Below are 57,671 nucleotides of genomic sequence, written 5' to 3' on the forward strand. Positions count from 1 at the left end.
GGCTGAACTAGCAGGTCTTAATGTGCTCGTGGTAGATGATATGACCCCTTACCGGACTCGTAAAGTGAGAATTCTAAACGGAGCGCATACCGCGATGACACCCGTAGCGTATTTGTACGGAATTGATACGGTGGCTGAGGCGATTGAGCACGAAGAGGTTGGGGCGTACGTGAAGTCCTTGATCTATGATGAGATCATCCCGACGCTGGATCTGCCGGTAGAGGAATTGAATTCTTTTGCAGACGCGGTATTAGAAAGGTTCCTGAACCCGTATGTGCAGCATTACTTGATGAGCATCTCTCTGAATTCTATTTCGAAATTTAAGACAAGAGATCTACCTTCGTTGCTGCAATATGTAGAGTCCAAAGGACAATTGCCTGAGAAGCTTGTCTTCTCATTAAGTGCATTAATTGCCTTCTATAAAGGACGCAGAGGGGAAGAAGAGATTCAGTTGGCGGATGATGCAGATATTGTGGAATGGTTCGCTTCCTTATGGGGAGGATGGGATGGCACAGATACTGGGTTACGCGCACTGGCTGTCGAGGTATTAGCGGCGACAAATCGCTGGGGCTGTGACCTGAACGAAGTGGCCGGACTTACGGATAAGGTGACAGAAGGGCTCATTGCGATTGAGAGAACAGGTATGAAGCAAGCGCTGCAAGCGTACGTGAAGAGACCTGCGCACAACTAATACACAGGAGGTGGATGACGACATGATTAAGACTATGAAAGAGGTACTGCAGATTAACGAGGCTGATAACGTGGCAGTTGCACTTAAAGACTATCAAGCAGGCGACACCATTGTGATAGGTTCAAAAGAGATTAAAATTACGGAAGATATTGCTAGAGGTCATAAAATTGCACTAACCAGCATTAGCGAAGGTGAGTATGTATTGAAGTATGGCTATCCCATCGGTCATGCTAAAGCGCCTATCGTGCCGGGCCAGTGGGTGCATACCCATAATACGAAGACAAACCTAACAGGGGTTGAGGAATATACTTTTGAGCAGAAGCTGACACCCAATCCTTTTAAAACAGAAAATTTGACCTTTAAGGGGTATCGTCGTTTTGACGGATCAGTAGGTATTCGTAATGAGCTATGGATCGTCCCTACGGTTGGATGTGTAAATGGAGTGGCGGAGCAGATCATTAATATTTTCAAGGCAGAGGTTGGGGATATCGCTCCATTTGATAATGTACTCGTGCTTAAACATAACTATGGTTGTTCTCAGCTAGGCGATGACCATGACAATACTCGTACAATACTTGCTAACGCGGTTAAGCATCCAAATGCGGGCGCCGTACTTGTGCTCGGACTAGGTTGTGAGAATAACAATTTGCATATTTTTAAAGACATGCTGGGTAGTTACGATGAGGGTCGAGTGCGTTTTCTTGTCTCCCAAGAGGTTGGAAACGAGATTGAAGAAGGCGTAAAGCTGCTGAAGGAACTCTACAATAATGTACAGGGTGATCATCGGGAAGAAGTCTCACTCTCTGAGCTGAAGATTGGTCTGAAGTGTGGAGGCTCGGATGGCCTGTCCGGGATTACTGCGAATCCGCTTCTTGGACGTCTGTCTGACTATATGGCTGCCCAAGGCGGCACAACTGTACTCACTGAAGTACCAGAAATGTTTGGCGCCGAAAAAATTCTGATGGAACGTGCGGCAGATGAAGCTATTTTCCACAAAATTGTTGATCTCATCAATGACTTTAAGCAGTATTTTATGGACTATAAACAGCCGGTATATGAAAATCCTTCACCAGGAAATAAAGCCGGAGGAATTACTACGCTTGAGGATAAATCTCTGGGCTGCACTCAAAAATCCGGTAATTCTACGGTAATGGATGTACTCAAGTACGGAGAGCTTATCACTAACAAAGGCTTAAATCTTCTTAACGCGCCGGGCAATGACCTAGTGGCTTCGTCGGCTCTGGCTGCTGCTGGCTGCCAATTGGTGATCTTTACGACCGGGCGGGGAACGCCTTTTGGAACATTCGTGCCTACGATGAAGGTATCCACCAATACCCCATTATATGAAGGCAAACGTCACTGGATCGATTTTAATGCGGGTGTGTTGGTTGAAGATGGTTCTCCAGATGAGGTTCTGCGTGACTTCATTAACTACATTATCAGCGTGGTTAGTGGGGAATGGGTAAATAATGAGAAAAATAATTTCCGCGAGATTTCCATCTTCAAAACAGGCGTAACGCTATAGTAAATGATTTATAACAAATCAAGCTGTCCCTTATGCTTTTTATGGTAGGGGGCAGTTTTTTATTTTCATACGAATACATAATCCTCTGTTAAAAGAATGACTCTTCTTAATTAGTGATTGCAATCACAATGGCCCCATTCAGCCTGTGCTAATCTGTTGTTGAGAATAGTTCTCACAAAAAGGAGAAGAGTTGCATGGAAAAAGTCCTGCGAATGGATGAGTCTATCTTCGACATTGTATCACGGCATCCAGAGGTCATCGAGATTATGGTGGATCTGGGCTTTAAGGATATCGCCAAGCCGGGCATGCTGCAGACCGCTGGACGTTTCATGACCTTATCCAAAGGAATCAAGTTGAAGAAAATAGATCTCGACACTGTGAAGTTAGCCTTTGAACGTCATGGCTTCGAGATTGTGAAATAAAGAGCAAATGATAACCAAACTTCATTAAGGAGTGATCAATAATGAGTGAGCTTATAAATAACCGCGAGGTTGATGTACCGGAGCAAACTCGTCGCCAAGCCCTGCTCAAGGAGATTATTAAAGAACTGCATGCAGGCAAAAGCGTTGAAGAGGTTAAGGCACGCTTCGAGGAAGCTGTAGGTGATGTTACTGTTGCGGAAATCTCTGCAATGGAGCATTCGTTAATGACTGAAGAGGGAATTCCGGTATCCGAGGTACAGCGGCTTTGTTCGGTGCATACAGCAATTTTCAAAGGCTCTATTGAGCAAATTCACCGCTCCTCGAAGCCTGAAGAACAACCCGGCCACCCAGTCCACACCTTCAAGCTAGAAAACCGTGAGATTGAAAGACTTGTGAACTTCCGGTTAGATTTGCATGCTACTAAATTCCAGAAGAATGACAGCGAGGAGCTGATCTTTAAGCTGCTGGAGGATCTTAGCTTACTGTTGGATCTAGATAAACACTACAGTCGAAAAGAAAATCTGTTGTTCCCTTACCTTGAAAAATACGGCATTTATGGACCAACCAAGGTAATGTGGGGGGTGGATGATCATATCCGCCGTATGATTAAAGAGGCAAAAGCAGCGCTCAGCAGCTACAGCGGAAATGCAGTAGATATTGGTGTTCAACTTAAGGAGATCATCAAGGAAGTTAATGAAATGATTTTTAAGGAAGAAAATATTTTATTGCCTATGTCGCTGGATAAATTGACGGAAGACGAATGGGTCAAAATCGCTCGGGAGAGCGATGAGATTGGATTCTGCCTGACGGCGCCGGAGCAGGAGTGGATACCCGAACGTGCCGCAGAGCCGGAAGGTGCAGCATTGCAGGGTGAAGCAGTGGGAGCCGCTCCGCAAGAAGGGTTCATCCGTTTTGAGACAGGGCTGTTGTCATTGCATCAGCTTGAAACAGTACTCAATCATCTGCCAGTAGATCTGACATTCATTGATGAGGATGATGTCGTTCGATATTTTTCACACGGGAAGGAACGTATCTTTGCCCGAACTAAGGCGGTTATCGGCCGCACGGTACAGAACTGTCATCCGCCTCAAAGTGTTCATGTGGTAGAGAAGCTTCTGGAAGACTTTAAGGCAGGTCGTAAGGATGCTGAGGACTTCTGGATCAACATCAAGGATAAATTTATCTATATCCGTTATTTCGCTGTCCGCGACGAGACTGGTCGGTATATGGGTACGCTGGAGTTTACACAGAATATCGCACCTATCCGTGCACTGGAGGGGCAAAAGCGTATTTTGTCAGAATAAATGGGTGATTTAGGTTATTTTCCAGATAATAATATAGTCAGAAGACTCTCTTACTTAGTCGTAAGGGGGTCTTTTTAGAATATAATAGAGTATAGTATTAAAATAAGGAATTCCCGGGTGTGTTGTCTTTCCTTGACCACAGAGGGGGCTTCTATTATAGTTGGTACTTAGGATTAACTATTTTAGTATAAAAAAAGGTGGCTTGTTACATGTCTGAGAATATCTACGTTGGCGTGGATTTGGGTGGAACTGCAATTAAGGTTGGAATCTGCAATGCTGAGGGAACTCTATTGCATACTTATGAGGGACCTACAGGAACTGCAGAAGGTGTCGATACTGTTATCGATAATATCGAGAAGTATGTTCGCCAAATTGTGGAGGATTCCCCGTACTCTTGGGATCAGCTTGCAGGTGTAGGAGCGGGCGTAGCAGGGTTCACAAATATTCGTGAAGGAATCATTATACTTGCGCCTAACATAGGATTTAAAGATGTGCCGATTCGCTCCATTTTGGAAGATCGCTGGAACAAGCCTGTCAAAATAGACAATGATGCGAACGTGGCTGCACTGGGTGAAGCCTGGAGTGGTGCAGGACGCGGGATTGAAAATTGTGTTTGCTATACGCTAGGAACAGGTGTTGGTGGCGGAATTATTATTAACGGAAAGATTTATCAAGGTTTTGCAGGTCTAGCAGGTGAGCTTGGCCATATCACTGTAGTGCCGGATTTGGAAGCCATTCAATGTGGTTGCGGTAATATGGGATGTCTGGAAACCGTTTCCTCCGCTACAGGAATTATTCGTATGGCTAACGATGCAGTAGCTCGTGGTGATCGTACTTCGCTCTCAATGGTAGAGAAGATTGCTGCGAAGGAAGTCTTTGATGCGGCTAAGGCTGGCGATGAAGTAGCGATTCGCATAGTAAACCGTGCAGCATACTACCTGGGTAAATCTATGGCTTCTGTTGCAGCCGTGCTTAACCCTGAGGTCTTCATCATTGGCGGTGGTGTGTCCAAGGCTGGAGATATTCTATTTGATGAAGTTCGTCGTGTGTTTGCTAAGCTCGCACCGGCTCCGCTTCAGACTGGTGTTTCGATTATCCCTGCGGAGCTTGGTAATGATGCAGGTATTGTGGGTGCGGCAGGTCTTCTGCTTCGTTCTTAAAAGATAGGGAGTATTCATATACTAATTTAGGGAGGGGACGCTTTAATGACCGAATTGGACAATACTCCAACGGCTGGAGCCACCCTGATCATTATTACCGGAATGTCAGGTGCGGGTAAGACAATTGCTGTTCAGAGTCTGGAAGACCTAGGGTTCTTCTGTGTCGATAATTTGCCGCCGGTGCTGATCCCTAAGTTTGCAGAACTGATTGAGCAGTCGAAGGGTAAGATCGCCAAGGTAGCGCTTGTGATTGACCTGCGCGGTAGGGAATTCTTCACTGCTTTGTCCGAGTCTCTAGCCTATATCAAAGATGAGTCAACCATTGGCTGTGAAATCTTGTTCTTGGATGCTACGGATTCGGTGCTTGTGCAGCGTTACAAGGAAAGCCGGCGTCATCATCCGCTAGCGCCTAAGGGACTTCCGCTTGATGGTATCAAGCTGGAACGTAAGATGCTTGAGGAATTAAAGAATTCAGCCACATTATGTCTGGATACTAGCAGTATGAAACCAGTGCAGCTCAAGGAGAAGATCGTTTCTCGGTTCTCGCATTTAGGAAAAAGTACACTCTCCGTCAACATTACATCGTTCGGATTTAAGTATGGTATTCCTATTGATGCAGACCTCGTATTCGATGTTCGCTTTTTGCCTAACCCACATTATGTGGATCACCTGCGGCCCAAAACAGGTCAGGACAGCGATGTCTATGACTATGTAATGAAGTGGCCTGAAACACAGGTGTTCCTGACCAAACTGCTCGATATGCTTCATTTCTTAATTCCGCAATATCGTAGGGAAGGTAAATCCCAGATTATTATCGGCATTGGCTGTACCGGCGGGAAACACCGTTCAGTAGCCATTTCTGAATATTTGGGCAAAATGCTGGGCGTCAGCGAAACGGAATCCGTAGCTGTTAGTCATCGGGATTCCGAGCGTGATCGGCACTAATGAGAGAAGGGGTCCATAGTGGCTGAAGAACAAAGACAGCGTCCACGTATCGTCGTTATGGGCGGTGGCACGGGACTATCTGTCATGCTTCGCGGCTTAAAAGAAAAGCCGCTAGATATTACAGCTATAGTTACCGTAGCAGATGACGGAGGAAGCTCGGGCATTTTGCGTAGTGAACTGCAAATGCCGCCTCCTGGGGACATCCGCAACGTATTAACAGCTATGGCTGATGTAGAGCCGCTCATGGCGGATATTATGAGATATCGTTTTAACACGGGCGAAGGATTGGCGGGCCATAGTCTTGGTAATTTAATTCTTGCCGCGCTTACAGATATATCTGGTGATTTTGTCACAGCTGTTCGTGAGCTTAGCCGATTATTTGCTGTTCGCGGACGGGTATTACCCGCTGCGGGAGATGCCGTAGTATTGCGTGCGGAAATGTCGGACGGCACGATTATCACGGGGGAATCTAAAATACCGGAAGCAGGCGGGATCATTAAACGGGTTTCTTTGGAGCCTGCTGATGTGGAACCGTTGCCTGAAGCGCTTGAAGCGATTCGAAATGCAGATGCGATTCTTTTGGGTCCAGGGAGTCTATATACGAGCATTCTTCCGAACCTACTTGTTCCGAAGCTAGCAGAAGCTGTTGTATCTTCTGATGCAATCAAAATTTTTGTCTGCAATGTAATGACTCAGCCTGGCGAAACGGATAATTATACTGTAAATGACCATCTACAAGCTGTTTATGATCATATTGGAATTCATTTATTTGATTATATTATTGTGAATGACGGTGAAATTCCAGAGCAGGTGCAGTCGAAGTACGCTGAGAAGGGTGCGCGTCCGGTACAGCTCGATAAGGATGTACTAGAAGGTAGTGCATATAAAGTTATAGCGGATAAGCTAGTGTTATTCCGAACTTATTTAAGGCATGATACCGATAAGCTTAGTCATCATATCTATCAGCTTGTGCAAGATTGGATAAACAGAAACCCTAGGGTATAACTTAAAATATAAGAGAGTATAAGTTTTACACCTATACTTTATGGTTTATATTTCTCGCTTAAACGCTTACCGTCCTTACAAGGACACCGAAGGCTTTTATGCTTGTATATATGAATGACGTACTTATTTCAGAAAGAGGTGAGACCCTTGTCTTTTGCGGCCCTTACCAAAAAAGAGCTGACGATGGTGGAGAGTGAGCCCTGTTGTGAGAAGGCGGAAATGTCAGCACTTATCCGTATGAATGGATCTGTGCAGCTTTCAAGCAAAAAGGTGATTCTCGACATTTCGACGGAGAACGCCGCGATTGCAAGGCGGGTATATTCTTTGCTTAAGAAATATTACCAGGTCCATATTGAGCTACTCGTGCGTAAAAAAATGCGTTTGAAGAAAAATAACGTGTATATCGTTAGAATCCCCAGCCGCGTACAGGAGATCTTAAATGATCTCAGAATTGTGTCCGAAGGATTTATTTTTACCGACGGTATTGATAAAGAGATTGTTGGGAATAACTGCTGTAAGCGTGCTTATTTGCGGGGTGCTTTTTTGGCGGGCGGATCGGTTAATAATCCGGAGGGTTCCTCTTACCATTTGGAGATTTCCTCGATGTATGAGGAGCACTGTAAAGCGCTAGTTGATCTGGCTGGTGAATTTCACCTAAACGCACGCTGCATTGAACGTAAAAAAGGGTTCATTCTATACATTAAAGAAGGCGAGAAGATTATCGAATTCTTAAGTCTGATCGGCGCGCATCAAGCGTTGTTCAAATTTGAGGATGTAAGAATTATGCGTGATATGCGTAATTCCGTGAATCGGATCGTGAACTGCGAGACCGCGAATCTCAATAAAACGATAAGTGCCGCGGTGCGGCAGATTGAGAATATCAAATTGCTGCAGCGAGAAGTGGGGCTGGAGAGCTTGCCGGATAAACTGCGGGAAGTTGCAGAAATCCGAATGGCACATCCAGATATCAACCTTAAAGAGGTTGGTGAAATGCTGAAAGGTACGGTTAGTAAGTCCGGAGTAAATCATCGACTTCGTAAGATTGATGAACTGGCGGACAAGGTTCGAGGCGGCTAGTCACTTTTTTTCTAGTGTGGTTTACGTTATAATGATATAATAATATAAAATTAATGTGAAATTTTTGGGGAGAACTCAATTAGGGGGTAAGCGTTTCATGACAAAGCACCCGGTAGTTGTTCGGTTGAAGACAGGGCTACACGCTCGACCGGCAGCATTGTTTGTGCAAGAAGCTAACAAGTTTTCGTCGGAGATTTTCGTGGAAAAAGACGATAAAAAAGTAAACGCCAAAAGTATTATGGGTATTATGAGCCTAGCGATCAGTTCCGGCACGGAGATCTATATCAGCGCGGATGGTGCAGACGCCGATCAAGCTGTAAACGCTTTGACGAGTCTCGTCAGCAAAGAAGAGCTTGAGAACCAATAATCTTTTGACATGACTTTTTATTGCATGACTAAAAAGCCCCTAGGGGCTTTTTTTAATACCAAAAAATAGATTTAAGATGTGCAACATTTACCAGAATGACTCGTCTAGAGGATAATAACAAATCACAAAAGATGAAAGGGGCTGGCAAATATGAAAGGTTTGGTAAAGAAGATTGGTTCAGTGTTGATTGTAGGGAGTTTGTTAATTGGAGGAATTGGTATGAGTGGTGTCTCCCAGGGTCCTACAAAGGCTTACGCAGATGAAGTGCAGAAAAATGTTGTTAGTGTAGTAGGTAAAGGCGAATTGTCCATCAAGCCGGATATTGTATACTTGTCCATCGGAGTAGATACTACGGCGTCAACTGCGCAAGAAGCACAAAAAACAAATGCTGCTAAAATCCAAAAGATCACTACCCTACTGAAAGGGACTTGGAAAATCGCAGATAAAGATATTCAAAGCACCCAATTCTATGTGCAACCCAACTATAGTTATAGCGAAAAAGAAGGACAGCAAGTAAAAGGATACAACGCGAATCATACGCTGTTAGTGTCTTATAGAGATCTGACTAAGGTTGGTGAATTGCTTGACGCTGCATCTGCAGCAGGGGCAAACAATCTCGGAAATGCACGTTTTTCTGTGGAAGATACTTCTGCCTTTGAAGCTCAGGTGATTGAAAAGGCGATGGCGAACGCAGATGTTAAGGCAGGAGCTATTGCTAAGGCAGCTAAACGTAGCTTAGGCCAAGTGCTCACGGTTAGTCAAAATGATGGCGATATTACTCCAGTATATTTTGAACAAAATCTAAAAATGGATATGGCTGCAGCAGATGCTGGTGCAAGCACATCCGTACAACCGGGAGTAGTTAAAGTTACAACCCAACTAAGCGTTATGTATGAATTGAAATAGTAGCCTACAAGATGAATACAGAGAGAAGAGGTAATCTTCCGCTTAATAGTGGGGGATGCCTCTTTTTTGTGTAAGCTCTCTGGGATTATGTTTAATTAATTGGAAAGGAGAGGGAAAACAAGATGATGAATATCTCAAAAGAAATCGTACGCAAATGGGGCATAGGTTTGATGTCGGCGGGGTTATTGCTTGGTGGAGGATTACTGCCTAGTGATACGGGTTATGCAGCGTCTGATCAGGCGAAGAGCAAGGCTAATGCTTCAAGTATAGTATTAAAGGCGAACGGGGTGATTTCGCAGCAGACAGGTATTGTGCAGGAAGGGAAGGTCTGGATCCCAATTACCTTTATGCGTGATGTGCTGGGATTACCTCTCACTTATGATAAAGAAGAAAATGCATACACGATTGGAAAAGGGACGGCTAAAGCCAAGTTAACGCTATCTAGTTTTGGTACTTCTATCTGGGTGAACAACTATTACATTCGGGAATATGAAGGAAAGCTAATAAACAATCGTCTCTATGTTCCATCCGGTCTCTTAAATGATTATTTGGGCTATAAAGTGGATTGGACTCTAGGCTCTAGTAAGCTGAACGTGATGAACAGACCACAGAACGCATTGACAGTAACCACTGAGACCTATGCTAAAGATCGAAAAGAGGCTTTAATCCAGCTTGATTATCCGAAAATTAGTGGACTGAGTCAATCCGCTGCGCAAAAGGCCATGAACGATACCTTGAAAGAAAGTGCCATGAGATTCGCCGCAGGGGCAGAGCAGGATATCTCCAATCGTTCTGGGTCAGAGCCCAAGTATACTTATGATATAGATTATGTAGTGACCTACAATCAGAATGGTGTGATTAGTTTGCTGATGTCACAGTATAGCGATACGGGCGGGGCTCATGGCATGACCAACCGGGAGGCGTTTACCTTCTCGCTCAAGGATGGCAAACGTCTATTGCTGGGCGATCTTTTTGGTGCTAACCCAAACTACAAAAAAACGTTAAATGCTAAGTTGAACAAGCTGGTAAAAGCGGAGGAAAGTTATTTGGGAGGATTCAACGGATTGAATACGGAAAAGTATTTTTATCTGAAGGATGATCAGGTCGTTCTGTTCTTCCAATTGTACGAATACACAGCATATGCTGCGGGGTTCCCCGAATACCCCTTTACTTTCAAAGAACTGTTGCCGGAAGGCGGTAGCCCATTTGCTGCTGTAAAATAAATAGAGAATTCGTAACCGCTAGTGCCACCACTGGACATCTCCCCCTTACCAGAATCACCTCGAATTCATATGCTAAATGGAGTAACTAGTTTATGAACGGGGGAGAGCTATGAGCTATCAATACACTGCAATTGGCGATTCCTTGACGACTGGATTTGGCGCTCTGCCAGGTAACGGTTTTGTACCGGTGTACCGTAGAATGGCGGAAGGGAGACTGCGTTCTAATGTAGCCTCTACGAATTTGGGCGTGAATGGATTGACTACTTCTGAACTGGAACAGCGGCTACGGGGGAGTGCAATGACTCGCGAAGCCATTCGAGCAGCCGACATTATCACGCTATCCATCGGTGGCAACGATTTAATTCATGCTGCAAAGGCTGCAGCTAGACAACCTGGGAATTTATCTAAAGAGCTGGGAAGATCACTGCAGGAATGCAAACAAAATTTCGCTGTCATTATGAGTATTCTCTTCCAATTGAAAGCGGGGGCACGTAGACCTTATATCATTCGAATTGTGGGATTGTATAATCCCTATCCTCAGGTAGTAGGCGCTACAGAGTGGGTGAAGCAGTTTAACCGCTATGCATCGCAGTATAGTAGCCGAGTAGTTGGATTTGCTTCTATTTATGGTGAGTTTGCAGGAAATGAGAGAGGCCTTTTATCGTTTGACCACTTACATCCTAATGGCCGAGGCTACCGTGTGATTGCTGAGAAACTCAATGCGCTTGGTTATGGTGGTTTGATTTAATTGAGATTCATTTGTAATGGGGGTCTGAAAAGCAAAGAGGCTGTGCACTAGCCATCAAGTGGATAGTGTACAGCCTCTTTGTGTTGTTTTATAGCTTACACACCGCTAGGCAGTGTTTTCTCGATGACTTTATCAACGATACCGTAAGCTGCCGCGTCTGCAGCAGTCATGAAGTAATCACGATCTGTATCCTTCTCAATACGTTCCAGGGGTTGACCCGTACGTTCTGCAAGAATGCGATTCAGCTTATCGCGCAATTTGAGGATACGGCGAGCACGGATTTCGATATCCGTTGCTTGACCTTGAGCACCACCCAGAGGTTGGTGAATCATGATCTCACTGTTAGGAAGTGCGAAGCGTTTGCCTTTAGCACCAGCGTTAAGCAGGAAAGCTCCCATGGAAGCTGCCATACCGACACAGATGGTGGAAACGTCTGGCTTAATGTACTGCATTGTATCAAAAATAGCCATACCTGCAGTGATGGAACCACCAGGGCTATTCACATAAAGGTGAATGTCCTTCTCAGGATCTTCGGCAGCCAAGAACAGCATTTGTGCGATGATAGAATTGGCTACCACGTCATTAACCTCCGTTCCAAGGAAAATGATGCGGTCCTTCAGCAGGCGGGAATAGATGTCATAAGCGCGCTCACCGCGGTTGCTCTGTTCTACTACCATAGGAATATAACTCACGTGGAAAACCTCCTTGATATTGGTTCTTCAAATGTATTCATTTTTACTCTTGCCGTATTACCCACATGATAAACAAATTCAAACAAAAAGTCAAAGAAAGTCAAACTTATATTCAAAAAAAAGAGCCGACATGCGGCTCTTTGGTTAAGTAGTAGTATAGGCACTACTAAATTATGTACAAAAGTGAAATTAATGGCGCGCCCGCCAAGAATCGAACTTGGATCTCAGGCTTCGGAGGCCTACGTCATATCCATTGGACCACGGGCGCAACAAAAATGATTATAATATAATTCCTGAGCAATTGCAATGAATTTAATAATACAGAGCAGGACACTATCCTTTTTCTTAAAGGTAGACAAGCTTATATTCGTTTTCACTCAGAGATAGAATCTGGATAGTTAATGACAGGTTTTAGGTGCTTTAACTCTTTCCCAATCTTATAAATGTATAAGAAGACAAGCGCTTGAGAATTCTACTCTCGGAAGACTTGCACTTCGAGCAATATTTGGTTAGAATATGAGTGGGACTTAAAAAGTTTACCCGGGACATTTTGAGACCATGAACAAGGGAATAGAGGAAGACGAAGTTGCAGGAGTGAAAGCATGCGTAATTTATTAGATATCCAAAAGCAGCTTCTGCCTGATCTCATGGAAACCCTTAAGAGACGGTACACGATTCTTCATCAGATCATGCTGTCCGATATCATTGGACGCAGAACGCTTGCCGCTTCGCTTGATATGACTGAGCGGGTACTGCGTGCCGAGACGGATCTTCTGAAATCGCAAGGGCTCATTGAGATCGAGAGCGTTGGTATGCGCATTAGCGCTGCTGGGCGCAGACTGCTTGATTTGCTAGAGCCGGTCGTTAAGAGCCTGTTTGGTCTGGATGAGCTGGAAGAGAAAATTCGGGCAACATACGGTCTGGATAAAGTCATTGTGGTGCCGGGTGATTGTGAGTCATCACCATTCACCAAACGTGAGCTTGGCCGCGCAGGTGCAAAAGCGCTGCTCAGTGTCCTCCGTACAGATGATATTGTTGCTGTCACAGGTGGATCAACGCTTGCCGATATGGCTGATCAACTGACACCGCCGTTATCCCTTTCCTATAAGAACGCCTGGTTTGTTCCAGCGCGTGGCGGATTAGGAGAGAGTATGGAGATTCAAGCCAACACGATTGCCTCTACAATGGCAAAACGGGTTGGAGCGAATTACCGGTTGCTGCATGTCCCTGATTTACTTAGTGGGGATGCCTATCAGTCATTAGCACTTGATTCTAATATTGGAGAGATTGTACAAATCATCCGCAGTTCGCGTATTATTGTACATGGGATTGGGGATGCCATTGAAATGACTCGCCGCCGCAAGCTGGATGAGGCTACTGTCTCAGAAATCCAGGGTGAGGGAGCAGTGGCAGAATCCTTTGGATATTATTTTAATGAAGATGGTCAGGTTGTGCATACGATGCTTACGATGGGATTACGTCTAGAAGATATTGTTCGGACGGAAACTGTCATCGGTATTGCCGGAGGCAAGCCAAAGGCCAAAGCTATTCATGCCATGCTGCGTTTCGGGCAGGAGAATATTCTCGTCACGGACGAGGCTGCTGCTGTGGAAATAGGCAAGGAGATTGACAATCAGTTACAGATATCGTCGTAACTTACTAGAACATATATCTTGCATTATACTTAACATTGTTGTCATGACAGGCTTCACGGTCTGTTTTGAATAAATAAAACGAATTCTAGGAGGAACTATTCAATGAGTGTAAAAGTTGGAATTAACGGATTTGGACGTATTGGACGCCTTGCTTTCCGCCGTATTCAAAATGTAGAAGGTATCGAAGTGGTAGCAATCAACGACTTGACTGACGCTAAGATGCTTGCTCATTTGCTTAAATATGATACAACTCAAGGTAAATTCCAAGGTGATGTTGAAGTTCATGATGGCTTCTTCAAAGTCAATGGTAAAGAAGTTAAGGTTCTTGCTAACCGCAACCCTGAAGAATTGCCATGGGGCGACCTAGGCGTTGATATCGTACTTGAGTGCACAGGTTTCTTCACAACTAAAGAAGCAGCTGAAAAACACTTGAAAGGTGGAGCTAAGAAAGTAGTTATCTCCGCTCCAGCTACTGGCGACATGAAAACTGTCGTTTACAACGTTAACGATGACATTCTTGATGGTACTGAGACTGTTATTTCCGGCGCATCTTGCACTACTAACTGCCTAGCTCCAATGGCAAAAGTATTGAACGACAAGTTCGGTATCGTTGAAGGCTTGATGACTACAATTCACGCTTACACTGGCGACCAAAACACTTTGGATGCTCCACATGCTAAAGGTGACTTCAGACGTGCTCGTGCAGCAGCTGAGAACATCATCCCTAACACTACTGGTGCTGCTAAAGCAATCGGTCTGGTTATTCCAGAACTTAAAGGTAAATTGGATGGTGCAGCTCAACGTGTTCCAGTTGCAACTGGTTCCCTCACTGAGCTTGTAACTGTTCTTGATAAGAGCGTTACTGTTGAAGAAATCAACGCAGCTATGAAAGCAGCTTCCGATCCAGACACTTATGGTTACACTGAAGATGAAATCGTATCTTCCGACATCAAAGGTATGACTTTCGGATCCCTGTTCGATGCTACACAAACTAAAGTATTGACTGTTGGCGACAAACAACTGGTTAAAACGGTTGCTTGGTATGACAATGAAATGTCCTACACTGCACAATTGGTTCGTACTTTGGAGAAATTCGCTAAAATCGCTAAGTAATTGACTTGATATAAGCAACATCTATAGAGCGGAAACAGAAGTTCCTTGTTTCCGCTCTTTCTAAATGTATTTCTTGTTTCCTGCTAGAAACAATATGGGGTGTGGAGGAATTAATCATGAACAAAAAGAGCGTCCGTGATGTAGAAGTAAAGGGTAAACGCGTATTTGTACGCGTGGATTTCAACGTGCCTGTAGAAGACGGTAAAATTACTGATGATACTCGTATCCGCGAAACACTTCCAACTATTAAATATTTGATTGAGAACGGTGCAAAGATCATTCTTGCAAGTCACATGGGTCGTCCTAAAGGCCAATTCGTAGATTCCATGCGTTTGACTACTGCTGCTGAACGTCTGTCCGAGCTTCTTGGCAAACCAGTAGCTAAAGCTGACGAAGCTGTTGGTGAAGCTGTAAAAGCAAAAATTGCTGAGCTAGGAGAAGGCGACGTACTTGTACTTGAGAATGTTCGTTTCTACCCAGGCGAAGAGAAAAACGATCCTGAACTGGCTAAACAATTTGCTGAACTGGCTGATTTGTTCGTTAACGATGCGTTTGGTGCGGCTCACCGTGCTCATGCATCGACAGAAGGTATCGCTCATTTCCTACCAGCTGTATCCGGTCTTTTGATGGAGAAAGAATTGTCTGTTCTGGGTAAAGCTCTTTCTAACCCTGAGCGTCCTTTCACTGCAATCATCGGTGGTTCGAAAGTGAAGGACAAAATTGACGTGATCGACAACCTGCTGAATTTGGCAGACAATGTCTTGATCGGTGGCGGTCTGTCCTACACCTTTACCAAAGCATTGGGATTTGAAATCGGTATTTCCCTAGTGGACAACGATAAATTGGGAACTGCTCTTGAATTCATTGAGAAAGCCAAATCGCTTGGTAAGAACTTCTTGCTTCCAGTTGACGTCGTGGTAGCCGATAAATTCGGTGCGGATGCCAACACGCAAATCGTTCCTTTCAATGAAATCCCAGAAGGCTGGGAAGGTCTTGATATCGGACCGAAAACCCGTGAGCTTTATGCAGATGTGATCAAAAACTCCAAGCTAGTTGTCTGGAATGGACCTATGGGTGTATTTGAAATTGATAAATTCGCTGAAGGTACAATTGCAGTAGCAAAAGCTTGTGCAACTACTGAAGGTTATACTGTTATTGGTGGCGGAGATTCCGCAGCAGCAGCAGAGAAATTCCACCTGGCTGATCAAATGGATCATATTTCAACTGGTGGCGGTGCATCCCTTGAGTTCATGGAAGGCAAGGCGCTTCCTGGCGTAGAAGCACTGAACGATAAGTAAGACCCAAGAAGGAGGCAACTTAAGTCATGAGAACACCAATTATCGCAGGAAACTGGAAGATGTTCAAAACAGTTCCTGAAGCAGAAAGCTTTATTGCTGACATCAAAGGCAAAGCAGAAGTAGAAGGCGTTGAGACTGTAATCTGCGCTCCATTTACTAACCTGCCTGCACTTGTAGCAGCTGCAAAGGGTACAGACATCAAGATTGGCGCACAGAACCTGCACTTTGAAGATAACGGTGCTTACACTGGAGAAATCAGTGGTGTAATGCTTAGCGATCTCGGCGTAGACTATGTAATCATTGGTCACTCAGAGCGTCGTGCTTATTTTGGCGAAACAGATGAAATCGTGAATAAGAAAATGCATGCTGCATTCCGTCACGGTATCACTCCAATCGTATGTGTTGGCGAAAAGCTCGAAGAGCGTGAAGCTGATCAAACTAAAGCAGTATGTAAAGTACAAACTGAAGCTGCATTCCAAGGACTTAGTGCCGAGCAAGCAGCAAAAGTTGTCATTGCATACGAACCTATCTGGGCTATTGGCACAGGTAAATCATCCACTTCCCAAGATGCTAACGAAGTTATTGCTTACATCCGCAGTCTTGTAAAAGATTTGTATGATGCAGCAACAGCTGAAGCTGTTCGTATTCAATACGGCGGCAGCGTGAAGCCTGAGAATGTAACTGAGTACATGGGCCAAAGCGACATCGATGGTGCGCTTGTTGGCGGTGCCAGCTTGCAGCCTGCTTCCTTCGTTCAATTGGTTGAGGGGGCGAAGTAAGATGTCAGCTCCAAGACCTGTAGCTTTGATCATCATGGATGGTTTCGGTTTGCGTGGAACCTCTGAAGGTAACGCCGTTGCTCAAGCTAACAAACCTAACTATGACCGTTACTTGAAACAATATCCTAATACTACCCTTACTGCTTGTGGTGAAGCTGTTGGTCTTCCAGAAGGCCAAATGGGCAACTCTGAAGTAGGGCACTTAAATATTGGTGCAGGACGGATTGTATACCAGGATTTGACTCGTATCGATAAATCGATCCGTGAGGGCGAATTCTTCGATAATGAAACACTGGTAGCCGCAGTTAGAAATGCTAAGAACACAGGTAAAAAGCTTCATCTTTACGCGCTTGTATCCGACGGAGGGGTACATAGCCATATTAATCACCTGTTTGCTATGCTTGACCTGGCTAAGAAAGAAGATATGCACGAAGTGTATATCCACGCTTTCATGGATGGCCGGGACGTACCTCCAGATAGTGGTAAGAAGTTTGTTCAAGATCTGGTTGCTAAGATTGAAGAGGTTGGAGTAGGTACAATTGCTACGGTATCCGGGCGTTATTACGCAATGGACCGTGACAAACGTTGGGATCGTGTAGAAAAAGCCTATCGTGCTATGGTTTATGGCGAAGGACCGAAATACACGGATGCTCTGCAAGCTATCACTGCATCTTATTCAAATTCCGTGTTCGACGAATTCGTTGAACCTAGCGTAATTGTAGACAGTGAAGGCAAGCCGGTAACGGCAGTAGAGAGCGGCGATTCCGTCGTGTTCCTCAACTTCCGCCCTGACCGTGCTATTCAGTTGTCACAAGTGTTCACGAATCAAGATTTCCGTGGTTTCGAACGGGGTCCTTTGTTCCCGCAAGACTTGCACTTCGTATGCCTGACTACTTTCAGTGAAACGGTACAAGGTTATGTAGCCTATTCACCGAAGAACCTGGATAACACATTGGGTGAAGTACTTGTGCAACAAAACAAGAAGCAACTGCGCATCGCGGAAACTGAGAAATATCCGCACGTAACGTTCTTCTTCAGTGGTGGACGTGATGAGGAGCTTCCAGGAGAAACTCGTATCTTGATCAACTCTCCTAAAGTAGCAACCTATGATCTTCAACCTGAGATGAGTGCTTACGAAGTGGCTGCAGCCTGCGTAGCAGAAATTGAAGCGGAAAGACAGGATGCTATTATCCTTAACTTTGCAAACCCTGATATGGTTGGACACTCCGGAATGCTGGAGCCAACAATCAAGGCTGTAGAGGTAACTGATGAGTGTGTAGGTAAAGTAGTGGACGCAGTAGTTGCCAAGGGTGGCGTTGCGATCATTATTGCCGATCACGGTAATGCAGACATGGTGTTTGATGAGAACGGTCGTCCGTTCACAGCTCATACCACTAACCCGGTTCCGTTCATCCTTACGGATGAAAATGTTGTATTGCGCGATCGCGGTATCCTTGCCGATGTAGCACCAACCATTCTGGATCTGATGGGACTTCCGCAACCTGCTGAAATGACCGGTCAATCCATGATTGCTAGTCGCAAATAAGGAAACAATACCTAAGATTCAAGCTTTAACAATTAAAAACCAAAACATTGTTTAAAGGAGATTAACTAAAATGACTATTATTTCTGATGTATATGCTCGCGAAGTCCTTGACTCCCGCGGTAACCCAACTGTAGAGGTTGACGTTTATCTTGAATCCGGTGCTAAAGGCCGCGCTATCGTTCCTTCCGGCGCTTCCACTGGTGCTCATGAAGCTGTAGAGCTTCGTGATGGCGATAAATCCCGTTACATGGGTAAAGGCGTTCTTAAAGCTGTTGAGAACGTAAATGAAATCATTGCTCCAGAAGTTATCGGTATGGACGCTCTTGATCAGGTGGGCATCGACAAATTGATGATTACTTTGGACGGAACACATAACAAAGGTAAATTGGGCGCTAACGCAATCCTAGCAGTATCCATGGCCGTAGCTCGCGCAGCTGCAGCAGCATTGGATATTCCTTTGTATGTATACCTGGGCGGATTCAACGCTAAAACTCTTCCAGTACCAATGATGAACATCATCAATGGTGGTGAGCATGCAGATAACAACATCGATGTTCAAGAGTTCATGGTTCTTCCTGTAGGAGCTCCAAGCTTCAAAGAAGCTCTTCGTACAGGTGCTGAAATTTTCCACAACTTGAAATCCGTACTTCAATCCAAAGGCCTGAACACTGCTGTGGGTGACGAAGGTGGTTTCGCACCAAACCTTGGTTCGAATGAAGAAGCTATCACTACAATTATCGAAGCTATTGAAAAAGCTGGTTACAAACCAGGCGTTGACGTATTCTTGGGTATGGACGTTGCTTCCACTGAGTTCTACAAAGACGGTAAATACACACTTGCTGGCGAAGGTAAATCTTACACTTCCGCTGAGTATGTTGACCTTCTTGCTTCATGGGTTGAGAAATACCCAATCATCACAATCGAAGACGGTATGTCCGAAGACGACTGGGATGGTTGGAAATTGCTTACTGAAAAATTGGGAGACAAAGTTCAATTGGTTGGTGACGACTTGTTCGTTACAAACACTGAGCGTCTTGCAACAGGTATCGAAAAAGGTATCGGTAACTCCATCTTGGTTAAAGTTAACCAAATTGGTACATTGACTGAAACTTTCGATGCTATCGAAATGGCTAAACGTGCTGGTTACACAGCTGTTATCTCTCACCGTTCCGGCGAATCCGAAGATAGCACAATCGCTGACATCGCTGTTGCGACTAACGCTGGTCAAATCAAAACGGGTGCTCCTTCCCGTACAGACCGTGTTGCTAAATACAACCAATTGCTTCGCATTGAAGACGAGTTGGGTGAATTGGCTCAATACAACGGCCTGAAATCCTTCTACAACCTTAAAAGATAATCTGCTTTTATAGCAGAGTACGAAGACCCGCCATTATGGCGGGTCTTTTTTTGAATAGCTGTTTATTCTAATCTTTCAAGAAAAGCTACGACTTAACAGCCTAGGCTGTTGTATTAACGGCATTGCTATGATAAAATAAGAATACTGTTTATGTATCGTGATAACCTCAATTACCATAGATAGTGATGCTTAGGCGTAGGAGGTGGAAGTGAATGGATATCTTTTTGAAAGTTGTGCTCCTGATTTTTTCCGTCGGTCTTATTGCGGTCGTTCTTCTGCAAAAGGGGAAAAGCGCGGGTCTTTCCGGTGCCATCTCCGGCGGTGCTGAGCATCTCTTTGGTAAAACAAAAGCTCGTGGTATGGAACTTGTACTACAACGTGTAACTGTTGGACTTGCTGCAGGATTCTTCATTATGGCAATTCTAGCTGCTGTTTTCATTGACTAAAGTACCTACAGTAAGCCCTCGCTCTGTTCTGAATGGAATGGAGTGAAGGCTTTTTTGTTATAATTAAAAGGAGAAGCACCTGTTGGTGCTTTTCTTTTCATAGTAGTAAGAATAAAGAATTCGGCACGAAAAGCATCATAAAGAAGACTTTCTTTTTCGGTGGAGTGAAATTTTGTACTGCATTTACCTTTGGATGACAGTAACAGGGATGCGCAGGATTGATTTCGTGTATACTAGGGTATGAAGTAGGTAAAGGTAAAATTTACTTGGCATTACTACAGAGCAGGACAAGACATACATATTTGCCAGCGGCTTGGAGCCGCGGAGGGTTGGGGTGACGAACATGATAACACAAGAAATATTACTCGATTTCATGCGGGAAACTGCATATAAACCAATGACTTATGAAGAGCTGGTGAGCCATTTTGCTCTAGAAGATAGCACAGGGTTTAAAAAGTTCGAGGAACTACTAATTGAATTAGAGCAGGACGGAAGAATTGTATTAACTCGAAATGCACGTTATGGCGTGCCGGAACGAATGGATTTACTGCGAGGCCGGTTACAGGCTCATGCGAAAGGCTTCGCTTTTCTTATCCCGGATGATCGTGATCATCCTGACGTATATATCCATGCGAATGATCTTAAGGGAGCTATGAATGGAGATATCGTCCTAATCCGTATTACTTCTAAAAGTCCGTCCGGCGGACGTATGGAAGGTGAAGTTGAACGTATTGTAAAACGAGGCGTATTGCAGACAGTTGGCGTATTTCAAAACTTGGAGACCTATGGTTTTGTGCTGCCTGATGATAAACGGATTAACCGTGATATTTTTATTCCAAAGCAATCCTTCATGGGAGCGGTAGACGGCCAAAAGGTCGTTGTGCGCATTGTTAATTATCCAGAAGGCCGATCAGCGGCAGAGGGTGAAATTATTGAAATCCTCGGACATAAGGATGATCCGGGAGTTGATATTCTATCTATTATCCGTAAGCATCAGCTGCCAGAGGCCTTTCCCGCTGAAGTGATGAACGAAGCGGACAACGCTCCGGAATCCATCACAGAAGAGGAAATTGCTGAGCAGGGACGACGCGATTTGCGTGGACTGAACATTGTCACGATAGATGGCGAAGATGCTAAAGACTTGGATGATGCGGTTAATGTTCAGCGGCTGGAGAATGGGCATTACAAGCTAGGCGTGCATATTGCGGATGTAGGTTATTATGTGCGTGAGAGCTCTGAGCTCGATAAAGAAGCCTATGATCGGGGCTGTAGTGTGTACTTGGTCGATCGGGTCATTCCGATGCTGCCTCATCGTTTGTCTAACGGGATTTGCAGTTTGAATCCACAGGTAGACCGCTTAACGATGTCCTGTGAGATGGAATTTAACGAACACATGAAAGTCGTGAAGCACGATGTCTTTACAAGTGTGATTCGCACCAAGGAAAGAATGACTTATTCCAATGTCCGCAAAATTTTGGAGGATGAAGATCCAGAATTGCTGGAGCGCTATAGTCCATTAATTGATGATTTCCGTCTCATGAAAGAATTGGCGATGAAGCTGCGTGATGCGCGGATGCGGCGGGGCGCGGTTGATTTTGACTTTGAAGAGAGCAAAATCATCGTAGATGAGAACGGCAAGGCTGTAGATATTGTGAAGCGTGAGCGTTCTGTAGCTGAGCAAATTATCGAGGAATTTATGCTCGCGGCGAATGAAACAGTCGCGGAGCATTTTCACTGGTTGAAGGTTCCGTTCCTTTACCGGATTCATGAAGATCCGGATCCAGAGAAGCTGCAGAATTTTATGGCTTTTGCAGCTAATTTCGGATATCACGTGAAGGGACGTGGCAATTCGGTTCATCCACGTGCTTTGCAGGATCTGTTGGAGCAAATCCAAGGGACTAAAGAACAGACCGTTATTAGCACAATGATGTTGCGTTCCATGAAGCAGGCGAAATATGATGCGGAGAGCACAGGCCATTTCGGACTGGCTGCGGAATACTATTCCCACTTCACTTCGCCGATTCGCCGTTACCCCGATCTGGTCATTCACCGCGTAATGCGTGAAGTGATTGAGAATGGAGGGGCGCTGAGCCAGAAACGGCATGATTATTTGGCCGGCCGGATGCCTGATATTGCTCAGCAGTCCTCGGAGCGTGAGCGTGTAGCGGTAGAAGCAGAACGCGATACAGAGCAGCTGAAGAAAGCTGAATATATGCAGGATAAAGTAGGCGAGGAATTCGAGGCAATGGTCAGCAGTGTGACCAGCTTCGGAATGTTCATCGAGCTGGACAATACTGTCGAAGGCCTTATTCGTCTCAGCGCTATGAGCGACGATTATTATCACTTCGACGAAGCGCATATGGCGCTCATTGGCGAGCGCACATCGCGGGTGTTCCGCATTGGTGACGAGGTGAAGATTCGAGTCGCCAAGGTAAATATGGATGACCACACGATCGATTTCGAGTTGGTCGACATGAAGCCACGCGCGCCAGGTGAACATCGCGGCGGTGGCTTTGGAGGCGGCCGCGGTGGCAAGGGCGGCCGTGGGGCTGGTGGCGGCTTCGGCAAGCCAGCCGCTGGGGGTAAGGCCGGCGGCGGCAAGGGCCGCGGCGGTAAAGGCAAGCCCGGCGCTGTTGTAGGCGCGGGCAAGAGCAAGCCGGGCGCTGGTGTGCGCGCCGGCGAAGGGCCGCGCGAAGCGGCCGGTGTTGCACCGGGCGGACGCGGAAAGCGGAAGCGCGGGCGTGATACCGGCGAGGATGCGAGCCGGGTAGTGGCGGCGCCGGGCGGAAGCACCGGCGCAGAGCGCGGAGGCGAAGCCGGCAACGCAGGCGCGCCGCGTGAGCGCAGCGGCGGGCGAGGCCGCGGCGGTGACAACGGCGGTGCCGGTGGTGGACGCGGCATTAGCTTCGGCTTTGGCTCCGGCAAAGGCGGATATGGCGCTCCTGCGTCTGACTCTTCCGGCGGCGAAGTCCGCGGTCTGGACGGCAGCACGAAGTTCCGTAGCCGTGAGGACCGCGGTGGTAACTTTGGCGGTGGAGAAGGCCGTGGCGGTGCTCCAACAGGTAAAGGTCGCCGGAAAAAGAAGAACAAAAGCGGTGTGTTCATCGGTCAATCCGTGACACCGGGCAACGTTCAGACGTCGGAACAAGCCGCTTCTAAACGTAGCGATACTACAGGCAGCGCTCCAGACGGAGCTCCTCGTAAGAGAAAGAAGAAATAAATAACGTTATTGGACTGCGTTACGTAGCTCTATGACACAAGATTAAGCACTGTCTCCTTTGAGGGGGCAGTGCTTTTTTAATTTTTTTTCGCTGCTCAAGTGTGAAAGTCTCGTTTCTGAACGAGACTATTGGTTTCCATAAGTTGTTAAGTAATAGCCTGAAGAAGCTATGAGACAGCGTCATTTTGTGACTTTGACACTTGGATTGGAGCGAAGTAACCAGTGTTATAACGATGCTTATTTTTTGATTGCATAATGTGCAGTTAAAATTCCGGTGTTTCAGTAGAGATTGAGTTAATTGCACTTTGTACAACTAAATCTGATCAGTATCTTCAAAACCGCATGTTTTCGAGTTTTTAACTGCAGAAAGTACAACTAAACAACCATCGAGCGTCTAAATATATTAAATAGATGTATAAAGTGCATTTATGTAGCTTTAGCGTAGCGTCGGAGGGAAAGAGTGAATAGAAAAGGGTATGAGTTGACTGGGATGTGTGAATAAAGAAACACAAACGTATTTTTACAAACAAATGTAATTAAAGTTAACTATTGGGTAAACTTACTGACAACTAGTTGTCAAAATGGCCGAGAAAGGATTACCTGATCCTTCCTTGCGCACAATCGATTCCATTTGTTACAATATAGATCAGACGTTCGATGACTATGTCGTTTAAGATTAGAGAGACATGGTTACTTTAACTTATGAATATGATTCAAGGAGTGATTCTCATGGGTAAAAAAGCAGACGGGAAAGTACTTGCCCAGAACAAAAAAGCTTCCCATGATTATTTTATCGAGGATACTTATGAAGCTGGCTTGGTGCTGACAGGTACAGAGATCAAGTCGCTGCGTAATGGCCGCGCTAATATTGGAGATGCTTTTGCTACGATCCGTAACGGTGAGATTCACATTCACAACATGCATATCAGCCCGTTTGAACAAGGTAATCGTGCTAACCCTACGGACCCGACGCGTACTCGTAAATTGCTGATGCATAAGGAGCAAATTCATAAACTGCTGGGCTTGTCCAAGCGAGATGGATTTACGATTGTGCCACTCAAGGTTTATGTGCGAAATGGCTATGCGAAGCTGTTAATTGGTCTTGGTAAAGGTAAGAAAGAGTACGATAAACGTGACTCTGCTGCTAAGCGTGATGCTCAGCGTGATATCCAGCGTGTATTGCGTGAGAAGCAAAAGATCGCCAGATAATCTAGGAAGAATGGACGATTCAAATGAGTACCAGTTTCCACCTTCAATTCCTTTAACCCACGTGTTAAAGTATTGATAAATGTGATATACTGAGTAAGTAAGATTATTGCTTCGTTACAGACTTCTTCAAGAAGAAGCTGTGGATTGGATCTCTCTTGCTTGGAAGATCCGCTTGATCCGAAGCGCCCTTTTTAATGAGGGGCCGTTCTTGGATTCGACGGGGGTAGTTCGAGCATGAGTAGCGAGTAGTGGGGACGCGTCCGCTTCATCAACGCTAAAGCCTATTAAACGGCAAACAACAAAACAACTACGCTTTCGCAGCCTAAGAAACTGCGCGCGTGCTTCTACCCTGCATCGCCCATGTGACAGGGATAGGGGCTAACAAGTAGTGGGATACGCCGTCTGGTCTCCGCCTGGGGTCAACGGAAGAAGATAATCAGGCTGACCCAACGTATAGCCGGTTACGGGGCGATACTCGGGTGACATCAAAACTGTGACTACACTCGTAGAAGCTTATGTGCCGTTATCTTCGGACAGGGGTTCGACTCCCCTCGGCTCCATAAGAAAAACCCGCTGAATTAGCGGGTTTTTTGCTGTTTAGTGCTTGGATTGTACACCGAATCTAGACAAGGAGTTATGGGGAACTAAATGTTTTCATTATTGCAGACCTATTGTCTACATCTTGAATAAGATCATTCACTTTGAAGTTAATAATTAATGGCACATTTTCCGAAACTACATCTATAAGAACTCGAATTGATATAAAATTATGGTATTAAGCATCCAAAAAGAAAAACATTCGGAGGAATTACTATCATGAGCTTTACTATTGATTATGTTAAAAACAAAAACAGAATTATTGTAACATCGGACGGTATGGATGTTGAGGATGCCCTTGCGTATGCGGAACAATTTCCGAAAGTACTGAAGAAAACTAAGCGAGGGTTTACAGGTATGACTGTAATTACTGGTGGCCTGGTATTTAAGCAAGAAGTGTTGGCAATTCTTGCTCCAACTAGTGAAGAAGCTGTCAAAGCTGGAATCTCTACAAAACACAAATGGGTGTATGTTGCGCCTACCTCGTTCTACAAAGCGCAAATGTATCGTATGTTTAAAGATATTGCAAACTTGTATGAATCGATAGAAGAAGCTGAAACGTATCTTAATTCTGCAGGGAATTAGTATATGGAGTATCAGCGAAAGACACCTTGAAGGGTGTCTTTTTTCATTCTAACGGAAGTTTCGGACAATACGTGGCGGTTAAACGGCTTATCCTTAGACTGTTCTGGGGCTTGCTGTTAGTGGATACAGTAGCAATATCAGCATGACTCACTTACTAGGGGGTATGAAGACGACGGGTGAAGGTACGGTGATTATTAATACTAATATATTCTCATACGTGAATCTGAAAGAATTGTTTAAACGCATGCTCTCTTTCTTTATATGCTGCGTTGTCTTTTTATTTTGATATAATTAATTATTGAGTTTAAGGTATATACAATAGTGGAAAAATAGGGATATAGAGCATTGCCTCGCGAACGGTATACCTATAGATAAAGGATTTAATAGTTACTTAATGCTATAATATTTATTTAGAATAAGAAATAGGGTGAGATCATCATGAATCAATTTCAAAGTACCCACCATAAGCTGTTAATTATCGGCGCGGGTGCTGCCGGACTAATGGCCGCTGTTACTGCGCGTGATATGGGTATCGATACTGCCATTCTGGAGAGCAACGACCGGATTGGAAAGAAGATATTAATGACAGGTGATGGCCGCTGCAACATTACGAATGATTCCACTGCGACGGGTACGGATGAAGCGGTCGCTTTGTCGCGTAAGTACCACAGTAATCAGGCTGGATTTCCATTGGCGGTATTACAGCAATTTGGCATTCGTCAAACCATTGATTTTTTCTCCTTGCTCGGGCTTCCGCTTACAAGATTGAAGGAGGGCTTGATGTATCCGATGTCGCTGCAAGCTGCAGCGGTGCAGGATATTTTTCAGCTTGCGCTGGAGGATCGGAATGTTCCGGTATACCTCAAGAACAAAGTGTTGGATGTTACTGTTTCGACGAATCATCCGCGCTTCACGATAAAATGCCAAACGGAAACAGAGGAGGGGGAGGTACAAGAGGTTGTTTATACCAGTGAATATCTATTTCTCTGTGCGGGTGGCCTTACCGGTCCAAATGCGGGAAAAGAACCTCCTGGTTATACGCTTGCCGAACGTCTGGGGCACTCCCTGGTCGAGCCTTTGCCAGCCATTGTGCAATTGAAGCTAAAGTATCCGAATATGAGGGCGCTGACCAGTATCAAATTTCAGGGACAAGCCCATATCTTTGTAAATGGTAAAAACATTCTCAGTGCATCTGGTGAGATTGCTTTCACGGATTATGGCATTTCTGGTCCGGCAGCTCTCCAGCTAAGCAGGGTAGCTTCTTATCATCTCGCAAGAGGAGAGAATGTGACAGTATCGGTTGATCTGATGCCGGACCGCACGGAGGAAGAGCTAGTTAATTTTTTGGAAATGCTCTGGGAGACCTTTGGACACCGGACTGTTGCAGATTCTCTTGTGGGTATCTTCAACAAGAAGTTGGTTTCTGTCCTGCTGAAGGAGGCAGGCATCGACCAGCAGCCACAGCTACTTTGCCAGGATCTATCGATGAAAACCAAGAGGACATTTTATCGAATCTTGAAGCGTTGGGAATTTAAAGTGACGGATACCAATGGCTTTACGAATGCGCAAGTGACAGCTGGTGGCATCGATACGACTGAACTAATCGAGGGAACGCTGGAATCCAAGTTAGTGCCTGGTCTTTATTTGGCTGGCGAAGTGATGGATGTGGACGGAGATTTCGGCGGCTATAATCTGCAATGGGCATGGAGTTCCGGATATGTGGCCGCGATGGCGCTAGCTAAGCAAATTCAATAAATTTATAGGAAAAGGGATGCATCAATTAACATGTATGAGGATCAGACTTCTAAGCACCACGAACTGTTCATTATTGGTGGAGGTGCTGCAGGTCTAATGGCTGCAGTTACGGCAAGGGACCAAGGTATTGATACTGCAATTATTGAGAGCAATGACCGGCTTGGGAAGAAAATAATAACGACGGGTAACGGGCGTTGCAACATTACGAACCAATCCACCGCCACCGGTACGGATGAAGCGGCCGCTTTATCACGCAAGTATCACAGTAATCAGGAAGGATTCCCAATACATGTATTGCGGCAATTCGGTGTCCGCCAAACGATCGAATTTTTCTCCTCGCTCGGGCTTCCTTTTGTAAGCTTGGAGAATGGCCGGATGTATCCGATGTCGCTGCAGGCGGCTTCGGTGCCGGGTGTATTTAAGCTGGCGCTGGAGGATCGGAATGTTCCCGTATATTATAAACATAAGGTGTTGGATATTATCGTTTCGGAGGAACATCCGCGCTTTACGATTAAATGCCAAACGGAGACAGAGGAGCTAGTCGAGTATACCAGCAAATACCTCTTTTTATGTACGGGGGGTCTTACTGCTCCGAAAACGGGAACAGATGGATCCGGTTATACGCTTGTCGAACGGCTGGGACATACTATGATTCATCCTGTGGCAGGCATTGTGCAATTGAAGTTAGATTATCCGTATTTGAAGGAACTATCTGGCATCAAATTCGAGGGATTAGGTCATATTATCGTAAACAATGAAGTCATCCGCAGTGAATATGGTGAAATTCTGTTCACGGACTATGGCATCTCGGGCCCGCCAATACTTCAGCTAAGCAGGAAGGCTGCGTATAATCTCGGAAGAGGAGAGTCCGTGACATTGTCGGTTGATATGATGCCGGAACGTACGGAAGAAGAGGTAATTGATTTTCTGGAAACACACTGGGCGATCTTCGGGCACCGGACAGTTGCGGACGCCTTTATCGGCATCATCAGCAAGAAGTTGATTCCGGTTCTGCTGAAGGAAGCGGGAATTGATCAACAGGTTCACCTGCTCTGTGAGGATTTATCGTGGAAAACTAAGAAAATATTTTATCGACTCATGAAGCGTTGGGAATTTATAGTGGCCGATACCAATAGCTTCACGAATGCACAAACAACAGCTGGTGGGATCGATACGACTGACCTAGTTGAAGGAACGTTGGAATCTAAGATTGTACCTGGGCTTTATTTGGCAGGTGAGGTGATGGATGTCGATGGTGATTGCGGCGGCTATAACCTGCAATGGGCCTGGAGCTCAGGCCATGTCGCTGCAATGGCGCTTGCTAAACGACGTGCCAGCACCACATAAGAGGATAGATGGTTGCTGACCTTGATACGTTGCGGTGGAATACTTGCATGCACTTGAACGCACGGCGGCTAATGAATTTGCCACGCCACGGCTCTGCTCCGTTTGGAGTAAGTAAAGACACCTTGTGAGGTGTCTTTTTTCAATCAATTCTTATTCCAATATTCCCAGACTGCTCCCCCTGTTGCATTCGCTGAAAGGCTTGAAGGGTGTCTTGTAAAGGATACACACTATCAATGATAGGGTATATCGAGTGGAGTTCCATAAATTGAAGCATCGCAACAAACTCCTCACTGCTTCCCATTGAGGTGCCGATGATACTAATTTGGGGGTAAAATATGGATCGTACTGCTAATTCCATTCGATCTCCTGAGCTTGCCCCAAATGTAACGATCCGGCCATTTGGCTTAATGATATCAAAGTACTGTTGGAACGTCGCTGGCCCGATACTATCCAGGATGAGATCCACTGTTTCTCCTTTCATACTTTCCTTCCAATCACTATGACTGTCAAAGGCATGATCTGCCCCATGTGCAAGAGCAACTAGCCTTTTTGTTTCACTTCGTGATGTGACACTGACTCGTGCACCCGCTGCTGAAGCCATAAGCATGGCATAAGTAGCCACACCGCCACCAATGCCTGGAATAAGGATATGTTCACCTTGCTGTAATCGGCCTCTCGTAAACAAAGCCCGATAGGCTGTCAAGGCAGACAAGGGCAACACGCCCGCTTCTTCCCAAGACAAATAAGCTGGCTTGCTGATGGCATTTTGCGCAGGGATGATGATAGACTCGGCAAATGTACCATCTGAAGGGCCGCCCACTATGGCCGGAACGTTCGGGACATCTTGGGTGATTTCCCATCCGATACACGGATTAATGATTACATCGGTACCTACTGTAAGTGATGTTACGCCTTCACCTACCGCTTCAATTATACCCGCCCCATCAGAGCCCATAATTAGGGGAGCATCCTCATTTGTTCGATCCGCCATGAGAAATAAGTCTCGATGATTTAACCCTGCGGTTTTCAGCCTTACTTTTACTTCGCCGAAGCCCGGCTGTTTGTCAACAACGTCTTCATATGTCAGGCTCTTCAAGCCGTTCATCCCAGCATGTACGATTGCTTTCATCCTAATCCTCCAGTAATTCGTATTTCAATGAATCTATATTGAATTGTACAGAGTGGGAATCATACAGTAAAATGAACAAAACCGAATGTGAGTATCATAAATGATCATACCAAGCAGGTGACATAGAAATGGAAAGCGGAGATTTAAGAATATTTCAGGCTGTGGCTCGAGAGGGGAGCATAACCAAGGCTGCGCAAATGTTGAACTATGTACAGTCTAATGTGACGACTCGAATTCAGTATCTTGAGGCTCAGTTGAAAACACCCCTTTTTCGGAGATCCAATCGAGGAATGACGCTAACTTTGGCTGGCGAGAATTTACTGGGATATGCGGATAAAATACTGACTCTGATGGACGAGGCTGTGAAAACTACACAATACTCGGACCATCCTGCAGGGCCTCTTCGGATAGGCTCCATTGAAGCGACAGCAGTCATTCACCTGACTCCTCTATTGGCCGAGTATCAATCACGATATCCGGATGTTAATTTATCGCTCACTACGGGTGTGACACATGCGCTCTTACAAAAGGTGTTGGATTACGAGCTTGATGGAGCGTTCGTCTATGGTCCTGTTGATGAGCCAGATATAGAACATATCTCGGCCTTTGAAGAGGAGTTGGTGTTGATCTCTGAGCCGGGACAAAACGAAATGTATGAGCTACTCATGAAACCGATGTTGTTCTTTGACGTTGGATGTACGCATCGGGCAAAAGCAGAGAGTTTTCTGAGAGGCACTGGCCTGACCACTTATCAGATTATGGAATTTGGCACATTAGCAGTTATTCTAGATGGCGTTTCCTCTGGACTTGGTGTGTCTATGCTGCCACAGTCATCGATTGCCAAGGCGGAAGAACAGGGCATAATCACTTCCCACCGTTTGCCTGAAGAGTATCGAGATTTGCAGGTATGGTTTGTGCATAGACATGACACAATTTACTCAAGCGCGTTAACCAGGTTAATACAATTAGTTGAAACTAGACAATAAGTTCACCCGCAACGATCGATACGTCGAATGTTAGTGCTAGACCATTTCATCAAACAATTTAAGTAACACGCAGCAGGAGGAAATGATGAATTTTATAAAAGATCAACTAGCAGGATACGGTGTAAGCGAACAAATGACAGGTTATCTTTCGAATATAATCATGGTCTTATTTATAGCACTACTCTCTGTACTGGCCAATTTAGTAGCCAAAAAAATCGTGCTGAAGATAATTATTCATTTCATTAGTAAGGATCGGTATGCATGGGATAATATCGTTTTGGAGAAAAAAGTGTTTCACAAGCTGTCGCATCTCGCGCCAGCCTTCATCATTTATTTTTCTGCGTCTATCTTTCCGCTATATCAGGCTTTTATTGAAAAATCCGCCTTAACTTATATGATTATCGTAACTATCACGGTGTTTAATGCACTGCTTAATGCCATCGATGCTATTTATCGCTCATTCGAGGTCTCCAAGATTAGACCGATCAAGGGGTACATTCAGGTTGCAAAGATTATTCTATTTATCATTGGTGTTATTGTGGTGATCTCTAACCTCATTGGTCAGAATCCATTGATTATACTTAGTGGGTTAGGTGCATTATCAGCTGTTTTTATGCTGATTTTCAAAGATTCTATATTGGGCTTGGTGGCAGGTGTCCAATTATCATCTAATGATATGGTGCGTGTAGGTGACTGGATCGAAATGCCTAAATATAATGCGGATGGTGATGTAATTGACATTACATTGAATACGGTAAAGGTTATGAATTTCGATAAAACAATCACCATGATTCCTAGCTACGCCCTTATTTCAGACTCGTTCAAAAACTGGAGGGGCATGCAAGTATCTGGCGGCAGAAGGATTAAACGAAGCATTCATATCGATACAAGCAGCATATGCTTTTGTACAAAAGAAATGATGGAGGAATTCCAGAAGATTCACTACCTTTCCGATTTTATAAGGGCAAGATTAAATGAAATTAGCATTTATAATATCGAACATCAAATCAATACGGAGAGTAAAGTAAATGGAAGACATCTCACGAATGTTGGTGTATTCAGAGAATATATCCATGAATATCTGAGGAATCATCCAAAAGTTCATAAGGATATGACACTGATCGTCAGACAGCTAGCGCCAGAGGATAATGGACTGCCCTTAGAAATCTACGCGTTTAGCAATGATACTAACTGGGTGGTGTATGAATCGGTTCAAGCTGATATCTTTGATCACATTTTTGCAGTTGTACCGATATTTGGGCTTCGTGTCTTCCAAAACCCGACGGGCCATGATATCGCTCGCTTAAAAGAAAGCAAAGAGTATTCATCAGGATACTGAAGATAAAAATGATTTGCAGGAGAAGGCATTTCTTAATATCAGTAAAAAAGCGACCATCGTGGTCGCTTTTTTACGTTTTTTTCATTTTGGAAAGGATCATAAAACGTACAATTTATTGGGGTTCGGACATAGCTGAAGACTCTAATGGAAGTTCCCAGATTCATTTTCTGAGAATTTGCCATCGCTGTCATGCAGAGCTTGTTTGCGGCGATCATTACGGGCTTGCTGCTGCTGTTGGGCTTCCAGGCTGTTTACGGGCGTGGCTTCCAGTTCTTTTACTGTGTTGATTAGATTCTTATCTGGTTGATTTGCACTCAATTGAAAGCTCCTCCCTTGTTTATCTAATGGTTGTGATTTTTATTATGTGCTGGCTACTGTGTGGCTATTCGTGTTGTATTTTCACAAGAGCCCAGGATACATTGCTGAAAGTACGAGTGTATCAATGCTCTGTCCTATAATCATTAACTCAGAATACTGTTATATGTGAAAAATATGAGCAAATGATTGTATCGGAACTGATTTCTGTTCTGATATGTTGAGGATGTTTTAGTCCCATAAAATGTAATATTTTCAGGAGGTGAAAAGGAAACTTTATATCTTCTTGCAAGCGGTTACAATTCTATCTGCAACAAATTAGAATCAGGAGGGAATAAAATGAAAAAAAGTATTGCCAAGGTAATCAGTATTGGTGTGTTGTTTTCTCTTGCACTTTCTTTGATAGCAGGTGGATGGACAAATACAGTAGTGCATGCTGCTGGTCTTTCGATAACAGGCAGTGGAGGCTGGAATGAAGCGGCATATGTGGAATGGTCACCTGTAAGTAATGCGACAGGATATAACGTATATGTTAAACAGGCAAGCGCATCAGATTCGGGGTACCAACAGATTGATAATGAATTGATCCGCAAATATTCTTCCTATTGGAGAGCGGATGCTGTAGGGCTTGCAGCTGGAAGTTATGTAATGAAGGTTGAAGCTACCCTGTCGGGGGGAGGAGCGGCAAGTGCAGTATCAAATACGTTATCCGTAACGTCATATGATCGATCTGGATTTTCTTTTTCGGCAAGCTCGCCATTTGGTACGGGTTCGGGTGCTTATAATGAGAATGGAACCCTCAGGAATGGTGCTCAAGTGCTTTATATAACATCTCAGAATGCGAAAACCGTAACACTTGATGTGAAAATCAACAGCTCAGGTGCTGTACAAACTGGCGTTGGTCTTGGTAGTATCTTGGCTCTGAGACAAAAGGGTTATGATACAACCCCACTTGCCATCCGAATTATCGGTAAAGTTACAGCTGCTGACCTGAGCGGACAGCTTAACAGCAGTGGATATCTTGAAGTCAAAGGTAAAAATAATTATTCGGAAATGAATATTACAATCGAAGGTATCGGAAAAGATGCTTATGCATACAGTTGGGGGTTGCTGCTTAGATATGTTGGTAATTTGGAAGTAAGAAATCTGGGTGTGATGTTATTTCCTGACGATGGCATTTCAATGGACACAGGCAATGCGAATGTATGGGTGCATAATAATGATATTTTCTATGGATCCGCAGGGAGCGATGCAGACCAAGCCAAGGGTGACGGATCTACGGACCTCAAAAAAGGATCGACGTACATTACCATCTCGTATAATCACTACTTTGATTCCGGAAAGGCTGCTCTAGTCGGACTTAGTGAGTCTGCAGAATTCTTTGTTACCTTCCACCATAACTGGTTCGATCATTCGGACTCTCGTCATCCGCGGATCAGAGTGGCCTCTGTTCACGTCTATAATAACTTCTATGATGGAGTCTCGAAATATGGTGTCGGCGTTACAACCGGAGCTTCGGCTTTTGTGGAATCCAATGTTTTTAGAAATACTAAAGACCCAATGCTTAGTTCTTTACAGGGTACAGATGCTTTAGGTGAGGGTACGTTCTCGGGTGAAAATGGAGGTGTGATTAAAGCTTATAACAATCTAATTGTTGATGCTTCAAGTCTTATCTACGCTAACTCCAATACAGGGACAGCTCCTGCTAATACAGCCTCATTTGATGCCTACTTAGCCTCGTCGAGAAATGAATCCGTCCCAGGCTCATACAAAGCATTAAAAGGCGGAACAGCATATAATAACTTCGATACGAGCGTCCAAACCGGAGTGAACGTATCGAATATTGATAACGTAAGCAATGTAGAACAGGTTGTTACGGCAAAAGCCGGACGTCTGAATGGCGGAGACTTCACATGGGCATTTAATGATTCCGTGGATGATGCATCGTATGCGCTGAATACAGCGCTGATGTCTGCAATCAGAAGCTACACAACGGGGCTTGTCTCTGTAGGGGGCAATTCAAACCCAACAAGTCCGACTCCAACAGCTACTCCTGTGCAAACAGCAACACCATCTCCAACAATAACACCAACACCTGTACCTACAACGACACCAGCGGGCACGCCAGTGCCTTCAGCGGGAGCAACCTTGCATAACTTTACCACTGATGGAACAACGAGCAGCTTCTTTAATATTCAGGGGAATCTCTCAACCAGTAAGGGAAATGTGACATATCAGGGTTCAACCCTAACCCAATGTCTAAAAATTGAGAGTGCAACCAGTATTCAGTTCACAGCTGCTAAAGCTTCAACCCTAACCCTAGTGTTCAACACAGAAGGAACCAAAATCAAAGTGGATGGAACGAGTTATCCTATAACGAATGGCATTGCCACTGTCTCCATTACGGCGGGCGCACATATCATAACGAAGGATAGTACGGCGAATCTGTATTATATGAAGTTGGAATAGATAGTTTTATAAAATAAAAGCTGCTAACGATATTGTGATATGCTCCCATCATAGTAGACAGTAGAAAAAACAAAAACTTCTACTGCTACAATGATGGGAGTTTTTCTAATGTCTAAAAGATCTTCAGGACAATCGCGTCGCAAAAAGCCTGAAGAAGAACTAGATGAGCATGAACGTCTGAAGCTACGGATTAAAGAGCTAGAAGCGCGAAATGAATACCTAGAGATGGAGAATGACTTCGCAAAAAAGTTGGCGGAGATCAAGCGACGAAATACATGCTAACGCTCGTTCGGCAAGTGAACTTGTATCAAGCGATTCAAGAACTGAAAGCTGCGGAGATCCATGTAGCTGAAAATGTAATGAACCGTAACTTTAATGCAAATTCCCCTAATTCAAAATAGTGTACAGATGTGACAGAACTGAAGTACGGGAATGGGCGCAAAGCCTATTGGAGTGCCATTATTGATGTATATGATAATTCTATTGTCTTATGGGTATTAAACCATTCCAACAACAATAACCTCGTGATGGATACGTTGAAAAGGGCTTACGCGAAGCATCCTGGCGCAAGCTTTATCCTATGAACGGAGAATCCCCTTTATATTGATATATTGGTGGTGAACGACAATCTCTCCAACAAGGCGGGATGTCTGTCTTCTGTCTGCTTATTCGATAAAAGGTCTAACCATTCGACTTAAACTCCATTTGTTCGATAGAATGTTTTTTATAAGACTTAAGTAATTAAGAAAAATTGTCAAAATCTATCGAAATTGATAATCAAAGCGTTCATTCAATATTAACTTCATCTTCCTTCCCCATACCGATCAATCGCCATAGCTGCGGATTTCAGCATGCGCCGTTTAAGATACTCACCCTCGACGATTTTTACGCGCAGGCCAAGAAAACGGATTTTGGACAACAGAAATTCGCTGTCGTCTCTCATGTAGATGACTTTGACGCGATAGATACCCGAGTTTTCTTCAAAGGACACGGATTTATCAAAACAGGAAAAGGCATATAGAATTCGTGACAGCTCAGTATTAAAGGTTGGTATGACTTGAATACATGCACATTCTTTTTGATCCTCTAATAAGCCCGCTATCCTTGCTTTCAAGCCTTCAATCCGTTTGGCGGGGAAGGGGGCTGCTTCGACAGAAACAATGTTTTTTAGTTTGGTGGACATAAGAGAACGCTGCCGGGTACTGTACCATTGCAGATACCACTCCCGCTTATACAAATTATATTCCAGCTTGTGAGGGAACCCGGCTTGGTCAGTTCGTTGCCCTCCATGCTTAATACGGAAAGTAATAAGGATCGCTTGATTCTGCATGATTATACGGCGGAGTGTACGTAGCATTGGATGATAGACCTGCAGCTCTTTGCTTTTGGCTTTCTCCATAATAATTTCCTTCACTTCTGTGGACGGTTCTGTCTCCAATATGGAGTTCAATTTACTTAAGGTGTCTAGTGTAAAAGCTGCTTCTGAGGCCGGGTGCTTTAACATGGTTTTTAGCCAAGAACGTTCCTGGGAGGTCAGCGCTAATGAACCCACTTCGTCGAGGCGGGAATTAATTTGAAAGTTAAATATTTTCTCAAATGGATTCATAATAGCTGTGAATCTCCTTCCACTCCGCGATGAATTGCTTACGCAGCCAAGGGGGTTCTAATACCTCGCAGCTCGAACCAAAGCTTCGTAACCACGGCTTAATTTCATAAATACCATTCACTGTGATCTCATAAAGGAATGTAGAATCGGACTCTTCCGTAATTACTCCCCACTGTCCCTGTGCTTCAACCCGCTCCCGAATGAAATTAACACCTGGACGATTGGGGTTATAAAATCTCGCCACCACTTTAATCGCACGGGTGGTATCTATAACCCAGCTGTTTGTCATCTGCTCTTCCAGATTGCTGAGTTTCTGAGCAAACTCTGCTTCTTCCACAGTGTCGCCCTCTTCAATCTGAGTAAGGCCCTCCATTCGGAATTTCATGATGCCCATACGTGAATTATGTCCGATTAAATACCAGCGCCCATATTGAAGGTCATAGATGACGCGGAGCGGAAGAACGGTTTCTGTGACGCCCCTTGTTTCCCGCTCAAAGAGAGGATTGGTATTCTGAGAGGCGTAGTTTTTTCCCTTTTTAGGGGATAAATATAGAAATTTTATTTTTTTTCGCTGCTGAATCGCTGCAAATATCGTATATAGGTGTGCCTCATCAAGAATACGTGAATGATAATTATATTTGTATCTATGGGTTTCCGTAGCTTCGAGGTTATAACCCCGCATCCGCAGGACCTTTTTTAGGGTGTCGCGCAGCAGGTAACCTTGCACAGACGGAGTCTGCGTGTTGGCGATGACATCAACATAGTCGTAAAGATCCAAGAGCTGATCGTCGGATAATTGATCAATCAGATCGTTAGCAGCCTTGTATCGATAAGGGCGCCCTTCGTTTACACGAAGAATAACGCCAACTTCCTCAAGGTATTTCAGATCTCCACGGATGGTCTTCTCATCGGGCATTGGATAATGGGTTGGCATTTTCTCACTGCAGACATCCTGTAGATCTTTAGCCGTTAGCTCCTGAGTCTGGAGCGCAGTTAATAATAGAGTAAGCCGGATGCTCTCCGTTTCCTTAAGCGACTTCGCCCGGAACAAGAACAGGAGCAGCGGGTCGGCAGATTCATAGTAGTTATAGCGGAGCCACTCAGAGAGTTCTGTTCCTTGTTCTGTAGGCAGGTCTTGTTGTAAGACGGTTACCATGCCCTTCAGGTTGCGCAGCGTTTTGTCATAGGTATGTACAGAAATGCCGAGACGATCGGCGAATTGTTGTCTGCTGTAAGCTCCCCCTGCTAAAGAGAGCATGCGAAGAAATTGAATCTCCTTGTCAAAACTTTCCCGGGCCATTTGTATTCCTCCAGCCTGTAGCGAATCCATTAGAAATAGTAGTACTCATTATATTAAGCACCAGAGTTGAATAAAATGGAAGTGTTTTTGGCCGCCGCCATACTTCCGCCCTTTTCGTTACAGGGAAGATGAGCGAAGATAGATCCATGAAGCCGAAGCAATTCTGATGAGGCGTTCGAATAGTAACAAGGGTAGAGAATAGGGAAGTAACCGATCTGGAGGGGTGAAGATGGATCCTATAAACAAGATTATCCGTGAGCAGCTGGAACAGATTGAACAGGAGGAGCAAGTTACAATATTGTATGCCTGTGAATCAGGCAGCCGGGCGTGGGGATTCCCATCGCAGGACAGTGATTATGATGTGAGGTTTATTTATCTGCATAAACCGGAATGGTACCTATCTATTTTTGATAAGCGGGATGTGATCGAGCGTCCTATTAACAATAGGCTTGATATCAATGGCTGGGATTTGCGGAAAGCACTGAATTTATTTCGGAAGTCTAATCCACCCCTGCTGGAGTGGCTGCAATCACCCATTCAATATGCAGAAAAGTACAGTATAGCAGAGAAGCTTAGAAGCATCTCCCCGTACACCTTTTCGCCGAAGTCTTGTATGTACCATTACTTAAACATGGCAAGAGGCAACTACCGGGATTATCTGCAAGGCGAGCAGGTCAAGATCAAAAAGTACTTTTATGTACTTCGTCCCGTTCTAGCCTGTGAATGGACTCACCGATATGGAGAGATGCCGCCGATGGAGTTCGATATACTGGTAGAGCGGCTTATTCCGAAGGATGAAGAGCTGTGGCAGGTGATTCAGCAATTGCTGGCCCGGAAAAAATCCGGTGAGGAACTAGACTATGAACCGCAGCTAACCGCAATTAACGATTATTTAGAAGAACAGTTCCAAGTGTTGGATAAGGTGGCGGCGTCCTTAAATGCTAAGGAGGACAAAAGAGATCATCAGCTGGATGCTCTATTTCGAGAAGCTTTACAGGAAGTATGGGGACGGGTCTTATAGAAAGATTGATAGGAGGAAGATGGTATGGCTATTGTACAACTGAAATCAACGAATCCAAAATTCACTTTTTTAATTAAAAAGAATCCAGTGACAGGTATGCAGCTTCGTCCGGTTCGTCAGGGATTGGCTTATGGATGGTATTCTGACGATGGAACTTATAACGTTTATTTTAAGGATGCAGATAACGATATATCCTACAAGCAGAACGAAAGTGAGAGCTTTGAGTATTTAAATGTCTCCCGGTTTAATACACCTCTATTTCCGCTTAATGCGGTCAATGAGTTTTTCTCTACACCCTTCAAAGCGCAGGATGAACGCGATGTGGAAGGATATGAGCATTCTTTTTTCATCAATATGGTTCAGGTTGAGCGGATACACTATACTGAATTTTTCCAAAAGCATTTAAAGGGCTATACCTTCTCCTTGCAGCATCAGGCGCATAAGAGCTATTCACTGACAATTACCACACATAAAAGCTTGTATCATCTCTTGCATGTTGTTAGTGTGTTGTCCTTGTTCTTATCCATATTTGGGGAAGAGTACATAGATATTTCGGATGCTATTTTGGATAAATATATCCGCAGCCTTAACGTCATTGATGCACCTTTTTATATAAGAAGTCTATTTGCAAGGAATTTCCTTACCTCTAAGGAACGGTTCAAGCGATATAAAGCCTCCATCGAACAAACGGACCAGTATTCTATTGGGCTGGAGTATGGCGGTACTGCGATGCAGCGGCGTACGTTTATTTCAAGTGTGCTTCCATTCAATAAGTCGATTCTGGACATCGGCTGCGGAGAAGGTTTCTATGCGATACCGTTTGCCGGAAAAATAGAGAGTACCTATTATGCGGTAGATATAGCCGAGGCGTTGCTGGAGGTTGTGAATCGGAAAGTGAAAGCTAAGGACATTGATAACATTGCAACCTTTGGCTCGCTGGACCATTTTCTAGAGTCGTACAACGGGGAGCAGGTTGATGTGATTCTAACAGAAGTTGTAGAGCACATGAGTGAAGGTGAAGCCGCAGAGCTTATTCAGCAAATTGTCGGTAATGTGAATTTCGAACAACTTATTGTGACCACACCGAATGCTGATTTCAATCGTTATTATGAGCTGGAAGGGTTCCGGCATGAAGATCATAAATGGGAAATGGGACAGCAAGCGTTCGGGCAATGGGTTTTGGATACGGTTCAAGGTTTAGCAGTCGAGGTCGAATATTTGATGGTTGGTGACCGGGTTGGCGAGATCCGTACGACGCAATGCGCTATTGTGCGAAGAAAGGAGGAATAGACAGTGGAAATTCAAACGCGTGTACACACCATATTTCTGCTTGTAGGAGCAACGGAATGCGGGAAATCGACTTTTGCTAAAGAAGTTCTGATCCCGCAGTTAAAACTAGAGGATGCCTCCAAAGATTTACGTACGAATGTGCAGTATTTATCCTCGGATAGTATCCGCCAGGAGATATTGGGCTACGACTATGATAAGTATGATCAGGTTATGCTGGAGGCGAGTTCGCATACCTTTCAATTATTATTTGAGAGATTGAAGTTAGTCACTTCTTTTCCGATTAATGCGGAGTTTGTGGTGATGGATACCATTGGGCTATCCGAAGATTATCGTAGTAAAGTCCGTGAGATCGCCGGGCAAAATAATTACAATCTGGAGGTTATTCTGTTTGATTACCGCAAACGGGAGGATTACTACGTCTCGGAGCGCTCGAAGAAGCTGATCTCCAATCATTTAAACCGGCTGAGAAAAGAAGTCCTGCCTGTTCTGTCACGGGAAGGCTACAACAAGATTCATAAGGTGCGTGCTAAAGATTTTATTCTCGAGGACGAAGATATACCTAACCCGGACTACCGGGTGATTATACAGGATTGGGATACTTACGCATCTACGGTACTTCTACAAGCACAAGAGTATATTGTGGTTGGGGATGTTCATGAGTGTGTCGAAGAGCTTCGGGGACTATTACTTAATTACGGCTACCGGGTGCACGAAGGGAAGTTAAGCGCTACAGATAAGCTGAGTAACACCCGAGTTATTCTTGCTGGTGACTGGATTGATAAGGGCAAGCAGACGCGGGAGACGATTGAGTTCTTATTTGATAACCGCGAGCATTTCCTATTTGTTATGGGTAATCACGAGAACTTTGTTTACAAGTACGTAAAGGGTGAGATTCAAGGTACCGATCCCGAACTGCTAAGAACGTACTTTGATTCCACCCAAGTGCTTAAGGAGGATGCTGCGCTTTTTAGTAAATTTTCGGCTTTAGTAGAGCAATCCCAGCCCTTTTACCGCTATATCGGTATGCAAGGTCCTTCTTTTTATGTTACCCATGCTCCTTGCCGTAATAAGTACATTGGTAAGCTGGATACGAATTCACTACGCCATCAGCGTAACTTTCGGCTGGATCGTGAGGTTTCCTTTGAGGAACAGCTTGATTTCCTAAAGCAAGAGGCTGTTAGTAATCACCCCTTTCATCTCTTCGGACATATTGCAGCCAAGCAGACTTTTCGGATCAAAAACAAACTCCACCTCGACACAGGGAGTGCGCAGGGTAATGAACTAACTTCTGTTCGCATGTCGTTTAAACCTTTCTATAAAAGTCAAAAATCGCATGTGACTACGGTGCACGAAGAGCTACCTATCCTGTTCCGGGCTGAGCAAACCGTATCCTTGTTAGAGCTTGATTATGAGTCTGTGCGCAGACTGCAGTATTCCTCGCAGAACCGGGTCAACTTCATCTCCGGGACGATGTCACCTGCGGATAAGGATGTGGCTGCCGGTGAGCTTGAGTCTCTGCGAAAAGGGTTGGATTATTTTGCCGAGCGTCGTATATCTGAAGTCGTCCTGCAGCCTAAATATATGGGATCACGCTGTAGTGTGTACCTTTATCGGGATATAGAGCAGTGTTACGCAATTAGCCGGAACGGCTATAAGGTTCAGGCGGTCGATCTAACGCCCATCTACGAACAGCTGCTTCATAAATTCGGAACCTATATGGCTGAGCAGGGGATTGGTGTGCTTTTACTGGATGGCGAGCTGCTACCTTGGAAAGCGCTTGGGGATGGGTTAATTGAGCGTAAGTTCCAGCCGATTGGCAAGGCGCTGGAGACAGAGCTGGATTTCCTAAGACAATATGGATTTGAGGAGTCACTGGGTAAACTGATACAGGATTTTGAAGTAAGCGGGTTTGAACAAGACCAGCACCATATGTCGAAAGAGGCGCTTAACAATAACTATGGGTCTCATGTTTACCAGACTTTTAAGCATGTGCGTGACATAAGAGAATCGTATGTAGATCTTGACCAGCGTGACGAAGCCTACCGGGTATATAAGCAGCAGCTGGAGCTATATGCGGGTGATGCGGAATTAGCATACAAACCTTTTGCAATCCTGAAGGAAGTGCTGGAGAATGGCGATGAACGGGTACCTGACGGCAAAACCTCCGAACTATACCGGTTCTTAAATGATGATGAATTTCTGATTCTGGACATGAATGAGCCCGATGCTTACATCAGGGCAGAGGCGTATTTCGCAAAGATAACGCTAGAGAAACATATGGAGGGAATTGTAATCAAACCGGAGCAAGAACAGCAGGGGGTAGTCCCATATATGAAGGTCCGCAATCCGGGCTACTTGTCGATCATCTACGGGTACGACTACAAGTTTCCACATAAGTATGCCAAGCTGATGAAGCAGAAGAATATCGCTCCTAAGCTTCGTACGTCCTTAATTGAGCACCGGCTGGGCAGACAAATGCTAGAAGTGAAGCTGGGTGAGATTTCGTCTGCCAACGAGGTCTACAAGCAAATTGCGGCAAACTTGTTATTCGAGGTAACGAAAGAGAAAGCGATCGACCCGAGGTTGTAGAGGATTGTTTTGGGTGAAGAAACTTGGGTTGCCAATTATGAGTTCAGGCTGTCGGGAAGGTCCCGGGAGTCTTTTTTTGTCTGGGGAGAAGCACAACAAGGAAAATATATTTGAAGCGGACTCACCTATAGAGATGTCTTTTTATATGCAGCTTCTGTTATGAATACATGGACATATTAGTACGATTTGATAAGATGTACTTACTTAATGAGTTGATTATAGGAGGAATCTAATGAGTAAATATAAAATCCATAGCGACTTTGAACCCTATGAAAAGAGAGCACTTCCCTTAAATCCATTGTTATTGCCAATTTTAAATAAACTCATAGCGAGAAGTTTGAAAAAATTCAACTCTGCTGAAGGTGTGAAGGTAACGAAAAAAGTTATTTCAGGCTATAAAGACGGAAGCGTTCAGCTGACAATAATTGAACCTGAGGGTATATCCCAAAACGCTCCCTGCCTTATTTACATTCATGGAGGAGCCTTTGTCCTAAAGGCAGCACCTTCCCATATCCATTGGGCCTGTGAGTATGCTTCAAAGACACCTTGCAAAGTAATATTTGTGGATTATAGATTAGCCCCGAAGTACGCTTTCCCATATGGCGTTGAAGATTGCTATGCAGCATTTGAATATGCGAGCGATCATGCGGATGCCTTAGGCATTGATAGGAGTAGAATTGCTATAGGTGGGGATAGTGCAGGTGGGGCGCTTGCTGCTGCAGTGACTCTAATGGCTCGCGATAGGCAGGCGCCTCCTATTTGTTTTCAAATGTTACTCTATCCAGTGACAGATGCAAGACAGACTACGGAATCCATTAAAGAGTTTACAGACACACCTCTGTGGAACTCTAAGCTTAATGAGAAGATGTGGAAGCTATATCTCAAGAATGGAGTAGCAGCTGGCAAGAGAGCATATGCGTCTCCTATGGAAGCAACTTCATTAAAAGGTTTGCCTAATGCTTATGTTGAAATTACGGAGTTTGATTGTTTGCGAGACGAAGGAATTCATTACGCAGAAGCCTTACAAGAATGTGGAGTTCAGGTTGAATTGTATCACACCAAAGGAACCATTCATGGATACGATATAGCGGAAAAAAGCGAAATTGTGCAGCAGAGTGTAGCGAGAAGAATTGAAGCTTTACGAGGAGCTTTTAAGTAGAAAAGGAGAATCAAGCCGTGAGTATCTTTTCGATGATCCGCGTGGTTGATTCTTTTTTGTTTTATATCCACAAAATGTAAAATGTCATATGATAATTTGATGACTGCTGTCACTATTTATCTTAAATTAAAACAATTACAATAAAGGATAGTCCTGAATTTTTAACTTTTATCCTAAAAAGAATTATTCACTCACACTGGAGGTCTCTCTTGAAGGTGAACCCACAACTGTTGCGCGATTTCCCGTTCTTTGAAAAATTGGATGATGAATATTTAGCTGAAATTTCCAAGCTATGTAGTGAGCGTACATATATAAAAGGAGAATCCATCTTTTTTGAAGGGGAAGAGGGAGAGGAGTTCTATCTTATTATCTCTGGAGTTGTTCAAATTTATCAAGATAACCACTCTAGGGATGTAATCCTTTCTATTTTTAGAGAAGGTGATTTCTTTGGAGAGATGGCTTTGCTACAAAATGAAAGAGCACGCTCTGCTTCTGCAAGGACCATCGAGAAATCCACCTTATGTATTCTGAAAAAACGCGATTTCATTCCCTTATTAAAAAGTAATCCGGAAATACTAATCGGCATTTTGGAAACAGCGTTAGATCGTCTGCGTGATGCCAATAAATTAATCACAGACTTAACCGTTATCGATGTGCGTACGCGCATTGCTCGCGTGTTGTTGCGTCTAACGGAACAGCATGGAGTGTCCTCTGATGATGGTGTTCTTATCGATTTGAAACTGACGCATCAACATCTGGCGGATATGACAGGAACGGCACGTGAGACAGTGACGAAATCATTGCTTGGATTGCAGGATGAGCAGTTAATACGGATTGATCAGAGGAAAATACTCGTGTGTAACACAGATAGACTTAGAAATATACTCGACGTCATTTGAGCTTGAATATATGGGAATTGTAATTGGGGTTACAGACTGTAAATCACCCTAAATGATATAACATTATTAACAAAGAACGCGTTCGTTTGGCTTTATGAATCGTGATGACACAATGACCATCCATAAACGAAAAGAGGAAATGGAATGAGTGTGAAAAAATTGGTTTTATCTATGTCCGGTACTTTTGTGCTGGGGATCATTGTAGGAGGGGCTTTGTTATATAACAATTCGGTTTATAACTCCGTTAAAGATGCCCTGAATGGAAATGCCACGCAAAATTCGGTAGGCAGTGTGAATGGAGTGGGTGGTATGACACAGGTTAACATTCAGGACATGGATCTTGAAACAGCAATGATGGCTGTACAATCGAGTCGTGCAAGTATGTTAGACGAGCAGCTGAAAGATCAAATCGCAGCTGTACAAGCCAAGAATGAAACAATCTCACAACTGAATCAATTGCTAGGAGTGATCAATGAAGAGCTGGGGAAGCTTCCTTCAGGTGCTGAGGCCGGCTCTGCTGTAAAGCTGACAGATGACAAGGGGGCCATGTTTACTGCTATGGGTATGGCTATACCGCAAAACAAAGGAGAGCTTGAGAATCTGTTGGGACAAATCAAGTCAAAGATTGATAGTGCAAGTAATAGTCAGCAAATGGATATGCTGCGCCTGCAAAGTTTATCGAATAAACGTAACGAAGCTTTTGATGTAATGACGAATTTTGTTAAAAAAATGCAGGATTCCAGAAGTAGTATTATAGGAAATATGCGGTGATGAGTTAAAAACTATGATACCTAATACTGCAGTTGATTTTCTACGTGATCATCCATTATTGCGAGGCATTCCTGATGATGAGCTACGAAATGTAATTGATGCTATAAAACTTGTGTCTTTAGAGGATGGACAACGACTTCTTATGGAAGCGTCCACCTCTAAGGACTGTTTCATTATATGGCAAGGGAAGGTGCAGGTCACCTCGGTTAACTTAGTTGGGAAGGCACTGCTCTTGGCTGAACTTGGACCGGGAGAATTAGTAGGAGAAATCGGTCTTATTCGGAACCTACAAAGATCGGCTAGTGTTACGGCAATCGGTCAAGTAAGGGCGCTGCGTCTAGACCGTCCATCGTTCGAATATTTGGCGAACCTGAGTCCGTTATTTTATGAAAGTGTGCTTGTGAACATACGAATCCGAATGATTCATAGTATGCTTCGAAAAGCGACCATCTGGTCGGTCATACCTGATGCTGAACTTCGGGGTCTTGCGGAGATTACAATGATCAAGAAAGTGATGAAGGGCGAAGAAATTATCAAGGAAGGTGCAGTAATTGATCAATTTCTCATGATTAGCAGCGGGAGTATCGAGCTTCGCGGCCGAAAGCGGCGCAAGATTATCCTTCGAGATGGGGATTTTTATGGAGAGACAGAGTTACTAACAGACACGGTCTCCTCACATACGTTGATCGCGGTAGAAGATAGTGAAATACTGATTATGGGCAAGTTAGAGTTCTTAACTATACTCGATTATTACGCTCCGGTTCGTCAACAACTCATTAAGGTTCTAAACATACGAACACCCCATCTGATGGACAAAGTTACAATTGCCTTCGGTGAGGAATTTATTGTCGAGGATAATGAATCGCTACCTAAGGCCAAAGACAAGTGGATGGACCAGTTGCTGTGGCTGGGAGGCGGATTTCTTGTCTTATCCCTCTTGGCATTGTTCTTACATAGTCAATGGTGGAAGATCGCCGCCTTAATTGTTGGAGGTGTAGTGGGTCCCGTAGCATTCGTAGCCTTTGTAAGAAGTCAGCAGTTAGTAGGCTTTCGTCAGATGAGGGTTGGTTTAGTTTTTGTGTCTACCGCGATTGTCGCCATCCCTCTGGCTTGGTATTTAGAGCGGATTTGGCTTTTTGAAGTAAAAGCAAATTCCTTTGACTTTTCGCAGCTTTATGTCCCTTTGTCTGTGGCTTTAATAGAAGAAACTGCTAAATTGTTAATCTGTGTGATACTCGTTCGAACGCGAAAAATCCAATTTCTGATGGATGCAGTGGTGTTTGGTGCCGCAGCAGGAATGGGATTTGCAGCAGTGGAAAGTATTATTTATGGATGGGTACATTTAGACGAAGCATCTTCCCTTGGGATGCTCGCGGTCCTATGGATGAGAGCATTATTATCACCCTTCGGCCATGGAACATGGACTGCAATTGCAACTGTGGGGATATGGTATGCAAGCAGCATGCATAAGAACTCGAACTTGGGGAATGGCAAGCCATGGACAAGATGGCGACATGCAATGGAGATGTTCTTAGCAGCAGTGGTGATGCATGCACTTTGGAATTATCGCTTTGAATCGGGTCTGATAAAGGCGGGTGCTATGACTTTAGTCGGGTTCATGGGCCTCTATTTATTGTTCTCACTCCTTCGCAGGGGAAGAAGAGAAGAATTCCACGTATTGAATATGTTAAATCCAACCACGCATGAGGCAATTCTGCATGACGATCAAGTGAAGTCAATGACACAGGAGCTTTACTGTGAAGGCTGCGGGTCAATGTCTCCCCAAGGTACCCGCTACTGTGCACGCTGTAGCCAGGCATTACGGATTAAATAATGGTCAATTCTAACGTAGAGCCAAAAGCTCCATTCCTCGTGGAACGGAGCTTTTCTGTGTGTTCATTTAGAAACAGGTGAAGGATTGGATGGACTGCAGGCTCAAGCCTGTATACATCCAAAACCTTCCGTTCCACTGAAAACCCGCAACCGAGGTGCGTCCTACGAAAACCGGGAAAAACCAGAATTGATTTCTATTTACGAGCCATACGTACGTATTCCGAAACAAACAACCAGCAATTGCTCCCGGGTCGACAGCAAAAGACGAAATGGCAGGTTGTTGAGGGATGAGTTGCGGGGGAGGTGAGCTGGGTGCCGTGAGTCCCGGTTGTCCTGGTGACCCTGGTATTCCTGGTTGTCCTGGTATTCCTGGTTGTCCGGGTTGCCCAGGATGCCCAGGCTGTCCTGGGAATCCTGGGAAACTTGGAGATGGGAAAAATGACATGATCTTGTCACTCCTTAATGAATGGGCTAAAACATTGTATGTAGGAGCGGAGATAAGTGAATGGGCGTATCCGATATTTTATTGATAAATTTAGCGAGGAAGTTCCTCGACGTGGCTCTAACTTACTTAGCTTCTTCACATAGCTCAGTAATTGCTTTGTTTTTGGTTAGCTGTAATAGAAGGTCATAGAATTGCTTTCTTTGCTCTAGCGAGAGATTGTCCAGCATGTTGTCAGCGACTGTATCTTGGAAAGCAAGAACTTGCTCAATAGTGGATTGCGCAAGCTCCGTAAGCTGGATCAGTGTAGCGCGTCGGTCGGTTGGATCAGGAATTCGAACAAGGAGTTTATCCTGCTCAAGCGCATCAATAAAATCGGTAACGGTACGTGCTTTGATCCCTAATTTAACGGCTAACTCATTCATGCGGATACTGCCTGCTTCCGCGACGACTGAGAGCAGACGCAATCTAGGGCCGGAGAGATGATAAGGCGTATTAAGCGCTAATAACTGGGATTGAAACTCTGTTTTAATGTAGTTGGTTGATCTCATTAATATGTGGATGACGTCTATCGCCTTGGGATGATCTGTGTTCATGATGTAGGGCCTCCTTGACTTTATTGTCAATTTTTTATTCTCAATTTCGTGAGATGGGTCAATATGTGGATACTCTTAATGAGTGTGCTCTTTAAATTATACTCTTATAAGGTGTATTCAACTATAGTTCGGTGAAACAGAATGTTTGTAGTTTGGTGAAGCGTGCACCAAGAGGCTCGAAATAAAGGATATACCTTGACACCAGAGAAAATAGTGAGTATCCTCAGTATTATATAATACTGAGGATACTCACTATTTATCTTTTTACTTATAATTCATTCTGAATCAGAAAAGAGGTTTAGATTATGTCAGATACATCCACAGAAAATGCAGATAAGCTGCTAAAAATACTTGTAGTTACCTTAATATTCTCAGTTATGAACGGTACGATGTTCAATGTAGCTCTTCCTGAGATCGGCAAAGAGTTCAATCTTGTTCCTTCTCAGGTTAGTTGGGTGATGACTAGTTATATGGTGGTATACGCGGTAGGTTCCATCGTCATGGGGAAATTAGCAGATAAATATCGGTTGAAGGATTTATTAACGTATGGACTGCTTATCTTCGCTCTCGGTTCATTAATAGGTCTGCTTGCTAGTGAGTTTTGGATTATTATTCTGGGCCGTGTAATTCAAGCTGCCGGTGCTTCCGTTCTTCCTGCAACAGCAATGATCATTCCAATTCGTTATTTTGTTCCCGAGAAGAGGGGGCGGGCACTTGGAACTTCTGCGGTTGGGTTAGCGCTTGGTAATGCTTTGGGACCGGTCGCTGCAGGCCTCATCACCAGCTTTGGAAGCTGGAGGCTTATGTTTGTTCTTTCCTTACTTCCGCTACTGACACTCCCTTTTTTTCAGAAGTATTTAGATAATGTGAAAGGGAAGACAGGAAGTATTGATGTTCTTGGCGGCGGGTTATTAGCTGCAGCAGTCGCAATCCTCTTACTTGCCATCACTCAGATGCAAGTGTGGTTGTTCCTTGGAGGGCTTGTTTTGCTGGCCTTATTCATCATTCGGATTCGGAAAGCTGTGGAGCCTTTTATTAAACCAGTATTGTTCCGTAACAAAACCTATTCGATCGGGTTGCTGCTTGCTTTTACAACGACAGCGATGAGCTTTAGTATGACGTTCATGACCCCACAATTTCTAGCGGCAGTGAATGGCTTGACTCCTTCGACCATTGGTTTTGTGTTAGTGCCAGCAGCAATTGCTTCAGCGATCATGGGACGTAAGGGTGGCAGATTGGCTGATGATCGCGGCAATTTGGCACTTGTGTTCGTGGCTTCGGTATTGTTATTTCTAGCGTTCTCCCTACTATCTACTTTTATTGGGGTATCGGCATATTTTATTGCCATTATTTTAATATTAGGAAACGTAGGTCAGACCTTCATGCAAATCTCAATGTCCAATACGATTTCGCGGACGCTGCCAAAAGAGGAGACCGGAGTTGGCATGGGATTACTCTCCATGATCAATTTCATTTCTGGCGCGATGGCTATGAGCGTGGTTGGGAAAATGCTAGACAAGGGCACTGCCGCTGTGCAGTTCAATCCTCTGAATACTAATGTTACTGCCCATGTGTATAGTAATATTTTTCTCGTTATGTCCCTGGTGACTATTGCTGTAGTTGTGCTGTACCGTTATCAGTTTGGTACGGGTGCTTCCGGGTCGAGGAAGAATAAAAAAGGAATGGAGATTTAAGAGGTTATGCCATCTACGGATCAAAGAAAAACATTATAAAGCTGGATACTGGATGTCACGAAGTAATCAAGCAAATAAAACCATTTTATGGTATGTTTTTTGTGATGGATGTTATAACCTAGGAGCTGCATAAGGATGATAGGGAATAGTACAGACAAAGAACGGACGATATTTGATCATGCTGGAAATACGATCAAGACAGAAGATCGAGAGATTCGAATTATTGCCAAGTATGAGGAGCCACTAGTTGTCTTACTAGGAAATGTGCTTAGCGATGAGGAATGCCATGAGCTAATTGAATATTCTAGGGAACGATTGCAACGTTCAAAAATAGGCGAAGACCATGTGGTCAATCCAATTAGAACGAGCAGTGGTGTGTTCTGTGAGGAGAATGAGACGGTTACTAGAATCGAGAAACGTTTCTCTCAAATTATGAATATTCCTGTCGAGCATGGTGATGGCTTGCAAGTCCTGCTGTATATCCCTGGCCAAGAGTATCTACCCCATTATGATTTCTTCGCAGAAACGAGTCGAGCAAGTAGCAATAATCGAATTAGTACGCTAGTGATGTATTTAAATGATGTGGAGGAAGGCGGAGAAACAGCGTTCCCTATGCTTAATTTATCCGTAAGTCCTAACAAAGGTATGGCGGTCTACTTCGAATATTTTTATGATAATCATGAATTAAATGAGTCTACCCTGCATGCAGGTACACCAGTGATCAAAGGTGAAAAATGGGTGGCAACGATGTGGATGAGAAGGCAAGCCCTTCGTTCCTCTTAAACAACTATATCTTCCAATATGATTCCATATGGATTATCAGCAAAGACACCTAAATAGGTGTCTTTTTTCGAATTTAACGGCAATGTCTATTCCACCAAAATACCATTAATGAACGTCATAGTTTTGTCTTTAAATTCAAGGATAAATGTATTCGAAAAATCCAGATCGCTATGAATCTCCGTCCCCAACATCACCTCTGTTCCAACATTATCAAAGGGGTTATGAAGCAAACCTCTAGGCTTATATCTAGTTTCGGAACCAATCACATTATTATTCTCATCACGGATAAATGTAGTTTTCCCTGAGAACACCAAGTCCTTGCCGTTTTCCAAAGTTAGGTGAACCTCCAGACGAGTTTTTGTCTTCTGATAATCAATGGCCACATCTTTAGTGGATACAGGGAAACCAATAACGAAAAGTCCAACAAGGGCTGTAGCCAGTATGATCACTGTTAAGAGGGAAAAGACGAGCGTCTTTATATTTTTTGTTTTTACCTTTTTAAAATAATTAAGTTTCTTAACCTCCTCTTGATCAACAATAGGCAGACTTAGATTTGCTGTTGCGGTCATTTCATTATAAGATTGAAGGCATTTTTCACAGGATTGCAGATGTTTTTCAATCTCTTCGTTACTATGTAAAGAGGTGAGCTTTTCAATATAGGAGGGTAATAAATCCTGAATGATTTCGCATTTCATGTAGATCTTCCTTTCATCAGTTTTTGTTTTCCACGGTAAAAGGTAACTCTCGCCCAGGTCTCATCTCTTCCAAGAATCTCGCCAATTTCCCGAAAGCTGAATTCCCCAGTCAAACGCAGATACAGTACTTCCTTGGTATTGGGATCAAGTAAATGAAGCTGTTTAAACAATTCCATTTTGTCTTGTGCAAGAATGAATTGAGATTCAGTTGAATTTGCGCTAGAAACAGGAGGATCATCTAGTTCATAAGACTTCCTTTTATGTTGCTTGTCCAGCTCCTGATACCATACATGCTTAGCAATCTGACAAAGCCATACATATACTTTGCAGGTTCCATCATATTTGTGTATGGACTTTACAGCTCTATAAAAAGTTTCTTGGGTGATTTCTTCTGCCAGTAAATGATTATGACAAAAACTAAATACGAATTTATATACTTGGGTTGAATATTCCCTGTATAATTCCTCGTTGTCCTGCATTCGTTCACCTCCTCAGGTTATATATCCGTAAAAAGCTATAAACGTTACAGCCTTTCTAAAAATATTATGAGTATAACGAAATAACGCCTTGGGTGTGTAGTATGATAAAAATCCTTAGAAATGTAAAAAAAGAAGGACTGCTTTTCCTCTATAATTAGATGAGATCTTATTGTAGAAGTTACAAGGAGGCTCATAAATGACAATAAAGGTAACCCGACAATTAAACGAAGGTCCTAAAATTCAAAAAGAACAAGATATTGTCACAAAAATGATTCGTATATATTGTAAGAAAAAACATCACCATAAGGGGCTTTGCAACGAATGTCAGGATCTAAACGATTATGCTCTGAAGAGGTTAGCTTATTGTAAGTTCGGGGAAGTGAAAACGGCTTGTGCTAAATGCCCTATTCATTGTTATAAACCGGAGTATCGTCAAAGAATAAAAGGGGTTATGCGTTTTTCAGGTCCATGGATGTTACTATATCATCCCATTGAGTCAATTAGGCATATTCCATTACCCAATAAGCTGAGAAAATAAGAAAAAAAACGGACATCATTGGATGTCCGTTTTATGATCTAGCATTTTTACGTTCTATTTGCCACTTGGCAGTAGTTTATTCAGTAAGATCGCTGCTAATGAAGCCGCTAGTATAGGTGAGCCCAATAAATATTGCACGAATGAAGGTAAGGAATGCAAGTAGTCGCCAGGAATGAGCACCAAAGCTAACGTGATAATCATCGGTATTGCGATAATGTACATTTCTTTCTCGCCAATCGTTACGTTCTTCATCACCTGCACACCATTAATTGCAATGATCCCGCAGACGATAGCGAAGACGCCGCCGATTACAGCGGATGGAATGGAAGAAATCAGAGCAGCTAATTTACCAGAACAACCGAAGAGGACAAACCATCCTCCAACAGCGAGGAAAACCCGGCGGGAGGCAACACCTGTGATGGAGATAATGCCCGCATTGGTAGAATAGCCTGTAACAGGTGTTGAACCGAGTGCAGAAGCAATAAGACAGCCAATCCCCTCACCGATAACCCCTTTATTAATTTGTTCGTCTGTTAAAGGTTTATTGATTACGTTGCTGACAGCAAACCAGGTACCTGTTGTTTCCGCTAGCAGTACGAGATAAATAATAACCATGGTGATAATAGCCGAAAAGTTGAACGAGAATCCGAAATCTACAAAAGCGATACGCGGCATGCTAAACCAGTTCGCTTTGCTAATCGCTGAGAAATCTAACACACCCATCAAGTTAGCAGAGATACATCCAACTACTAATGCCATCATGACGGAAATAATTCGGAAGATCGATCCTTTATTACGGAACATAGAACCGAGAATCACGAATAAAAGGAGTGTGCCCGCTGAAATAAGGGCTAACAAAACGTTCTGATTGATTGAAGCGCCTGAAGCTCCATAGATATTGTCTCTTATAGCAACAGGTAATAAAGAAAGACCAACTATGAATATGATCGTACCACCTACAATGGGTGGGATAAAGTTCTTAACGATTTTATTAAAGATTCCGACATAGCCCAAAATAATAACTAGAATCGCACCGATTAAGCTGGCACCTAACACGGAACTCCAGCCCAGCTCGCCGCCGCCACTAGCGGCATAAATACTGACGATCGCACCAAGCGGAACATAGGAAGGACCTTGAGCGATAGGAAGCTTCATACAGAAATAAGTCTGCACAATCGTTGCAAGTCCAGCAGCAATAAAGGTAGATTGAATTAACGCGCTTGACTGATTCGGCTGTAAGCCGATTAACATTGCAATCAGGAACGGAACCACATAAACGTCCATGGCCAATACATGTTGAAAGCCTAAGATGATGGATTTACTGAATGAAACTTTTTCATCGGGTAGAACGGTTAATAGTTGTGACTTTAATGGTGCTTGATCTTGTACGTTTGCTTGTGTTTCCACTCAGATGCCCACCTTAACTTTTCTAGTTTTTTCGGTCCTTAACGTGAATAAACCTTTTCACCCTGCACCCAGACCTCGCGGATATTCTCAGGTCGAGCTAGATACATTATTTTTTGAAACACGTCGTATAAATCTTCATTCCCATCAAAGAGAGGCAGTCTAGCCGATGGTACTTTTGTATCGATGATTTGAACATCCCACGTATAGCCTTCTAATATCCGGCCGATAGGTAAACTTAAGCTTTCTCCGCCACCAGCAGTAGCAAGATAGAAGGATTCATCAATCATAATTCGTGATCCTAGTAATCCACGCTCTTGTGCAGGAAGGGAGGGATTAACGCCATCCTCAAGCATTCTTGAAGACATTACAGCTTGTCTTATGTTATCGAATAGACTAGGTGAGAAACCTCCGGAAATATCAGACCCCAAACCAATCTCCACACCCTTGGAATGGAAATGTGCGATCGGAATCACACTATTGGCAAAATAAGCGTTCGAGATCGGACAATGTGCAATAGCCGTTCCTGTCTCCGCAAATAAATCCACATCATCCTCATCCAAAAAATTGCAATGTGCCATGACTGATTTATCACTGAGCAGACCGAAATCATGCAAGGCAAAAGCATCGTTTTTCTGGAATCGTTCTTTTACATAACCGTGCGCCCAATCACTTTCACTACAGTGCGATTGAATATAAGTATCGTATTTAGCGGCTAATTCACCTAAACCTTGCAATGCCTTATCTGTACAGCTTGGAATGAACCTAGGTGTCACTACAGGGTAAACGCCTTGCTTAGTCGATTTGGCTAGTTCTTTTACAGCTAAAATAAATTCTTCCGTATCTTTTAGTGCCGTTTGGGTGTCAGCATCGCGATAGCTTTCTGGATTTCCTTGTGGATCATCCATTACCACTTTTCCAACGAGTCCGCGTTGCCCTTTATCCGCACAGATTTGGGCTAACAGTAAACTGGCTTCTTTATGCACCGTTGCAAAATAAAGAGCTGTAGTCGTTCCGTTCGCTAGTAAAGTGTCAACCACATCATCGTAGACCTTTTTTGCAAAATCCAGGTCCGAAAATTTAGATTCCAATGGGAAGGTGTAAGTATTTAACCAGTCATAGAGTGGAATATCTAATGCCGTTCCAGATTGAGCCCATTGGGGCGCGTGAACATGCAAGTCGATAAAGCCGGGCAAGAAAAACTGACCGTCCCCTAATCGATGGAAGTTGCCTTGGTCTTGGTAAGTATCTAGTAATGGTTGATAGTCCGGCGCTTCTGGAGAAACGATCCTTTCTATCATTCCATCTCTATTTATACAGAAGAGGTGATCTTTTAAAATTTGAATTTCCTTAGGTGATTTACTTGAAAATGAAGTCCCTAGGAATATTTGCATATATTTATTCATATTATCCGCCTTAATGTTCGTCTTTTGGTGTATGTTTGTTATTATAATCCGTAAAAACTGATAAGTCTACACCAAAAGTCGAACGAAAACGAATGTTAGTTACTGATTTATGCTCTAACTAGATCGAAATGTATGAATTTACATACGCTCTTCGGCAATCTCCTTCGGAGATACTTTGAAGATAATGTCCTTTTCGGCTATTAGCATTACGTAAAATGTATGCGGTTACTTACTTATGCTATAATACATATAGATAAATTAGGTTAAGCGCTTAAGAAAAATGGGTTAGGAGTGTTACTGAAATGAGAAGATATAACTTTTGGCGTCCGATCATGCTAATTATTGTCGCGTTGCTTACGAGAAGCCTGGTGACTAACGTATGTATTTTGTTTGGTATGCAGACTGAAGTAGCGAGTAGTATAGGTACACTGGGCATGGTCGTCGCCGGTTTAGTGATGTATAATCGCATGAATATTCGCCGTCGAAAATAACGAATGAATTTCTGGAATCCGATCGATTTGGTTAAGATATGAAATTAGCGCAGGAGCATTTGTTGACCCGTTATACATAAAAATGAATCGATCGGGATTTGTTTTTAGGACATAGCCAGTATCATAGAAAATAATGAAAAAGACACCCTTTAGGGTGTCTTTTTTGGGTTGTCCAAGTGACTATACAAAACAGTTATAGTCATTCTTTCATCTTTACCGCTGTAAATATTTGTGAGTAAATAGGTGGGTAAAGAAAGGGGAGAAAAAGAATGCCATTTGTTGATAAACTTCCCAAGTCTATAGAAATGCAGCTTACGGAACAGCCGTTATTCCACTTTGGAACTGATTTAATGAATGATGGACAATTCGGCGAGCAATGGCTTGTATTGACAGAGAAGGAAGTGTCCGTTTGGGGAACAGACGGGGAAATGGTTTCGAAGTTTTTTGTTTCGAGTATAGCCGATGCTCGAGTAGTAGGTGGGATAGGCGGCGGTTCGTTACTTGTTGATACTAAAGAGGGTCCAATCATCCTTATACGTTATACCGCATCGCTTACCTCTATATTTGGATATGCGTCTAAATTAATTGCTGCTGTAGCTAAAGGGGAGGAGCGGCCAACGGCTTCTGAAAAAGAATTTCCAAGACATTGTCCGAAATGCCGCAATCCGCTGCCAGACGATTCTCAGACCTGTCCGGTGTGTAAAAGTAACGGTAAGGTTCTCTTTCGGATGTTAGGTTACGCGAAGCCGTATAAAATCCAAATGATCGCAGCAGCAATTATGCTGATTTTCACTACATTGATAGAGCTTGTTCCACCTTTTTTGACGAAAATGATTGTAGATAACGTGCTAACAAAAAAGGACATGGGTTCAACGTTACTATGGATTGTAATTGGGCTTGCTGCCACCTCTCTGATGGTTACTCTAATGCAGACTGTGCGTGGACTTATCGGGGTATGGATTGGCTCGAAAATTATGGGTGATCTGCGTCATGATGTGTATCATTCCTTGATGAAATTGTCGCTATCTTTCTTCGATCGAAGACAGTCTTCGCAATTCATTGGACGGGTAAATAATGACTCTGAGGCGATGCGGCAATTCATGACAGATGGCGTAATATGGGTCTCGGGTGAATCATTAAGGGTGATCGCAATCTTCGCGATTATGTTTAGTATGGATTGGAAGCTAACGCTGCTAGCCATGCTGCCTATGCCGCTTATGGTCGTTCTATCGACTGTGTTATGGCCGATGATTGGCAGACGGTGGTACCAGCAGTGGAGATCTATTTTTAGACTAAACGCTTTGGTGGGCGATTCTTTGCAGGGAATTCGTGTGGTTAAAGCATTTGGTCAGGAAACTACGGAAATGTCCCGTTATACTGTCGCTAATAAGGAATTGGTGCGGCACAATATCCGGATTGAAGGCTTGTGGCAGGGAATGTTTCCCGCTTTTGCGTTAGTTGCTGG

52 protein-coding genes, 1 tRNA gene and 1 other RNA gene (2 of these 54 running past the window's edge) are annotated in these 57,671 nt (G+C 44.0%); 42 read left to right on the forward strand and 12 right to left on the reverse strand.

Annotation, left to right across the window (positions count from 1 at the left end; translation table 11 throughout):
- From ACN6KS_RS00840 to ACN6KS_RS00895, 12 genes are all read left to right on the forward strand, one after another.
- Window positions 1-691, forward strand: the 3' end of a protein-coding gene (locus ACN6KS_RS00840; protein ID WP_341133491.1) for a tagaturonate reductase. The gene continues 779 nt to the left of window position 1, outside the view; the window shows 691 of its 1,470 coding nt (coding positions 780-1,470); the start codon falls outside the window, past its left edge; the stop codon is at window positions 689-691.
- A 34-nt stretch (window positions 692-725) separates the two neighbouring features.
- Window positions 726-2,216, forward strand: a complete 1,491-nt coding sequence (locus ACN6KS_RS00845) for a UxaA family hydrolase (protein ID WP_440962354.1) — start codon at window positions 726-728, stop codon at window positions 2,214-2,216.
- Window positions 2,217-2,410: 194 nt separating this feature from the next.
- Window positions 2,411-2,638, forward strand: coding sequence for a DUF1858 domain-containing protein (locus ACN6KS_RS00850; protein WP_094877725.1), 228 nt, complete (start codon window positions 2,411-2,413; stop codon window positions 2,636-2,638).
- A gap of 41 nt (window positions 2,639-2,679) precedes the next feature.
- On the forward strand, window positions 2,680-3,942 hold the full coding sequence (locus ACN6KS_RS00855; RefSeq protein WP_341133493.1) for a DUF438 domain-containing protein: 1,263 nt from the start codon (window positions 2,680-2,682) through the stop codon (window positions 3,940-3,942).
- A gap of 209 nt (window positions 3,943-4,151) precedes the next feature.
- Window positions 4,152-5,102: an ROK family glucokinase gene (locus tag ACN6KS_RS00860; protein WP_042184026.1), complete on the forward strand. Its 951-nt coding sequence runs from the start codon at window positions 4,152-4,154 to the stop codon at window positions 5,100-5,102.
- A gap of 45 nt (window positions 5,103-5,147) precedes the next feature.
- Window positions 5,148-6,047 (forward strand): RNase adapter RapZ, encoded by a 900-nt coding sequence (gene rapZ, locus ACN6KS_RS00865; protein WP_042123306.1) that lies wholly within the window; start codon window positions 5,148-5,150, stop codon window positions 6,045-6,047.
- A 57-nt stretch (window positions 6,048-6,104) separates the two neighbouring features.
- Window positions 6,105-7,052 carry a gluconeogenesis factor YvcK family protein gene (locus ACN6KS_RS00870; RefSeq protein WP_179085868.1) on the forward strand — a complete coding sequence of 316 codons (948 nt, stop codon included), beginning with the start codon at window positions 6,105-6,107 and terminating at the stop codon, window positions 7,050-7,052.
- A gap of 147 nt (window positions 7,053-7,199) precedes the next feature.
- The gene (whiA, locus tag ACN6KS_RS00875; protein WP_042123310.1) at window positions 7,200-8,129 is read left to right on the forward strand and encodes a DNA-binding protein WhiA; all 930 of its coding nucleotides are present in this window, start codon (window positions 7,200-7,202) and stop codon (window positions 8,127-8,129) included.
- 97 nt (window positions 8,130-8,226) lie between these two features.
- Window positions 8,227-8,496, forward strand: coding sequence for an HPr family phosphocarrier protein (locus ACN6KS_RS00880; protein WP_036687106.1), 270 nt, complete (start codon window positions 8,227-8,229; stop codon window positions 8,494-8,496).
- Between the two features lie 150 nt (window positions 8,497-8,646).
- Window positions 8,647-9,402, forward strand: a complete 756-nt coding sequence (locus ACN6KS_RS00885) for an SIMPL domain-containing protein (RefSeq protein WP_094873184.1) — start codon at window positions 8,647-8,649, stop codon at window positions 9,400-9,402.
- 122 nt (window positions 9,403-9,524) lie between these two features.
- Window positions 9,525-10,625: a PdaC/SigV domain-containing protein gene (locus ACN6KS_RS00890; RefSeq protein ID WP_280787071.1), complete on the forward strand. Its 1,101-nt coding sequence runs from the start codon at window positions 9,525-9,527 to the stop codon at window positions 10,623-10,625.
- Between the two features lie 109 nt (window positions 10,626-10,734).
- Window positions 10,735-11,373 (forward strand): GDSL-type esterase/lipase family protein, encoded by a 639-nt coding sequence (locus ACN6KS_RS00895; protein ID WP_280787072.1) that lies wholly within the window; start codon window positions 10,735-10,737, stop codon window positions 11,371-11,373.
- 95 nt (window positions 11,374-11,468) lie between these two features.
- Here ACN6KS_RS00895 and clpP read toward each other — a convergent pair whose 3' ends face one another.
- On the reverse strand, window positions 11,469-12,065 hold the full coding sequence (gene clpP / locus ACN6KS_RS00900; protein ID WP_042184034.1) for an ATP-dependent Clp endopeptidase proteolytic subunit ClpP: 597 nt from the start codon (window positions 12,063-12,065) through the stop codon (window positions 11,469-11,471).
- 193 nt (window positions 12,066-12,258) lie between these two features.
- Window positions 12,259-12,333 (reverse strand) — tRNA-Arg (locus tag ACN6KS_RS00905).
- 334 nt (window positions 12,334-12,667) lie between these two features.
- On the opposite strand from ACN6KS_RS00905, the gene ACN6KS_RS00910 reads away from it, so the two are divergent.
- From ACN6KS_RS00910 to ACN6KS_RS00970, 13 genes are all read left to right on the forward strand, one after another.
- Complete coding sequence (locus tag ACN6KS_RS00910) at window positions 12,668-13,720, forward strand: sugar-binding transcriptional regulator (protein ID WP_042123320.1); 1,053 nt, start codon at window positions 12,668-12,670, stop codon at window positions 13,718-13,720.
- Between the two features lie 102 nt (window positions 13,721-13,822).
- A complete protein-coding gene (gene gap / locus ACN6KS_RS00915; RefSeq protein WP_036687120.1) occupies window positions 13,823-14,833 on the forward strand; it encodes a type I glyceraldehyde-3-phosphate dehydrogenase in 1,011 nt (336 codons plus the stop codon).
- A 116-nt stretch (window positions 14,834-14,949) separates the two neighbouring features.
- Window positions 14,950-16,131, forward strand: a complete 1,182-nt coding sequence (locus tag ACN6KS_RS00920; RefSeq protein ID WP_094873189.1) for a phosphoglycerate kinase — start codon at window positions 14,950-14,952, stop codon at window positions 16,129-16,131.
- A 26-nt stretch (window positions 16,132-16,157) separates the two neighbouring features.
- Window positions 16,158-16,910, forward strand: coding sequence for a triose-phosphate isomerase (tpiA, locus tag ACN6KS_RS00925; protein WP_060626476.1), 753 nt, complete (start codon window positions 16,158-16,160; stop codon window positions 16,908-16,910).
- Window position 16,911: 1 nt separating this feature from the next.
- On the forward strand, window positions 16,912-18,456 hold the full coding sequence (gpmI, locus tag ACN6KS_RS00930) for a 2,3-bisphosphoglycerate-independent phosphoglycerate mutase (protein ID WP_094877730.1): 1,545 nt from the start codon (window positions 16,912-16,914) through the stop codon (window positions 18,454-18,456).
- A gap of 70 nt (window positions 18,457-18,526) precedes the next feature.
- Complete coding sequence (eno, locus tag ACN6KS_RS00935; protein ID WP_042123330.1) at window positions 18,527-19,813, forward strand: phosphopyruvate hydratase; 1,287 nt, start codon at window positions 18,527-18,529, stop codon at window positions 19,811-19,813.
- Window positions 19,814-20,025: 212 nt separating this feature from the next.
- Window positions 20,026-20,259 (forward strand): preprotein translocase subunit SecG, encoded by a 234-nt coding sequence (secG, locus tag ACN6KS_RS00940; protein WP_042123332.1) that lies wholly within the window; start codon window positions 20,026-20,028, stop codon window positions 20,257-20,259.
- A 343-nt stretch (window positions 20,260-20,602) separates the two neighbouring features.
- Window positions 20,603-23,479 carry a ribonuclease R gene (gene rnr / locus ACN6KS_RS00945; protein WP_440962355.1) on the forward strand — a complete coding sequence of 959 codons (2,877 nt, stop codon included), beginning with the start codon at window positions 20,603-20,605 and terminating at the stop codon, window positions 23,477-23,479.
- Between the two features lie 729 nt (window positions 23,480-24,208).
- Window positions 24,209-24,688: an SsrA-binding protein SmpB gene (gene smpB, locus ACN6KS_RS00950; RefSeq protein WP_042123338.1), complete on the forward strand. Its 480-nt coding sequence runs from the start codon at window positions 24,209-24,211 to the stop codon at window positions 24,686-24,688.
- 198 nt (window positions 24,689-24,886) lie between these two features.
- Window positions 24,887-25,251, forward strand: a transfer-messenger RNA (tmRNA) gene (gene ssrA, locus ACN6KS_RS00955).
- A gap of 253 nt (window positions 25,252-25,504) precedes the next feature.
- Window positions 25,505-25,870 (forward strand): hypothetical protein, encoded by a 366-nt coding sequence (locus tag ACN6KS_RS00960; RefSeq protein WP_094874399.1) that lies wholly within the window; start codon window positions 25,505-25,507, stop codon window positions 25,868-25,870.
- A gap of 438 nt (window positions 25,871-26,308) precedes the next feature.
- Window positions 26,309-27,625 carry an aminoacetone oxidase family FAD-binding enzyme gene (locus ACN6KS_RS00965; RefSeq protein ID WP_440961121.1) on the forward strand — a complete coding sequence of 439 codons (1,317 nt, stop codon included), beginning with the start codon at window positions 26,309-26,311 and terminating at the stop codon, window positions 27,623-27,625.
- 30 nt (window positions 27,626-27,655) lie between these two features.
- Window positions 27,656-28,972, forward strand: coding sequence for an NAD(P)/FAD-dependent oxidoreductase (locus tag ACN6KS_RS00970; RefSeq protein WP_440961122.1), 1,317 nt, complete (start codon window positions 27,656-27,658; stop codon window positions 28,970-28,972).
- A gap of 139 nt (window positions 28,973-29,111) precedes the next feature.
- On the opposite strand, the gene ACN6KS_RS00975 is transcribed toward ACN6KS_RS00970, so the two are convergent.
- The gene (locus tag ACN6KS_RS00975; RefSeq protein WP_440961123.1) at window positions 29,112-30,101 is read right to left on the reverse strand and encodes a zinc-binding dehydrogenase; all 990 of its coding nucleotides are present in this window, start codon (window positions 30,099-30,101) and stop codon (window positions 29,112-29,114) included.
- 128 nt (window positions 30,102-30,229) lie between these two features.
- On the opposite strand from ACN6KS_RS00975, the gene ACN6KS_RS00980 reads away from it, so the two are divergent.
- On the forward strand, window positions 30,230-31,087 hold the full coding sequence (locus ACN6KS_RS00980; protein WP_440961124.1) for a LysR family transcriptional regulator: 858 nt from the start codon (window positions 30,230-30,232) through the stop codon (window positions 31,085-31,087).
- Between the two features lie 85 nt (window positions 31,088-31,172).
- Entirely contained in the window at window positions 31,173-32,426 is a 1,254-nt protein-coding gene (locus tag ACN6KS_RS00985; protein WP_440962356.1) for a mechanosensitive ion channel family protein, read from the forward strand.
- Window positions 32,427-32,567: 141 nt separating this feature from the next.
- Here ACN6KS_RS00985 and ACN6KS_RS00990 read toward each other — a convergent pair whose 3' ends face one another.
- Complete coding sequence (locus ACN6KS_RS00990; RefSeq protein WP_179085866.1) at window positions 32,568-32,744, reverse strand: hypothetical protein; 177 nt, start codon at window positions 32,742-32,744, stop codon at window positions 32,568-32,570.
- Window positions 32,745-33,080: 336 nt separating this feature from the next.
- Between ACN6KS_RS00990 and ACN6KS_RS00995 the strand changes: the two genes are divergently transcribed.
- The 3 genes from ACN6KS_RS00995 (at window position 33,081) to ACN6KS_RS01005 (ending at window position 35,794) form a co-directional block, all read left to right on the forward strand.
- Window positions 33,081-35,210: a pectate lyase family protein gene (locus ACN6KS_RS00995; protein ID WP_440961125.1), complete on the forward strand. Its 2,130-nt coding sequence runs from the start codon at window positions 33,081-33,083 to the stop codon at window positions 35,208-35,210.
- Window positions 35,211-35,318: 108 nt separating this feature from the next.
- Complete coding sequence (locus tag ACN6KS_RS01000) at window positions 35,319-35,492, forward strand: hypothetical protein (protein WP_341133520.1); 174 nt, start codon at window positions 35,319-35,321, stop codon at window positions 35,490-35,492.
- Between the two features lie 128 nt (window positions 35,493-35,620).
- Window positions 35,621-35,794, forward strand: coding sequence for a hypothetical protein (locus ACN6KS_RS01005; protein WP_440961126.1), 174 nt, complete (start codon window positions 35,621-35,623; stop codon window positions 35,792-35,794).
- A 218-nt stretch (window positions 35,795-36,012) separates the two neighbouring features.
- On the opposite strand, the gene ACN6KS_RS01010 is transcribed toward ACN6KS_RS01005, so the two are convergent.
- Entirely contained in the window at window positions 36,013-36,816 is an 804-nt protein-coding gene (locus tag ACN6KS_RS01010) for a WYL domain-containing protein (protein WP_341133523.1), read from the reverse strand.
- Window positions 36,803-38,116 (reverse strand): helix-turn-helix transcriptional regulator, encoded by a 1,314-nt coding sequence (locus ACN6KS_RS01015; protein ID WP_341133524.1) that lies wholly within the window; start codon window positions 38,114-38,116, stop codon window positions 36,803-36,805. The genes ACN6KS_RS01010 and ACN6KS_RS01015 overlap by 14 nt, the downstream gene beginning before the upstream one ends.
- Window positions 38,117-38,345: 229 nt before the next feature.
- On the opposite strand from ACN6KS_RS01015, the gene ACN6KS_RS01020 reads away from it, so the two are divergent.
- From ACN6KS_RS01020 to ACN6KS_RS01050, 7 genes are all read left to right on the forward strand, one after another.
- Window positions 38,346-39,137, forward strand: a complete 792-nt coding sequence (locus tag ACN6KS_RS01020) for a nucleotidyltransferase domain-containing protein (RefSeq protein WP_440961127.1) — start codon at window positions 38,346-38,348, stop codon at window positions 39,135-39,137.
- A 24-nt stretch (window positions 39,138-39,161) separates the two neighbouring features.
- Complete coding sequence (locus ACN6KS_RS01025) at window positions 39,162-40,427, forward strand: class I SAM-dependent methyltransferase (RefSeq protein ID WP_440961128.1); 1,266 nt, start codon at window positions 39,162-39,164, stop codon at window positions 40,425-40,427.
- A 3-nt stretch (window positions 40,428-40,430) separates the two neighbouring features.
- Window positions 40,431-43,016: a metallophosphoesterase gene (locus ACN6KS_RS01030; RefSeq protein ID WP_440961129.1), complete on the forward strand. Its 2,586-nt coding sequence runs from the start codon at window positions 40,431-40,433 to the stop codon at window positions 43,014-43,016.
- Between the two features lie 232 nt (window positions 43,017-43,248).
- On the forward strand, window positions 43,249-44,175 hold the full coding sequence (locus ACN6KS_RS01035) for an alpha/beta hydrolase (protein WP_440961130.1): 927 nt from the start codon (window positions 43,249-43,251) through the stop codon (window positions 44,173-44,175).
- A gap of 215 nt (window positions 44,176-44,390) precedes the next feature.
- The gene (locus ACN6KS_RS01040; protein WP_440961131.1) at window positions 44,391-45,074 is read left to right on the forward strand and encodes a Crp/Fnr family transcriptional regulator; all 684 of its coding nucleotides are present in this window, start codon (window positions 44,391-44,393) and stop codon (window positions 45,072-45,074) included.
- A gap of 144 nt (window positions 45,075-45,218) precedes the next feature.
- Complete coding sequence (locus ACN6KS_RS01045) at window positions 45,219-45,845, forward strand: hypothetical protein (RefSeq protein ID WP_094874544.1); 627 nt, start codon at window positions 45,219-45,221, stop codon at window positions 45,843-45,845.
- A gap of 13 nt (window positions 45,846-45,858) precedes the next feature.
- Window positions 45,859-47,679 carry a PrsW family glutamic-type intramembrane protease gene (locus ACN6KS_RS01050; protein WP_094874545.1) on the forward strand — a complete coding sequence of 607 codons (1,821 nt, stop codon included), beginning with the start codon at window positions 45,859-45,861 and terminating at the stop codon, window positions 47,677-47,679.
- A 66-nt stretch (window positions 47,680-47,745) separates the two neighbouring features.
- On the opposite strand, the gene ACN6KS_RS01055 is transcribed toward ACN6KS_RS01050, so the two are convergent.
- Window positions 47,746-48,123, reverse strand: a complete 378-nt coding sequence (locus ACN6KS_RS01055; RefSeq protein WP_440961132.1) for a collagen-like triple helix repeat-containing protein — start codon at window positions 48,121-48,123, stop codon at window positions 47,746-47,748.
- A 122-nt stretch (window positions 48,124-48,245) separates the two neighbouring features.
- A complete protein-coding gene (locus ACN6KS_RS01060) occupies window positions 48,246-48,716 on the reverse strand; it encodes a MarR family winged helix-turn-helix transcriptional regulator (protein WP_094874547.1) in 471 nt (156 codons plus the stop codon).
- Window positions 48,717-49,021: 305 nt separating this feature from the next.
- Between ACN6KS_RS01060 and ACN6KS_RS01065 the strand changes: the two genes are divergently transcribed.
- Window positions 49,022-50,410 (forward strand): MFS transporter, encoded by a 1,389-nt coding sequence (locus ACN6KS_RS01065; protein WP_440961133.1) that lies wholly within the window; start codon window positions 49,022-49,024, stop codon window positions 50,408-50,410.
- 135 nt (window positions 50,411-50,545) lie between these two features.
- Window positions 50,546-51,193, forward strand: a complete 648-nt coding sequence (locus ACN6KS_RS01070) for a 2OG-Fe(II) oxygenase (RefSeq protein ID WP_094877762.1) — start codon at window positions 50,546-50,548, stop codon at window positions 51,191-51,193.
- 86 nt (window positions 51,194-51,279) lie between these two features.
- On the opposite strand, the gene ACN6KS_RS01075 is transcribed toward ACN6KS_RS01070, so the two are convergent.
- Together ACN6KS_RS01075 and ACN6KS_RS01080 are read right to left on the reverse strand one after the other, a co-directional pair.
- A complete protein-coding gene (locus tag ACN6KS_RS01075; RefSeq protein WP_094874446.1) occupies window positions 51,280-51,888 on the reverse strand; it encodes a zf-HC2 domain-containing protein in 609 nt (202 codons plus the stop codon).
- Window positions 51,885-52,367: an RNA polymerase sigma factor gene (locus tag ACN6KS_RS01080; protein ID WP_094874445.1), complete on the reverse strand. Its 483-nt coding sequence runs from the start codon at window positions 52,365-52,367 to the stop codon at window positions 51,885-51,887. Before ACN6KS_RS01080 ends, ACN6KS_RS01075 begins: the two co-directional genes overlap by 4 nt.
- 196 nt (window positions 52,368-52,563) lie before the next feature.
- Between ACN6KS_RS01080 and ACN6KS_RS01085 the strand changes: the two genes are divergently transcribed.
- Window positions 52,564-52,905: a nitrous oxide-stimulated promoter family protein gene (locus ACN6KS_RS01085; RefSeq protein ID WP_094874444.1), complete on the forward strand. Its 342-nt coding sequence runs from the start codon at window positions 52,564-52,566 to the stop codon at window positions 52,903-52,905.
- Window positions 52,906-52,959: 54 nt separating this feature from the next.
- On the opposite strand, the gene ACN6KS_RS01090 is transcribed toward ACN6KS_RS01085, so the two are convergent.
- Both ACN6KS_RS01090 and guaD read right to left on the reverse strand, forming a co-directional pair.
- On the reverse strand, window positions 52,960-54,312 hold the full coding sequence (locus tag ACN6KS_RS01090) for a uracil-xanthine permease family protein (protein ID WP_440961134.1): 1,353 nt from the start codon (window positions 54,310-54,312) through the stop codon (window positions 52,960-52,962).
- A gap of 38 nt (window positions 54,313-54,350) precedes the next feature.
- Window positions 54,351-55,715, reverse strand: a complete 1,365-nt coding sequence (guaD, locus tag ACN6KS_RS01095; protein ID WP_440961135.1) for a guanine deaminase — start codon at window positions 55,713-55,715, stop codon at window positions 54,351-54,353.
- Window positions 55,716-56,017: 302 nt separating this feature from the next.
- On the opposite strand from guaD, the gene ACN6KS_RS01100 reads away from it, so the two are divergent.
- Window positions 56,018-56,206 carry a hypothetical protein gene (locus ACN6KS_RS01100; protein ID WP_094877757.1) on the forward strand — a complete coding sequence of 63 codons (189 nt, stop codon included), beginning with the start codon at window positions 56,018-56,020 and terminating at the stop codon, window positions 56,204-56,206.
- A gap of 269 nt (window positions 56,207-56,475) precedes the next feature.
- Window positions 56,476-57,671 carry the 5' portion of an ABC transporter ATP-binding protein gene (locus ACN6KS_RS01105; RefSeq protein WP_440961136.1) on the forward strand. Its footprint extends 1,000 nt past the window's final position, so only the first 1,196 of its 2,196 coding nucleotides appear in the window; it begins with the start codon at window positions 56,476-56,478; the stop codon falls past the right edge of the window.

The sequence above is a fragment of the Paenibacillus nitricinens genome, assembly GCF_052056485.1.
Lineage (GTDB): Bacteria > Bacillota > Bacilli > Paenibacillales > Paenibacillaceae > Paenibacillus_AQ > Paenibacillus_AQ nitricinens.

Excerpts from the sequence above, each read along its gene's own strand:
- ACN6KS_RS00845 (WP_440962354.1), top strand. The coding sequence starts at position 726 with ATGAAAGAGGTACTGCAGATTAACGAGGCTGATAACGTGGCAGTTGCA.
- ACN6KS_RS00850 (WP_094877725.1), top strand. The coding sequence starts at position 2,411 with ATGGAAAAAGTCCTGCGAATGGATGAGTCTATCTTCGACATTGTATCA.
- ACN6KS_RS00855 (WP_341133493.1), top strand. The coding sequence starts at position 2,680 with ATGAGTGAGCTTATAAATAACCGCGAGGTTGATGTACCGGAGCAAACT.
- ACN6KS_RS00860 (WP_042184026.1), top strand. The coding sequence starts at position 4,152 with ATGTCTGAGAATATCTACGTTGGCGTGGATTTGGGTGGAACTGCAATT.
- rapZ (WP_042123306.1), top strand. The coding sequence starts at position 5,148 with ATGACCGAATTGGACAATACTCCAACGGCTGGAGCCACCCTGATCATT.
- ACN6KS_RS00870 (WP_179085868.1), top strand. The coding sequence starts at position 6,105 with ATGGGCGGTGGCACGGGACTATCTGTCATGCTTCGCGGCTTAAAAGAA.
- ACN6KS_RS00880 (WP_036687106.1), top strand. The coding sequence starts at position 8,227 with ATGACAAAGCACCCGGTAGTTGTTCGGTTGAAGACAGGGCTACACGCT.
- ACN6KS_RS00885 (WP_094873184.1), top strand. The coding sequence starts at position 8,647 with ATGAAAGGTTTGGTAAAGAAGATTGGTTCAGTGTTGATTGTAGGGAGT.
- ACN6KS_RS00890 (WP_280787071.1), top strand. The coding sequence starts at position 9,525 with ATGATGAATATCTCAAAAGAAATCGTACGCAAATGGGGCATAGGTTTG.
- ACN6KS_RS00895 (WP_280787072.1), top strand. The coding sequence starts at position 10,735 with ATGAGCTATCAATACACTGCAATTGGCGATTCCTTGACGACTGGATTT.
- ACN6KS_RS00910 (WP_042123320.1), top strand. The coding sequence starts at position 12,668 with ATGCGTAATTTATTAGATATCCAAAAGCAGCTTCTGCCTGATCTCATG.
- gap (WP_036687120.1), top strand. The coding sequence starts at position 13,823 with ATGAGTGTAAAAGTTGGAATTAACGGATTTGGACGTATTGGACGCCTT.
- ACN6KS_RS00920 (WP_094873189.1), top strand. The coding sequence starts at position 14,950 with ATGAACAAAAAGAGCGTCCGTGATGTAGAAGTAAAGGGTAAACGCGTA.
- tpiA (WP_060626476.1), top strand. The coding sequence starts at position 16,158 with ATGAGAACACCAATTATCGCAGGAAACTGGAAGATGTTCAAAACAGTT.
- gpmI (WP_094877730.1), top strand. The coding sequence starts at position 16,912 with ATGTCAGCTCCAAGACCTGTAGCTTTGATCATCATGGATGGTTTCGGT.
- eno (WP_042123330.1), top strand. The coding sequence starts at position 18,527 with ATGACTATTATTTCTGATGTATATGCTCGCGAAGTCCTTGACTCCCGC.
- secG (WP_042123332.1), top strand. The coding sequence starts at position 20,026 with ATGGATATCTTTTTGAAAGTTGTGCTCCTGATTTTTTCCGTCGGTCTT.
- rnr (WP_440962355.1), top strand. The coding sequence starts at position 20,603 with ATGATAACACAAGAAATATTACTCGATTTCATGCGGGAAACTGCATAT.
- smpB (WP_042123338.1), top strand. The coding sequence starts at position 24,209 with ATGGGTAAAAAAGCAGACGGGAAAGTACTTGCCCAGAACAAAAAAGCT.
- ACN6KS_RS00960 (WP_094874399.1), top strand. The coding sequence starts at position 25,505 with ATGAGCTTTACTATTGATTATGTTAAAAACAAAAACAGAATTATTGTA.
- ACN6KS_RS00965 (WP_440961121.1), top strand. The coding sequence starts at position 26,309 with ATGAATCAATTTCAAAGTACCCACCATAAGCTGTTAATTATCGGCGCG.
- ACN6KS_RS00970 (WP_440961122.1), top strand. The coding sequence starts at position 27,656 with ATGTATGAGGATCAGACTTCTAAGCACCACGAACTGTTCATTATTGGT.
- ACN6KS_RS00975 (WP_440961123.1), bottom strand. The coding sequence starts at position 30,101 with ATGAAAGCAATCGTACATGCTGGGATGAACGGCTTGAAGAGCCTGACA.
- ACN6KS_RS00980 (WP_440961124.1), top strand. The coding sequence starts at position 30,230 with ATGGAAAGCGGAGATTTAAGAATATTTCAGGCTGTGGCTCGAGAGGGG.
- ACN6KS_RS00985 (WP_440962356.1), top strand. The coding sequence starts at position 31,173 with ATGAATTTTATAAAAGATCAACTAGCAGGATACGGTGTAAGCGAACAA.
- ACN6KS_RS00995 (WP_440961125.1), top strand. The coding sequence starts at position 33,081 with ATGAAAAAAAGTATTGCCAAGGTAATCAGTATTGGTGTGTTGTTTTCT.
- ACN6KS_RS01000 (WP_341133520.1), top strand. The coding sequence starts at position 35,319 with ATGTCTAAAAGATCTTCAGGACAATCGCGTCGCAAAAAGCCTGAAGAA.
- ACN6KS_RS01010 (WP_341133523.1), bottom strand. The coding sequence starts at position 36,816 with ATGAATCCATTTGAGAAAATATTTAACTTTCAAATTAATTCCCGCCTC.
- ACN6KS_RS01015 (WP_341133524.1), bottom strand. The coding sequence starts at position 38,116 with ATGGCCCGGGAAAGTTTTGACAAGGAGATTCAATTTCTTCGCATGCTC.
- ACN6KS_RS01020 (WP_440961127.1), top strand. The coding sequence starts at position 38,346 with ATGGATCCTATAAACAAGATTATCCGTGAGCAGCTGGAACAGATTGAA.
- ACN6KS_RS01025 (WP_440961128.1), top strand. The coding sequence starts at position 39,162 with ATGGCTATTGTACAACTGAAATCAACGAATCCAAAATTCACTTTTTTA.
- ACN6KS_RS01035 (WP_440961130.1), top strand. The coding sequence starts at position 43,249 with ATGAGTAAATATAAAATCCATAGCGACTTTGAACCCTATGAAAAGAGA.
- ACN6KS_RS01045 (WP_094874544.1), top strand. The coding sequence starts at position 45,219 with ATGAGTGTGAAAAAATTGGTTTTATCTATGTCCGGTACTTTTGTGCTG.
- ACN6KS_RS01050 (WP_094874545.1), top strand. The coding sequence starts at position 45,859 with ATGATACCTAATACTGCAGTTGATTTTCTACGTGATCATCCATTATTG.
- ACN6KS_RS01055 (WP_440961132.1), bottom strand. The coding sequence starts at position 48,123 with ATGTCATTTTTCCCATCTCCAAGTTTCCCAGGATTCCCAGGACAGCCT.
- ACN6KS_RS01060 (WP_094874547.1), bottom strand. The coding sequence starts at position 48,716 with ATGAACACAGATCATCCCAAGGCGATAGACGTCATCCACATATTAATG.
- ACN6KS_RS01065 (WP_440961133.1), top strand. The coding sequence starts at position 49,022 with ATGTCAGATACATCCACAGAAAATGCAGATAAGCTGCTAAAAATACTT.
- ACN6KS_RS01070 (WP_094877762.1), top strand. The coding sequence starts at position 50,546 with ATGATAGGGAATAGTACAGACAAAGAACGGACGATATTTGATCATGCT.
- ACN6KS_RS01075 (WP_094874446.1), bottom strand. The coding sequence starts at position 51,888 with ATGAAATGCGAAATCATTCAGGATTTATTACCCTCCTATATTGAAAAG.
- ACN6KS_RS01080 (WP_094874445.1), bottom strand. The coding sequence starts at position 52,367 with ATGCAGGACAACGAGGAATTATACAGGGAATATTCAACCCAAGTATAT.
- ACN6KS_RS01085 (WP_094874444.1), top strand. The coding sequence starts at position 52,564 with ATGACAATAAAGGTAACCCGACAATTAAACGAAGGTCCTAAAATTCAA.
- guaD (WP_440961135.1), bottom strand. The coding sequence starts at position 55,715 with ATGAATAAATATATGCAAATATTCCTAGGGACTTCATTTTCAAGTAAA.
- ACN6KS_RS01100 (WP_094877757.1), top strand. The coding sequence starts at position 56,018 with ATGAGAAGATATAACTTTTGGCGTCCGATCATGCTAATTATTGTCGCG.